We start from the raw sequence: 57,671 nt of genomic DNA, 5'->3' as shown, positions 1-57,671 counted from the left end.
TTGTTCTCATAAGTGCTTTGGGTTTCGTTCCCGCATTTATTTGGAACTGGCAAAATGATTTTGAAACCTTGAGGCATTTATTGGCCCTAACCGGTGCTGAAGGGGTCAGTTCCAAGTCATTTTCAATTACTACTACCAGCAAAAGTTTTTTTGAATATTTAAAAGGGCAATTGGCAATTGTTTCCTTGTTCCTGGTCCCTGCATGGTTGGCTACATTCCTGCATGTCTATAAAAACAAAAGTGCTGCTTTGGTTTATCTTATTCTTCCGGGGATTATTGCTTTTCTCTTTTTCGGCTGTTTAAGTTTCTTTAAGGAGGCAATGGTAAATTGGCCCGCTTTTGCCTACACGGGATTTGCAATTGCATTGGCACGTTGGATGGTGGCGCAAAGCAGGCTTTGGAAAACCATCAGCTATGGTGGGATTTATTTAAGTATTGCGCTACCCATCATTTTCATTTTACCAGATTATACTGGGATTAAGTCAAGTGAGACAGTACGGAAAAGAGAGCAAATGATTGTCAAAAGATTGCTAGGACATGAACAGTTGGCAAAAAGAATTGATTATCTGAAAGACAGCCTTGGTATTAGCGATGAATTCTTTTTTTCTGACTCCTACCATACCGCTTCAGAACTCTCCTTTTATCTATCGGGAAACCCACAAACCTACGTTTTGAATATGGGGTCCAGAAAAAATCAGTTCAATTTCTGGAGTGGAATGGAGCAATTTTTAGGGCATCAAAACACAGGGGTTTTTGTTAGCTGGAACTACAATACGATGGAAAATAAAGCCATCTTTCAATCATTGATCTATGAAGAGACTTTTGTTTCAAAATTTCATGATATCCCTAAGCGGGATGTAAGAATTCAAGTGTGGTCTAATTTAATGGAATACAAACCTGCTTTACTCTCTACTTACTAAATCAAATTGGCCATTAATGATGGACTATGGATATAGTATATAAGGTTTTTTTCATAAAATATTTAACGCTTAAGAGAAGATTTTATAACCTATTCGATTTCAATTGATTTTAGTAAACAAGGATTAATTTATCAGCATTTTTTAAAAAAATTAATGTAATTAGCCCGAATAATTTGCAATTAGCTTAATTTCAACTACTTAAATTGATTTTTTTCAACCATTAACCACAAATAAACTGGGTTTTTATAAGCGCAAAATACAAATAACTGTATTTAGCCGATTTTAACACTTATATTATTGTATTTTATACAATTAAAAAATCTTTGTAAACTTTTATTGCTATATACTTTTATATTAATTGGTATTGCACATTATTCTTTAGTACATTTAACATATAGAAAATATGAAAACGGTGTGAGGAGAGAAGTGAAGTTGGACACCGTAGCGGAAGTTGGTTATTTTTTAATGTAGGGTTTGTCCAGGGTTTTATGATAAATAAAACCCTGGCATTTTTTTTTCAGTAAAACTCAAATAATAAAGCCACCCTGAGCTCCATCTTAATTTTCGTGAAATTCAAACCGATTATCTAAAAACGAAACCTGAGTTTATCTGATTAAAAAAATAGCCTTAAGTCTAAATATTTGGTATTACTGTCAAATAATAATTAGAAATTAAGGTGGGAAAATCAACTTTTATTACAATCACGTTATTACTTATTTCGAGTTTATATTTCAACAGCACCCAAGCAATTTGCTTTCAGGAACCTGCTCAGGGTTACGTTTTTCTTGATGACAATGCAAATGGGATAATGGACAATTCCGAAAAAGGATTAGCCAAAATCAAGGTGTCTAATGGCGAGCAAGTAGTTTTCACCAATGACGATGGTTATTGGGAGCTACCATTAATAGTAGAAAATGCCATTTTCGTAATTAAGCCCTCAGGATATAAAACGGGCTTAAGTGAATATCACCTACCTCAATATTATTATTTGCATTACCCGGAAGGTTCTCCAACCTTAAATATTCCCGGGATACCTCCTTCCGGACCACTGCCTTCTTACATTAACTTCCCTCTTTATAAACAAGATGAACCTGACAAATTCAGCATGTTATTGTTCGCAGATACCCAGGCAAGAGGAATTAAAGAGGTGAATTATATTAGCCATGACATCATCGAGGAATGTATCGGATCTGAGGCAGCTTTTGGCATTACCTTGGGAGATATTGTGGCGGATGACCCTGCCCTGTTTAAGGAGATTAGTGAAAGTACAGCCCAAATAGGTATTCCTTGGTTTTATGTATTTGGAAACCATGACCATAATAGAGATCTAACCAATGACCAACAGAGAGATGATACCTTTAAGCGTTTTTTTGGTCCCAGCACTTATGCATTTGAATATGCACAGGTTTCTTTTATTGTGATAAGAGATATTCATTATGAACCCAACGGAAAATACGTTTCTTCTTACACAGAGCAGCAGTTAAGTTTCGTTAGTAATTATTTAAAAGGACTGCCTATTGATAAAAGAGTGGTCATTTTACAACATGCCCCTATCACCCGAACAATAGGTAGAGAGTCGCTCTTCAGGCTAATAGAGCACAGGCCCTATACCCTTTCATTTTCGGGCCATACCCACACATTAAACCATGTTTTCTTGAATCAGGAGAATGGATGGAATGGAGATAGCCCACACCATCACTTTATCAATGCCACTGTAAGTGGCAGTTGGTGGGTAGGCCTGAAAGACGAAACTGGGATCCCACACGCCACCATGAATGATGGAGCACCCAATGGTTACAGTATTGTAAATTTTGACAAAAGCGACTACTCCATTCGTTTTAAAGCAGCCAGAAGACCTGCTAATTACCAGATGAATATTCATCTTCAAGACGATATATTGGCCGATAGTTTACTTAACACACAAGTTTTGGTTAATGTCTTTGCAGGGTCAGAGCGGTCTATTGTTAAAATGAGAATAAGCGGATTTTCCGAATGGATACCTATGGAATACGCACCACAAGTTGACCCTTTAAATCAATGGATGCACAGTCTGAGTCCATTTCTTGACCTCAAACTTTCTAATGGGAAAAACACTGAGGAGGCATTGGGCTGGAAGATGGATCCTGCTCGCAGGTCTACACACATCTGGGCAGCAAAGATGCCATCTAATCTTCTTCCAGGAACCTATCACCTGGAGGTACATTCAAAGGATATGTTTGGCCAAGAAGATATTGGAAAAAGGGTTTTCAGAATTAGGTAAAGTTTAAATGATAAACTCCGTCAATATGGCCAAAACGGATGCCAAAAGAATAATCAGCAATTTATGCAATTGAAAGTGATGTTGTGGTGAACTTTCAAAAAAGATGATTGTGGATATATGCAAAAACCCTCCTGCTACCAAGCCAAATAAAATATCAAGCGTTCCCCTTCCTATCAGGGACCGGTCAAAAAGAAAATCAGTAGAAAGCATTCCCAGTGGGGATGCGAGTGCAAATAAAACCAACAATAGAACGGTACTGGTTTTATTTAAACGAGTCAACAATACCGCAGCCAATGCAAAGGCCTCAGGCATTTTATGCATGATCATCCCCATTAGTAAGGTTTCACTTCCATGGTGATGCCCAGTGAGCATGGGCTGCTTTGAAAGCAAGGTCCCCTCTAAAAAAGCATGTAAAAACAAACCAATCATTAAGGTCCAAACAGTGTTTCCTGCACTATGCCCAGAGTGGTCATGAATATGTCCGTGCTCAATTCCAGAAGACATAAAATCCAATACCTGCTGCAATAAGAATCCAAGTAAAATATACAAGCCCATAAAGTAAGCCGATTCTTTATTGGCAAATAGTTCAGGAAAAATATGCAGTATCGTAATTGCAAAGAGGTAAGCCCCAGCAAATATTAGCGCCAGTTTGAAACTTTTCTCATTCCATCCTGGTACCATTATGGCAAGCAATCCTGCACCCAAGGCAGCAAAAAACAGTAAAAGAATAGACAACATATATAGGTAGGGTTATTTGGGTTCTTCGGCAGCAACAGAAGTCAAAAATGGAGCGAGACCATCACTGACATAGGATTGAATTTGACCTTGATCATCATTAAATATAAGAAAGATCTCTATACCTTCCACCGATTTTTGGATTTCCTTAGCCTGTTCCATTCCCAATACCATAAAGGCGGTAGCATAGGCATCAGCTAGTATACAGTTTTCTGCTACCACCGTAGCACTCAACAAACGATGTACTACAGGATAACCAGTAAATGGACTGATGGTATGCGAATATTTTACACTGTCTTTAATATAAAAGTTGCGGTAATTACCAGAAGTAGCTAAGCCTTTATTTTCAAGAGCAACTATACTGTAAATTTCATTGGCTAGTCCTTCTTCACCTGGTTGCGACACTCCCACTTTCCAAAGCTCACCTTTCTCATTTACACCATTCCCTTTTAATTCACCACCAATCTCCACAAGATAATTTTGAATGCCTTGCTCATTTAAAAACTGAGCAACGACATCTACCCCGTATCCTTTGGCAATGGCACTAAAATCCAGGTAAACATCCGTTTCGGACTTTCTGACTCCTTTTTCATCAAAAACAATGTTCTCAAACCCTACGCGCTCCAACAATTGTTTAACCCCAAGGCTGTCTTGCAATGAAGGACCATCAGGCCCAAAGCCCCAAGCATTGACCAAAGGACCAATGGTGGGATCAAAAGCCCCGTTAGTAAGGGTGAAAACTTCTTTACTGGTTTTCAGCACAGGATAAAAATACTCGGATTCAAAAACCAATGAATCGTATTTGTTTAACCTACTTAATTCTGAATCTGAAATATAGGTCGAAAGCGCCTGGTTGAAATTAACCAGAATAGAATCAATGTCTTTCTTAAAATTTCTCCCACCTGGGTCAAGGTAAACTACCCTGTAGGTAGTCCCCATGGTTTTACCACTAAAAACCGTTTTTTGGTTGTCAGAGATAGGTGAAGCAACAGTTTCTTTGTTTTGCCGATAAAGGTAAACCATAAACACCACTAACAGTAACAAAATGCTGTAGATGATATTTTTCTTGGCTGATTTTTGCATAAAACAATGCCAGTTTTAATTTCCCCAAAGTTAATTCTATTTTTTCAATTGCCCATTGTTTTTAGGTATTTCCATGGCTCAGTGATTGGTTGGAAAGCAGTGAAAACCTGCAAAGCTGCTATGAATTTTCTATCTTTGTAACACATAGAAGGTTCATATGAGAGAAGATTATCTGCGAGGTGACCAGGAAAGCTTTAGCACTGGAGATAAGGAAATAGAAAAAGCACTGAGGCCCTTAAGTTTTGATGATTTCACAGGTCAGAAAAAGACCGTGGAAAACATCAAGATTTTTGTTATGGCCGCAAAAAAAGGAATGAATCATTGGACCATGTGTTGCTTCATGGCCCTCCCGGATTGGGCAAAACTACCTTAAGTCATATCATAGCCAATGAGCTGGAGTCCACTTTAAAGATAACTTCCGGCCCGGTTTTAGACAAACCTTCTGATCTAGCAGGGCTACTCACTAATTTGGAGGAGGGAGATGTTTTATTTATTGATGAAATCCATCGTTTAAATCCAATAGTGGAAGAATACCTGTATTCCGCAATGGAAGATTTCCGGATTGACATCATGTTGGATTCGGGCCCCAATGCACGAACAGTTCAAATAAACTTAAACCCTTTTACACTTGTAGGCGCGACTACCAGGTCAGGGCTACTAACCTCTCCCTTGCGGGCACGTTTCGGAATCAATGCAAGGCTTGAATATTACGATGCCAAATTACTCTGCACAATCGTCAAAAGGTCTGCCGCCATATTGGGCACCCCATTGGACAATGAGGCCGCTTTTGAAATTGCCCGAAGAAGCCGCGGAACGCCAAGAATTGCAAATAACCTACTCAGAAGAACCAGGGATTTTGCCGAAATAAAAGGCAACGGTCGCATTACCCTTGACATTGCCCAGATAGCCCTGGATGCTTTGGAGGTAGACAGCAATGGTCTGGACGAAATGGACAATAGAATATTACTTACCATCATCAATAAATTTGCTGGCGGGCCAGTAGGAATATCTACCATAGCCACGGCCTGCGGTGAGGAAGCAGAAACAATTGAAGAAGTTTACGAACCATTTTTAATTAAGGAAGGATATCTCAAAAGAACCAGCAGGGGGCGTACAGCTACGGAATTGGCCTATAAACACCTTAAAATAAAGCCAAACTTAGGCGGAGCATCAGGTAATTTATTTGACAGCTAAAATCCTTAAATATCAATTAATTTCAGCAATTTTTGAAAACCCTGGCCGAGCATACACAAATTGTCAAAAGCACAGCATCAAGACTGGGCTTTGACTATTGTGGCATTGCTGAGGCTACTTTTCTAGAAGAGGATGCACCTAAATTAGAGCGTTGGCTGAATAATAATTATCATGGTAAGATGGCTTATATGGCCAACCACTTTGACAAAAGATTAGATCCAAGGAAATTGGTAGAAGGCGCTAAATCTGTCATCAGCTTAATGTACAACTATTACCCCCAACAAGAGCAGTTGAAAGATGAGGATGCACTCAAAATCGCAAAATATGCTTATGGAGAAGATTATCACTTTGTCATTAAAGATAAACTAAAAGAATTTTTAGAGTGCTTAAAGGAAGAAATCGGTGAAGTCGATGGTAGAGTCTTTGTAGACAGCGCCCCCGTAATGGAAAGGCAATGGGCACAAAAATCAGGGCTGGGTTGGAAAGGAAAAAATAGTCTATTGCTCAACAAAACTTCGGGAAGCTTCTTTTTCCTGGCAGAGCTGATCATTGATTTGCCTTTGGTCTATGACAGTCCAACAACCAAGGATTATTGCGGCACTTGCACCCGATGCATAGACGCCTGTCCAACAGACGCTATCCTTCAAGACAATGTAATTGATGGGTCTAAATGTATTTCTTACCTCACCATAGAGTTAAAGGATGCTATTCCGGAGGATTTCAAAGGAAAAATGAAAAATTGGGTTTTTGGCTGTGACATATGTCAGGACGTGTGTCCGTGGAACCGATTTTCTAAACCACACAAAGAAGAAGCATTTCTTCCCAATGCTGATTTAGAGAAATCAGCATGGGAAGAAATGACAAAAGAAACATTCAATAAAGTATTTAAGCGATCAGCCTTAAAAAGAACCAAATGGGAAGGCTTTCAAAGGAACATTTCCTTTGTAAAAAAGTAAGTGAACTTGCTTAAAATTCAACATCTGTAAACACACCTTCTGTTACATTAATTTCAAAACCATCCTCCTCATCATATGCGAGGAAAGAAAACTCTCCAGATATACGCTCATTTTCCTTGTCAAGCTTAGTTATTTTTACATTGATTGTTCCTATAAATAAGGTCAATCCTCCGAATTCTGTAGTTCCTCCACCCAGGGAAGCTTTTGCTACAACTCCTGTGGCACCCGTTGGATTACCGCTTGAAACACTTTCTTCTGTTATGCCCACAAACTCGTCCCCAACCATCAATGATGAATAATTATCACCTTGAAGTGACAAAGTGATGGTTGTTAAATGGGTGTTGCCAAAATCCAAGCCTGAAATTGTTAATTCATATACATCACCTGTTAAATCCAAATCTCCATCCACATCATCCAATTGGATCAGGGTATTGTCTGACTCAACAGCCATGAAAGTATCTCCATTGATTTTTGCTGACATAATTTCTGTATCTGGATCGTCATCCATGTCGTCGTCATCGTCATCAATTATGTCAGAAAGGTTACAACTACTTACAAACAATGTCAATAGGGCAAATAGTAGGTAATGGTAATTTTTTAGATTTTTCATAATATTCTAATGGTAGGATACACAATAATAAAGCATCTAATCCTAAAATGAGGGAAGTTTCTAAAAAAAATTAATTAAATAACAAAAAATTAATATATAAATATGATACCGATGAATAGTACTTATTCTACATAACGTATCATATTATTACAAATTAAAGCGTGATTTTATAACTTGATCGAAGATAAAATTGACTTTATTTTAATTCTTTTTTTCATTGACCTAATCATTATATAATATCCCTTCGGGCACATCAAGTGTTTCATCTACTACAAAGGCATATCAAACGATAGAAGATTCACATTAAACAAAGTCTATCTTCCTAGCCAATTTTAGTGACTTTCACATTCATGTTTTCAAATCTAAAGTTCCAGGAAATTAATTATCACCCCAATTGACAGAACCTCTACTTACCGTTGATCAATCTCCATTCGGTAAGTCTTAGAACAGTATTTTTGTGCAACATTAACAAATTCAAAAGAAGTTTTAAAGATGAAATATTTAACCCAACAATCATTAATCAGGTCGATACAAGCTAGCCTTCAATACCATGCAAGCCCGTAGAATGAAATCCAAAAATAATCTTATTTCAATAAATACAAAACGAAACCAGGTTCAAGCATAATAAGCTTTTCTGACTTCTCTACAACTTTTAATCCCGGTCCAAAAAATCTTGATTGAAAGCCGTTTGTAAACCCTAATATTGTTTTTTTATACAGGCATCAAATTAATCAGGGAAATTCCAACTACCATAAAATAGAAGCAAATAGACCGATAATTAACAAATTATTCACCTTTAAAATTGCTTAAGATTAGACTTATCTTAATAAAGAAAATACTTAAAATCTCCTTTTGAAACCGTTCTTTTCATAACAATTAATAATGAAAATCAGATTATCCAACCTGGATTTTCCCAATGATAATTCGTGCCTACAGTAAAAACTGACAGCCAATAAAGTAAAGTGAAAAGAGAAACATTGAGGTCCTCAATCCGGGTCTTTATTCATATTTTTTAAAATATAGCGTCGAATACTAACCTGATTAACAACAATTAAATTTCCAAATATTGCCCACTTAATCTGACAAAAAAGTCATCGATTAACCCTCCTCAAAAATGTTCATCATTGTAACATCGCATCATTGGTTACAGCGTAAATCAATATTATTAACAATTAAATGGCTTCACAAACAGAATAACTAACTTTCATTTAATAATAATTTCGAAAATAATTTTAGATTTATTCTGCTATATATTCCACTAAACAGCATTCACTATTTATATAGGGAATTTAAATTACTTGAACATAACATGTAATTGACGAACTCAAAATATTCTAATTTTTTACTTATATAATATTAAAAATCTAAAAACCTAAGAATGAACTACTTTAATATTTCTCAAAGGAGGTTTATTATTTAGATTTTTTAATATCTTTATAAACCAAACTTTAATAAATCTATACTATGAAAAAACTTATCGCATTCATTGTTCCATTTCTAATTACTGGAATCTCCTTTGGAGAAGAGATCAAACCTGATGTTTTGGACTTCAATTCAGCACTTATTGAAGCTCAATTTTCAGAACTTGACCAACTGGAAGAGTACGTACTTTCAAATGAGGGAATCACCCTTAAAGAAGTCGTTGCTAATTCCAATGCATTTGATGTTAATTTAGATGCCAACATGTTAAATAACTTTGCCGTAAATGCAGGAGATCACCCTGTAGCTGGTATCCCTTCCTTTCTTTGGGGTTGTGTATTGGGTCCTATCGGTATAGCAATCGTACATTTTGATGCTGAAGACAAAGATCAAACAAGAAAAGCAATTTGGGGTTGTGTAGCTTTAGGTGGTGTTTATGCTCTTTTAGTTGCTGCTTCATATATATTTGCATTCTCTGCTTATCCATTTTAATTAATAGTCTTCTGAAAAAACCTATACTAATACTACTGATATTAACACTGTTGCCCGGAATAAATTTTGGGCAACAGTTTTTTAGGATAAGTGCGGATTTTTCTATCAAGGAAAAAATCTCTGATGGAACGTCCAAATTAATTATTGGAAAGGTATTTTACGACCTTTCGGCGGAGAAAATAATCTATGATATATCCTTTCCAGAACCAGAAACATGGGTACTTCAGGATACTACCCTCTATAGGTTTCAGTCCAACGAACTGCTAAGTGAAACATCCTCATTTATTATCCCTAATTCCTCATTCTTCCACTACACCTTATCAGGACAACTCGCTGATTTTGGTCTAAAAAATAGTGGCTATACCATCATTGACGTAGAAAAAAAGAAAATCAGATTCTGACCACATGGGAACCAAAAGAGGATAGGGTTAAATCACTAATGGGTAAAGTAATAATGTCTAACTTGGATAAAAAATTACAAGCCATTGCTTTTTACAATCCTAACAATGATTTGTTGAGCAAACAATTCTATAAAAACTATATCAATGTTTCGGGTTGTGAAATCCCGACAGAGATCACCCAAATAAATTACCATGACCAGGGGCAAAATTACCAAGTCACCTCCTACAAGAATGTGGTTATAAACGAAAAAGGAAATGAAATTATTTACGATTACAAGCTTCCTGATTTGTAGCTTAATTGGAGTTACCTTCGCTCAATCTAAAAGTGAGGTTCTTGACTACAAGGACTTGCTATCTGAAAAGAAGGAAGAAGTTCATTACCAAGCTGCTGAGGAAAACAAGAATGAAATTGAATCTGTTTTCTCAGGGCTATTTATGGTATACAAAAATTTCATCTCATCTCAAGATGGTTCAAATTGTGTGTTTTACCCTTCCTGTTCTGAATATGGTCTTTTGGCTGTGAAAAAATACGGTGTATTGATGGGTACTGCAAATACGATGGATAGATTAACAAGGTGCAATGGTTTGAGCCCCGAAAAGTATTCCTGGACAGAGGACAGAACCTTAATGATAGATGAATTGAAATGAAGTATTTCCTTGCAGTAGTATTACTGCCCCTTTTTGGCTTGTCAGGATTTAGTCAGAACTTATATGATTTCGAAAATTCAGCAGCATTTGCAAATTACCTGAGACAAACTAATCAGTTTGACTTGGCCATACCTGAGTATGAAAGACTCGTTTTTATGAAACCAGGTGATTTATCCCTTCAAAAAAACCTACTGGCCGTTTACTGGGAAGCAGATTTATGGGATGTGGGGATTAACCGTGCGTCGAGCCTTTATCCTAACGAAAACCAACTACCTGGCGAATTGGCATTCGAATACCTTGCCCTTTTGTTTAAGAACCAGCAGTTCAACAAAGCCATCGATTTCTCAGAAAACAACACTAACCTGAAAGAAAGCGAACGCTTCTTCTATTCAGGAACTACTTATGCTATAAATTACGAATGGAAACCTGCCTATGAAGCTTACAGCCATTTAGAAGGAAGCAATTTTCAATCTGCCCAAGAGTACATTACCATTACCAGGCAGGCCCTCGATGAAAAAGAAAAAGCCCAGGTCTCGCAGCCGTTATGTCCACAATTGTACCAGGTTCAGGCAAACTATACACCGGAGACTGGAAAGATGGCTTGGTAGCACTTCTCTTTGTTGGCTCAACTGCATGGCAAGCGCAAAGAGCCTTTCAACGGCAGGGAGTAAAAAGTGTTAGAGGCTGGATCTTTGGATCCATCTCCTTAGGCTTTCATGTAGGGAATATTTTTGGATCGCATAAGTCTGCAAAATTGATTAATCTTAAAAAAGATGAATTCCATCAAAATAAAATCGAGCATCTATTTTATTCTAATTTTTAACTTTAGTTGTTTAATTTCAGTAATAAGCCAGGCACAAACCGTTAGTCAAACCTTCGATTACGGATTGAACCTTATGGAATTAAACAGGCCTAAGGAAGCGATTGCTGCATTTCAGCGTGTCCTTTTCTTTGGAGATGAAGATTTTCAAAAAAAGGTCTTTCCTAATATCGCAGAATGTTACTTTTTACTAGAAGATTACGCGACAGCTTCGAGGTATTTTGACCTTGCCTATTTCTCGGCAAGCACCGATACTACCAAAACAAATTATACTTTCAAAAAGATCGAAAGCCTGGTTCGAGAAAAGTCATTCCTCTTCGCCAAGGTTGAGTTATTGAATTTGCCGGATAATCTTCCTCCCACTTTATCAAACAAAAAACTGCTTTATTCTGGCATTATTCATTACGGACTGGGTGAATACGATGAATCAAAAGCCAGCTTTTTGCAGATCGTATCGGAAGAAACTCCGCAAATGACAATTATAGCAGCCTTCTCTAAACTGGAAAAAGTAGCAAAAATAAGCCCTAAGAAAGCACGTATAATGAGTATGATTGTCCCAGGTTTAGGACAATTTTACGCTGGAGATGTAAGGAATGGCATAAATTCGTTGGTACTCAACGGCTCCTTTGCCTACTTGACCTTGCAGACAATGTTTAACTACTCTATCTGGGACGCTGCTATTTCTATTTTGCCTTGGTACCAAAGATACCATATGGGCGGGTACCTAAGAGCTGAAGAAGCCGCCTATGAGAAAATCAGAAGAGAAACTGGGGAAATTTTTCAAGAAATTATCGTTACTGTTGCCTCAGCTCAACCAACAAGCCAAAAAACACCAACTCAATCTGCCACCCTGAATAAATAGGCTAAGGAAAATTCCAGCTGCGTAAAATTGAGATCAAAAATTCTTTCCTGAGCTTCTGGATTTCCAAATTCATAGGAATACCTAACTTCACCTTGGATAGTATGCTTACCAAATAATTTGGACAAGCCTACACCAGCTGTAAGTCCATACATGATTTTTCTTGGGGTATCACTTTCCTGTCCATAGGTAGGGATAACCAAGTCGCCTTCTATAACCCTTTCAACATCGTCGGTCTTTAATAGATAGCCAAGGTGTGGCCCTATTTTAATATGAAACCTTCCAGAATTTCCTAAATAAAAATTGGACAGTACAGGTACTTTTAAATAAGTAAACCTGGTCTCATTCCCCATATTAATAGAGTCAGACGCGGCATATCCCGTAGTTAAAAACTGGAACTCAACCTGAGCTCCCGCATGTTTCTCAAAAAATTGTTCAATTACCAAGGAGTAACTCGGGGCATTAAAACCAGTGACATCTCTAGGATAAGTTCCCAGAGATGTCCTGTAATTTGCACTTGATTGGGTAAACCCTGCTTTCAAACCAATACTCGTCTGGGCAAATAAATTGCCTACAGTCATAAAGGATGTAAGAAGTAAAAATAAATAAGCAGACTTCATAGGTCATCAAATGGTCTCATTAACACAAATTAATAGGAGCATTTACCTATTTTTTCTTCTCTTCTTTATTGCCCTCTCTGTCCCTCAATTTCTTATCATCCACATTCTTGTTCAAAAACGCATTGATCTTATCAATAGAAAATGAGCTTGAAATTTCTCCAAATGAATTAATATTCATTTTAAAACCTTCCAATTCCTCATTGACTTTTGGTATATCTTTCTTTTTTGAATTCTTAGCCATGACTCCAGGGTTTAAAGTAAACTTTACATATAATAATTAAGCAACAGTTATATTCTTTAACGCAAAATTAATTCTAATGATCAGTTCTTCCTTACCTAATATTTCGAAAATCTGCATAAGATCCGGTCCTGCCCCTACTCCCGTAATGGCAAGCCTTACTGCTTGCATTATTTTGCCTAATTTTATTTCCTTCTCGTCTGCAGTTTCACCCAGCATAGTTCTGGACATGTCTGCAGTAAGTGTAGCCGTCAAACTACCTAATTTTTCTTCAAAAGCAGTCAAAACTGTAACCACATCCTGATTCCACTTTTTGTTCACTATTTGTTGGTCAAACTCCTTGGGAGCAAATACCATAAAGCGTCCTTCTTTCCAAAGATCAGATGGGAAAGTCGCTCTCTCTTTCATCAGAGATACAATTTTCTCCGCTTTCTCCGGACTTATTGTTACATCTTCTTTTGCAAGGTCTGATGCTAAATAGCCAGAAAGCTCTGTGTTGCTCTTATTTCTCAGGTACTGTTCATTGTACCACTTGGCTTTATTGATATCAAATTTTGTACCTGATTTACCAATTCGCTCAATTGAAAAAGTTTCGATTAACTCATCAATAGTGAACATCTCACGCTGATCTCCTGGATTCCAGCCCAAAAAGGCAAGGAAATTCAGGAATGCATCAGGCAAATAACCAGCTTCCTTAAAACCATCTACCAATTCACCGTTTTCAGGATTGGTCCAGTTAAGAGGAAAAATTGGGAATCCATGCTTGTCTGCATCTCTTTTAGACAATTTACCATTGCCATCAGGCTTCAGTAATAAAGGAAGATGCGCAAATTGAGGCATTGTATCTTCCCAACCTAAAAACTTATAAAGCAATACATGAAGTGGAGCAGATGGAAGCCATTCTTCTCCCCTAATCACATGTGTGATGCCCATCAAATGATCATCTACAATATTTGCAAGGTGATAAGTAGGCATTCCGTCGGATTTCATCAGAACCTTGTCATCCAAAGAATTGGAATGAACCATTACCCAGCCACGAACCAAATCGTTTAACCTTACTTCTTCCTTTCTTGGGATTTTGATACGTATTACATACGGTTCACCTGAATCCAAACGCTCCTTCACCTCATCAGATGGGAGGGTTAAGGAATTTTTCATTTGGGTTCTGGTGATAGAATTGTACTGTGGGGAAACCACCCTGGCAGCGGTGAGACGTTTTCTCATCTCATCAAGTTCTTCAGAGGTATCAAATGCATAATAGGCATGCCCTTGGTCCAAAAGGTATTGGGCATACTCCATGTACATTGATTTCCTTTCGGACTGGCGATAAGGGCCTACCTCTCCAGGACTCCAGGGACTTTCATCGGGTTCAATACCTATCCACTCCAAAGATTTTTTGATGTAATCTTCTGCGCCAGGCACATACCTGTTTTGATCAGTATCTTCAATCCTTAACAAAAATTTTCCACCATGTTTTTTGGCAAAAAGATAATTGTACAATGCAGTTCTTACACCGCCTATATGTAAAGCTCCAGTTGGTGACGGAGCAAATCTAACGCGTACTTCCTTACTCATAAAACAGCAATCAATTTCAATTTAAGAGGGCAAAGATAATCAATAATTAACGAAATCGCCTGAATCTACCTCAAAGTATTGTCATTGTGCCTTAATACCTAAACTATAAAACGTCGCTTGCTGTTTAATAAGCCAATCATGGCAAAAACTCCAATAAATAACGACCCCTCCCAAAAGGAAATGTTTCGCCTTCTGAAAATTTTCGGCTTTACTTCTCTGGGTTTGGTCCTTATTCTTTCTTTCTTCGATGGTCACAGGGCCAATAATTCTGGAGAAGACCCCACTTTTACAACAAAAGATGCGGGCCTGCTGTTTTTTTACAATGTCAGAAGAATAGACTATCAAATCAAACGCTTACCTGAAGCCAAAATAGAAATTTATACCAACACTTCTTTCGACAGAGACAGCACCAAAAACACGCTACAGTTAGATCTAATTCTCAATAAAAACAAACAAACTGCCTTTCTCTATTTAAAACCCCTAGGAAAATTCACCGATCTCAAGACCTTAAGATTAAGAAATGGGCAGCTACCATTCCAAGACTCCTTAATACTTAGATCTGGGGCTGCTGACAGACACTTGCACCTGGCAGCTGCAAAAAAAATTGCCGGATGGCTCCAGAAAAAAGAGGCTATCTTAGAAGTCTATACAGACGAAAAATGGCTAAACTTATATTCAGAAAAAAAGCAGAAGGAAGCATTTATTGATACCCTAAATGATTTTCTTAAAATCACAGCAAATAAATAGGTGTAGGGATAGACATAAAATTAGCTATAAAACGTTCGAAATGTAACCAAACAGCTAATGCGTTTCGTAATCCCATTGGGAATGGCTACTTTTTTTATTAACTTATATCAATGTGCAATAGGATTTATTGGCTTTTCCCATCAGGTATAACAATCTTTAGAAACCAGCCAGAAGAAAATGGAAATAGCAATAATTGACTGAATTTGCACAGCGCTTCGAATCAGCACGCAATAGAAAAGCTACTGCGTATTTCGCTTAAAAGAATTAAATGACCCAAAAATAATCTAGTTATGGAATTAAAAAGGATTGACAATCTTTGGCATTTCTTTGCAACTCAAAATCAACTTTTTCTAAAAAAGAAATCGATAATAAGGTATTATATGTATTTGCAAAAAATAAAATCAAGCTCGTGCATTCATTTAATCCCCGCTTTACAGCACAATCCAGTTTAAGTATAAGTCCGGAATCGTTTGAGATGGCAGTAGAAACTTATGCCGCAAGCAAAAAGAGGTTTGGACTTCCTGCTGCTATAAATATGCAACAACGCGTATTTTTCCCAAAAGAATTGCTTAAGCTCACTTCCCGATTTTCTCTTATTGTGGAGAAGGACCGCTTTAAAAATCTTCGGGTTACACTGGAACCCTTTGCCCCCAAAAACATCAAAGAAACCAGTTCTCCCATTAACCTGATCAGCGAAACGCTTTGGTCCTTCAGGTACTTCTCCAATACAGTCAAAAACTAGAATCTATTTTCTATTTGCATTAAAATTAAAAAAGCTGGTTTTTATCAAAGTATCCTTTTTAAATTTGGCCATGAATAATCCCTCAAGTACAAATGAATTCCCAATGTTCACCATGTCAAATAGAGGCATATTGCTCTTAAGTGGGATCTATACCGCTGCTTGGGCTGCTCTTTTCAAATGGTTCGGCCCCCAATTGTTTTCATGGCTATCAATGCAGATTGATTTTGAGACAAATATGCCAACAGGCTTTTATGGGATCGTTGGTATAATTTCAGGAATCATTATTTTATTGTCTGCCTTTTATCCCATAAGCTGGATTTACCTTACCGCCATTGGACTGTTTGGGAAACTTGTTAGTATCCTTACCTTCCTCCTTCTTTATATGCCAGATTTAGAATGGAACAAACGGATCGCTTTCCACCTTTTCTTTAATGAAACCCTTTGTATACTACTTGTAAGTGTAATGTTGTGGAAGGCATGGCAGGTAAAAAAGTACCTAAAAACATTACCAGAATAATCAGAACTCCTTGATACATGGTTTAGTTTTTATTCAATTCCCCTAAAACTCCAAGCGCTGCTTTACGGGATTAACCTTGGCAGACTAAAAATCAAAATTTAGCACTTTCAAAAATACCCCTATAGACAAAAAAAAGGTTGCAGTTTTAAATTAAACCACAACCCTTTAAATTCCATCGGATAGTATTGAATTACAAAATAAGGATCAACAATAAAATAATGATGATGGCTCCTGTAGAAATATAGATCCCACTACCACGCTCCTTGGCTTCTTTATTGATCTCTCTCAGTTCTTTGCGAACTTCTTTTCTTTCACTTTTATCCATGGCCTTAAAATCCATGGCTTTGATTTCCAGAATTCGGCTATCTAACTCTTCCAGCCTTGCCTGATCTTCAGCACTCAATTCCTTCTTTTCCGGATTATTGTCTCCGTCCTTGGCCATAGCGGCAGGTGCCAGAGTTGTAAATAGTAATGCAAATGATAAAAAGTAAGCTATCTTTTTCATATTCGTTATAGTTATTGTTAAACCCTCATTAATTCTTAATTAGCGCGCTTTTTATGTTCTCGCACAAAAGATTTAATTATCAATAACCTTACCAATTTAATTGATATCGTTGATCTTATGCTAAAAGGAGCCACAATACCTCATTTCTAACAGCTCATCCATTACCTAAAATTCATTAACTTGGGCTAAAATTGTTTGTATATTTACCTAATTAAAGTAGCGCAAAACTTCAAAATCATACCTACAAATGTCTAAAGGCAACAAAAAACTATTCTTACTGGATGCTATGGCACTGATTTACAGGGCACATTTTGCTTTCAGCAAAAATCCGAGGATCAATAGCAAAGGGTTAAACACCGGAGTCATGCTGGGCTTTACCAATACGCTACTGGAGATCCTGGAAAAAGAAAAGCCTTCCCATATAGCGGTAGTTTTTGACACTTCTGCCCCTACTTTTAGGCACGTACAATTTGAAGCCTATAAGGCCAATAGACAGGCACAACCTGAGGATATAGCTGTAGGCATACCTTGGGTAAAGCAAATCGTTAAAGCTTTTAATATCCCAACCCTTGAACTGGATGGATATGAAGCAGATGACATCATCGGAACCCTTGCAAAGCAAGCCGAAAGAAGCTGCTATACAGTCTACATGATGACCCCAGACAAGGATTATGGGCAGTTAGTCGATGAACATATTTTCCTCTATAAACCTGCATTTATGGGCAATGCCGTAGATGTAATGGGGCCCAAGGAAATTTGCGAAAAATGGGACATCGAAAATGTGGACCAGGTAAGAGATATGCTGGGATTAATGGGAGATGCGGTAGACAACATCCCAGGAATTCCCGGAATTGGCGCCAAAACAGCGGTTAAGCTGCTCAAAGAATACGGAACCGTTGAGGAGTTGATAAAAAATACGGACCAATTAAAAGGGAAACAAAAGGAAAATGTAGTCAACTTTGCCCAACAGGGAATTCTTTCCAAAGAGTTGGCGACCATCATGATAGATGTTCCCATAGAATATCATGCAGATGATTTCACAATTGAACCTCCTAATGAAGAAACCCTAAAAGCCTTATTTGCTGAACTGGAATTCAGAACCCTCTCTAAAAGAGTCTTTGGAGAAGGTGTTAAAAAGTCCAAAATAAAGGTAGATGAACAATTGGGTCTCTTTACCGGAAATGACAAACCTGACGCAACTTCCAATAATGAAGCCGAACAAGATCCTCCAATAGCTGAATCTGAGGCATTGGACACAATTTATAGCCGTCCTCATGATTACCACACAGTAGAAGGCGAAACTGCCATTGCTGAATTGGTTGGCTATCTTTTGAAACAAAAGAAATTTGCTTCGATACAGAAACTACTTCAATTAATCCCAATAAGGCTGAATTGGTAGGGATTTCTTTTTCCTACATCACTTCAGAAGCCTACTATATCCCCTTTCCTGAAGAAAGAGAGGCCGCAGATAAAATTCTCGCACAACTTCAGCCTGTGTTTGAAGCGGAAGACATTCTGAAAATCGGCCAAAACATCAAATACGATATTTTGGTATTGATGAACTATGGAATTGCTGTAAAAGGAAAACGCTATGACACCATGTTGGCCCATTACCTGATAGAGCCAGAAGGCAAACATTCCATGGATTGGTTGGCGGAGCAATACCTAAATTACAAGCCAGTTTCCATAGAAAGCCTGATCGGTAAAAAAGGTAAAAACCAAGGAACCATGCGGGATGTAGCCCCTGAAGAAGTGGCACCATACGCATCCGAAGATGCCGACATTACCCTGCAATTAAAAACCAAGCTAGATCCAATCATCAAAGAAAATAACCTCGAAAAGCTCTTGCTAGAGGTAGAAAGCCCTTTGATTGAAGTATTGGCAGCCATGGAGTTTGAAGGGATAAAAATAGATACTGAAAGCCTGCAGGAAATGTCTGTAACCCTTGAGAAGGAAAGCAGGGAAATTGAGGCAAGGGTATATGAATTGGCTGGGGAGACTTTTAACCTGGCTTCTCCAAAACAGTTGGGAGAAATACTTTTCAACAAACTTGAGCTGGATGCAAAAGCCAAAAAACCAAAACCGGCCAGTATGCAACCGGTGAGGAGGTACTTAGCAGACTTGCTGGTGAACATGAAATTGCTCAGGCGATCCTGGATTTTAGGCAATTGGTGAAATTAAAGTCTACTTACGTAGATGCCCTTCCTGCTTTGATCAATCCTAAAACAGGTAGAATCCACACCACCTATAACCAATTTGTAGCTGCCACAGGGAGACTTTCTTCCAACAATCCAAATCTTCAGAACATCCCTATCCGAACTGCAAGAGGTAGAGAAATACGGAAGGCATTTGTCCCAAGAGATGAAAACCATTCCATTCTTGCCGCGGATTATAGCCAGATAGAATTGCGCATCATGGCGGCATTCTCTCAGGATGAATCTATGATAGAAGCATTCAAGCAAGGGCGTGACATTCATGCAACTACTGCTGCCAAAATTTTCCAGGTACCTCTTGAAGAAGTTACCGGAGACATGAGAAGAAAAGCAAAAACAGCCAATTTTGGAATCATCTATGGCATCTCTGCCTTTGGTTTGTCCCAAAGACTTAAGATCCCAAGGGGAGAAGCCAAAGAAATTATTGATGCCTATTTCAAGGAATTCCCTGCAGTAAAGGATTACATGGATCAATGCATAGAGAAAGCGAGAAAAAACGAATACGTGGAAACCATCTTAGGTAGAAGAAGGTACCTCAGAGATATCAACAGCAGGAATGCAACCATGAGAGGTTTCGCAGAAAGAAATGCCATCAACGCTCCTATTCAGGGATCGGCTGCCGATATGATCAAACTGGCCATGATCCATGTTCAGGATTGGATGATTAAGGAAAACCTTAAATCTAAAATGATCCTTCAGGTACATGATGAATTGGTTTTTGATGCGCATAAGGATGAAGTGGAGCTTTTGAAAAAAGAAATCCCCCTATTAATGGCCAATGCCATAAAAATCGCTGTGCCACTGGAAGTTGAGGTAGGTGTAGGCAAAGACTGGTTGGAAGCCCATTAATTTCGCTGTACGAATCTTGGTTCAACCCTGAAACTTAGCGCTAAAATTAAAAGACCTGGGGAGTCAGGTTTCCAGAATAATTATTGAATTACCGAAAGCTCATCAACAATACTTACTGTGGCTAAAATAAAATCTGCCTTTTTTTGTCAAAACTGTGGCGTAGAAAGTGCCAAGTGGACTGGAAAATGTCCTTCCTGTGGGGAATGGAACACTTTCGTGGAAGAGGTCATCCAGAAAGAAGAAGTTCAACGTGGAAGCTGGAAGGCAAGTGGTAAAAGCACTAAGAAAGCCAACCAACCCAAACCTCTTCGGGAGATAACCTTTGAGGAACAATCCCGCTTGATGACGGGAGATATTGAACTGGATAGGGTACTTGGCGGAGGAATAGTACCAGGATCACTGGTTCTTATAGGTGGCGAACCAGGGATTGGCAAGTCTACCCTCATGCTGCAGATTGCCTTGATGCTTTCAAATACCAAGGTATTGTACGTTTCCGGTGAGGAAAGCGAAACCCAGATAAAAATGCGTAGTGAGCGCATGCAACATCATTCGGATGAGTGCTTTATACTTTCAGAGACCAAAACACAACATATTTTTCAACAAATTGAATTGCTGAAGCCAGACCTTCTGGTTATCGATTCTATCCAAACCCTCCACAGTCAATACGTGGAATCGCCAGCAGGATCAGTAAGTCAAGTCAGAGAATGCACCGCCGAGCTGATGAAGTTTGCCAAAGAAACGGGAACACCCGTCTTTCTAATTGGCCATATTACCAAGGACGGTACCATCGCAGGACCGAAGATCCTGGAGCATATGGTAGATACAGTCTTGCAGTTTGAAGGAGACCGTCACTTGAGCTATAGAATCCTTCGAACTTCCAAAAACAGGTTTGGATCTACCAATGAATTGGGCATTTATGAAATGCATGCCAATGGATTGAGGCCCGTCACCAATCCTTCCGAAATATTGATGACTCAACGGGACGAACAATTAAACGGAGTGGCAATAGGTGCCATGCTGGAGGGTAACAGACCCTTATTGATCGAAATCCAATCGCTGGTAAGTCCAGCCACTTATGGCACGCCCCAAAGGAGCAGTACGGGTCATGACGCCAAGAGGCTGAACATGTTGCTGGCAGTTTTAGAAAAAAGAGGAGGCATGCGATTGGGGCAACAGGATGTATTTCTCAATGTTGCCGGAGGAATAAGAGTGGATGACCCAGGGCTGGATTTGTCTGTTGCGGCTTCTATTATTTCCTCCTACGAGGACAAAGCGATTGATCCTGGGATTTGTTTTGCAGGAGAAATTGGTCTTGGAGGGGAAGTGCGTGCCGTAAACAGGATAGAAAACAGGATTGCAGAAGCGGCAAAAATGGGTTTCAAGAAAATCATGCTTTCCCGATACGCCATCAAAGGCCTTGATTTAGGCAAATACCAAATAGAGGTCGTTGCAGTAAGTAAGCTGGAAGAAATGTACCGCCATATATTTTTATAGCAGTACATCTATTCCAGCGTAAACATTTTCTACTATTCTTATTTAGGTTTTCTACCACCAAAGGCAGCAAAACAGGAATTCTTGTGCAAAATCTCGGCTCCCGTAAACCCAACTTTCTCCATAAGGTTGAGTTGATAGACCAAAGACCTGGGGCTGTCTTCTTTTGCTATATAGGCAAAAACGTCCTTTCGGTATTCTGGTCCTTTTAATTTTTCCAAATAGCTACCGTACCAGTTCCACATCATTTGCTGAATTTGAGGATCATCGTGAATAACTAGATCTGATATCCAAAAGCTGCCTCCGGGCGCCAGCAATTTAAATATTTTGGCGAAGACATTCTCCCAATCTTCATCCTCTCTCAAGTGATGTAAAACAGCCGCTGCTACTATAATATCGTATTTCCCTTCTTCCAATTTCGCATCCCGAAGATCCGCTTGTATGGTCTCCACCGTCCCTGTTGTTGCCCACGTCACCCTGTCCTTGGCCCTGGTTAGCATGGGTTTGCTAAGGTCCAGTAAATCACTGTTCATCTGTGGGAATTGCTCCAAAATCTTTAAGGAAAGATTTCCGGCACCACATCCTATGTCCAATAAATTTTTTGCTTCTGGATTACAAGATAAAGCTGCATTCGCAATTAATTCCATGCATAATGGGGCATCAATTGTCGCTTGCTGCCCAGTCTCTAGATTGGAAAAGCGCTCAACATCTTTGTCAAATCTTTCTTTAATTTCTTTTACAGTAGATTTGCTTTGCATGAGGTTATTTTGGTTTTATTTACATTAAACATCTATGATTTTAACGATTTAATCCAACAATTACAACATTTCGGCCAATTTCTATTTGCATAAAAAGAAAAAATTGTCATAACAACCTACTTAAAAGAGAGTTACATAAATTCAATTTACTATTTGATTAATCCCGAAAAAATTGAATTATTTTCTTTTTCAAGGTGAACAACATGCCCATTAATGATTGCTATATTCTTTTACCTTTTGCTGACAGGTAAAACAAAGGGGTATCATCCAGGTCAGGATGCATGTTGGGCGCATTTCCTTCGGTGAAGATTAGGATCGGAAATTGATGAACTTGCCCCTGATATTGCATTTCTGTAGCAACAGCCAAATAGCCTTCTTTCAACATTTGTAGCACCTTGGCACTGTCCAATTGTTCTAAGGGAATGACTTCAGGCCAAATTTCACCCTTTTCAAGTGTCATTCCTTTTGCCTCTATTTCCTCATGCCCATAGTATACAGACAGGTCTCCCCAATCAGCAATACTCCCCTCCAAAACCAATACGCTATCCAAAAACACCTCGCTACTTTTTATCCCAATGTCTGTGAGGTATTTTTTGTCAACAGCCGTAGTTTCCACATTTTTTATCAACAAGTCCATCAGCTTGGAATCATTTTCCGGTATGGCATGGTAAGCTTCCTCTGTATACTGATCGAAACTTCCCGTAGCAATCTCATACAAAGCATTTAGAAGGATCATAAAATTTAGCTGCCGGATATATTGCTTCTCACGATCCCCGGAATAGGCCCCCGATTCTATCAAAATGGTGCTGGTACCCCACTTTTGGATATTGTCACCAAAAGCCCTGGGTTCAAAACTGTCATCGTATTTACCTACCTGACCCGGAATTACCTGCTGTAGCAATTGATCCATGCCGGCAATCACTTTCATGGCCCTACTTCTTACGGCATTCACTTCACGATCCTCATTGTAAGCAGGAGCAAGAAAAGAAATCGTAGCAGGAAGTGCTGTACCTTCTACATTATAATACCTGTTTTGGTCGTGAAGGTTGAAGCCAAATTCAGGTTCAAAATCATCTCTGGCAGTCTTAAGGACAAAGCCTTCAGGAGTACTTTGGCGAACAGCATCCCGGTTTAGGTCTATTTGCTGGGCATTCCGCCTAACAAACTTCTCAGCACCATCGGGATTCAACATGGGAATAAACCGAAGCAACAAATTTTCCCGAAGGGCTGAACGAATGGACTCAAAGCCGTCATCAGCTGAGCCTTCAAGGAAATTAAAAAGATCGAAAAGCGCCATGGTGGCGGTGCTTTCATTGCCATGCATCTGAGACCAAAGCAGCACTTTGCGTGTGCCTTCGCCATAAGTCAGTGCATTAATGGGTCGGCCTTCCACGGATTCCCCAAGTACTGTTGTTTCAAATATTTCCTTTCTTCCGGCAATCAAAGGCGCAATCACCTCATAACCATAACGCCTGTTGTCAATTTCCGGGGCTTTGTATTTGGCATAGGCATCCTCGAGAAGCGCTGGAGGGATACTATCAGTGCTTTCCTTTGCAGGCTGACAACTGTAGCATAAAAAAAGGATGACAATAAAAAGCACACTTATTCCAGAAGAAGTTTTCATAAGGCTACTGAATCTTGGTTACTATGTAAATATGGCGAAATTTAATTAAATTCAAGTCCTGAAATAAGCAAACAGCAACAAGACGAATTTAATAAGGTACTGCCATTGTCAACCGATTACCAGTCAGTTTTTTACCTATAGGATATACTTGTAAAATCCCATTCGATCATTTTATGAAACTAGAAATACTACCATACAAACTGCCATTGAAACACACCTTCACCATCGCACATCAGAGCAGAGATGTTCAAGATACCTTGGTGGTAAAGCTGAGTGCTGGTGAGCATTATGGACTTGGCGAGTCTACTACCAATCCATTTTATGGGATGACTTTAGAAAATATGCAGTCCTGCTTGAAACTGGTAGCAGAAAAACTGGTCCCTATGGACCCTATCCATCCAGAGCAACTTTGGGCTATTACGGCACCTTTATTTAAAGACAATCCCTTTGCTCAATGCGCCCTGGACATCGCTGCCTGGGATTTGTATGCCAAGCTACAAGGAAAGAAACTGTACGAATTGCTTGAACTTGACCCGAAAAAAATACCAGTAACCAATTTCACCATAGGCATTGCTCCTATTGCTAAAATGGTGGAGAAAATGCAGGAACAAAAATGGCCTCTCTATAAAATCAAACTAGGTACTGCAAATGACATGGAGATCATCAGGGAGTTACGGAAACACACCGATGCAGCTTTTAGAATTGATGCCAACTGCGCCTGGAATGCGGACCAAGCCATCTCCTACTCAAAAGAATTGGCCGAACTGAATGTGGAGTTTATGGAGCAACCTCTACCAAAAGACGACTTTGAGGGAATGAAGAAAGTATTTGCCCAAAGTGCCTTACCTGTAATCGCAGATGAGAGTTGTATTACCGAAGGGGATGTGGCCAAATGCCAAGGCTATTTCCATGGCATCAATGTGAAACTGGTCAAAGCCGGAGGAATCACGCCTGGACTAAGGATGCTAAAAGAAGCCAAATCTCTTGGCATGAAAACCATGGTCGGCTGCATGACAGAATCTTCGGTGGGCATTTCCGCCATTGCCCATATTGCTCCTTTGCTGGACTATGTGGACATGGATGGCGCCATGCTTTTGTCTAAAGACATTGCAAGTGGGGTGGAAATTTTCGAAGATCATGTGGCTTTTCCAGACAGGAACGGAACAGGTGCCTTACTATTATAAACCAATTATTCACCATGAGCCAATCCTATTTTACAGATCTTCCTGACAGGGAAATTTTTTATGAAGGAAAACCCTACCTCCACTTTAGTGGCACTTCCTATCTGGGCATGGGCAGTCAGCCTGAATTCAGGAAACTTCTGATTGATAGTATATTAAAGCATGGCCCAAATCATGGTTCCAGCCGAAACAGCAATGTAAAATTGCCTATTTATGATGCTTTTGAAACGTACTTTGCAGATGCTGCTGAGGCTGAAAATGCGGCATTGTTGAGTAGTGGCTATATGGCTGGGCAACTTGCATTAAACACCCTTGGACAAATAGTAGACCTGACCTGGACTGCCCCCGAGACTCATCCGGCCATTACCTTTGGCAATCAACAGCCATCGAACCTTTCCCACAAACAATGGCAAAAAAGGTGCATTGCTAAATCCCATGACCTAATGGGACAAAAGATATTATTGCTTTCCAATGCTGTAAACCCACTAATCCCCGAGGTTTATGATTTCAAATGGACAAAAAAACTTTCTTCCGCCAATAAGTATTACCTGCTAATCGACGACAGCCATGCATTTGGCATCCTTGGAAAAGGTCTCTTTGGCACCTATTCACAATGGAAAAATCTTCCTGTGGAACTGATGGTTTGCGGCTCTCTGGGCAAAGCACTTGCCCTTCCGGCAGGCATTATTCTTGGCAGTCAGTCATTGATTCAACAGGTTAGGGAAAACCCTGTCTACCGTACCTCCTCCCCTCCTGCTCCAGCATTTCTAAATGCATTTCTAGAGGGTCAGGATATCTACCAAAGCCAGCAACAAAAACTAAATAAAAACCTCCTGTATATGTTCTCCGCTGTTTCTCAGCTGGAAGAATTTAAAATGTTGCCCGAGTATCCAGTAATTTCCTTTGCCCCTGAACACTGGGTAGATGAATTGCATCAAAAAGGGTTTGCACTCTCTTCCTTCCCCTATCCATTTCCCGCCAGCCCGCCAGTTAACCGGATTATTTTGTCTGCCTGGCACCTGCCCACTGATCTGGAGGCGTTGGCCGACGCGATTGGGGTCATTGTTTAGTAATAATTGTTAATTATTAATTGTTAATGGGAAAGGGGTAGTTGTCGTTATTCGGTAGAATTTTGGCGTTTACTTTCAGTAACCGCCAAGGTAGGACAAGTGTTGGGGTAACCATTAGCGATAAACAACATTTATAATTATTAATTAATAAATTGTTAATGGTTAATGAAAATGTTGGTATCGTTTTTTAGTAAGGGGTTGCCGTTTATTTTCCACATATGTAAAACGATATCTTTTTTTGCGTAAGCAAAAATAGAACCTGTCCAATCAAAACAACCTTTGAGGTTTAATACAAGCGTTAGGGTAACCAATAGCGATAACCAACATTAATAATTAACAATTAATCATTAATAATTATAAAAGATTATGAAGGAGAACATTGTTAAAACTAAGAGTTTTGCGTTTGCGGTCAGGGTAGTCAAGTTATACCAGTTCTTGTGTGAGCAGAAGAAAGAATTTGTTCTTTCGAAGCAACTTTTAAGGAGTGGTACAAGTGTTGGAGCGATGGTGCGGGAAAGTGAGCATTCTGAAAGCAAGAAAGATTTCATCCATAAATTGGCAATTGCTCAAAAGGAAATAAACGAAACGATTTATTGGCTCGAACTTTTAAAAGAAACAAACTACCTAGGTGAAGAACAATTTTCAAGCATCAACGCAGACGCTATTGAGTTAATTAAGCTCGTTACTAGTATTTTAAGAACAACGAAGAATAATTGTTAATGGTTAATTATTAATTGTTAATGAAAAAGGAATGGCCATCGTTTATAGTGAGGATTTGACGCTTCCTTTAAGCAATCGTAACCGGTATCGGTTTTACTTCGTAAAAACTGGCCCTATCCTTTTAGTATGACTTCTACAAAGCAGAAACAGTGTGAAGATAACGTTTCACGACAACAAACATTAACAATTAACAAAGGAATGGTTATCGTTAAAAGCGAGGATTTGACGCTTCCTTTAAGAAACCGTAACCGGTATCGGTTTTTACTTCGTAAAAACTGGCCCTATCCTTTTAGTACGACTTCTACAAAGCAGTGCCAGTGTGAAGGTAACCTTTCACGACAACAAGCATTAATAATTAACAATTGATCATTAATAATTAAATAGGAATCGTTAAAGCGGTATCGGTTTTTACTCCGTAAAAACTGGCCTTATCCTTTTAGTCCGACTTCTACAAAGCAAAAACAGTGTGAAAGTAACGTTTCACGACAACAAACATTAATAATTAACAATTAATCATTAATAATTAAAACCTAGCCTCTCAAAACAACTTCTACAAAGCAGAGTAAGTGTTAATGCAATGTTTCACGATAACCAACATTAACAATTAATAATTAACAATTGATAATTGATAACCCTCAAGGTATTCCTTCGGCGTGGTATGCCATTCGGAGAGTCTGCTGACTTCGGTGTCCATACATTGATAATAGAAATCATACAACAGCTTGCTTACTTCTTCTGGGAGCTTTACTTTTTGTTGGTCTCCATCTAGGTAAGTTTCCCAATTGTTCCCATTTTGCTCTTTAGTGATTTCAAGCATGGCGAAGGATACAGGCAGTCGGGCAGATTTTACGCGGCTGAGTTGTTCGGGATGCTTTCGGACTGCTTTCTCTGCCTTGTCAAAGAGCACATTGTATTTGGCTAATAATTCGGGGTTGAGGAAACTGTCTTTTTCTTGTTTTGGACTTCCAAAAATCGACATTTTTCTTCCTGTAAATCCCTGGTTATTGTCATGAAGCAGGTCAATGTATTCTTTCACAAAAGGGGCAGCCTTTCCATAATAGGCGTTAAAGAAACCATCCATCTCCTGGTCCGCATTCAGGTCTGGATTCCAAAGCAGTTTGGACAAGAGGTAGGCCCTTATCTCTGCAGATTCACCACCGGACTGAATATTGCCCTGGGCAAATACGGCACTGACATTGTTGTCACGGAGAAAGGATATATTTGGTTGGAGGGTACGGAGATTAGGAAAAGGGGCGAGCAAATTCGCAAATTGAATGTTGTAGTCCCAAATCAGGATATTGTCTGTAATCTGCCCCCAACCTTTCAAGTCATTGCTGAAGTCTGGATCTCCCGTTTCCATCGGTTCATTTCGAGTGCTCTCTATGCTACAAAGCATGATATTGACATTTTCACGAGGCACGATATCCTTGGGTGGTACGCGAGTATATTGGTAAGCCAGGGTGGAAATGATTTTATCTGGAAAACGCTCCGCTACCTTATTAACGAAGCTCAACATAGATCCCATCCCTAATGCAGGGTATTGGCCACCATGGGTAGCATACATTTTTTCCTCAGGGGCAAAAGCGGCAAACTTGGCGTCCAAAGCCGCACAGTGTTCACATTGGCAATAATTTACATTGTCATTTTGGCTAACGGACCAATACAAGGCTTCCGGTTTGTTATCGATGGCTTTTTGAAGGTTTTCGCACACGATCTCAAGAACATCTGGATTGGTTAGGCAAAGTTGGGATTCGGGTTGCACACTCTTTCCATCCCAGGATGGCACCATTCCAGGATGTCGCTTCCCTTCGTAAAAGCTGAAATACTCAGGATGACTTTCCCCATATTCTTCTGGATTGAGGAAATTATGAAAAGTATGCACCCAATAGCCCCATTCAGCAGGAATATTTCCCCGCTCCGTATGGGAATGCAACTTGTGCCAATCCATAAACTTTGGGTCATAAGCATCATTATAAAACACCTCTCTAAAAGAGAAATCCGGTACCTGCAAATCATCTATTGCCGGTATTTTGATTGTTTTTTCTCGGGTATAACTTCGAAGGTTGAAGTATATTTTTTACAACCCAGGTACTGCTCCAGAAAAGTATAGACAGCATACTCAACGCCTTTTTTTGGTCCTCCAGTCAGGATAAGTTGCTTGCCATTATTTCCAATATACAACCCATCTTTACCCATTTGGTCATAAGGCAACTTGGCAGTCTCGGGACGACTCACTTTTCCTACGAGTATTTCATTATTACCAGGAAGTCCCCGGTCCTGCTTTACGGGAAGTTTGGCGCCAGAGATTTTGTATAAATAGTGTTGCAAAACCTTGGCTCCCTGAATCTCTTCGACAGTAGGTTGCTCGGGTATTATGATGGTAAAGTTAGATTTTCTGTTTTTGACTAAGGTAAGCTCCTGCGCTATACTGGAAGCGAAAAAAGAAAAAGTCAGTAGCAGTCCGATTATCGTTTTCATAGGAATTTTAGGCTATTGAAAGTATTGGTTACAACGATCAGAAATATACAACAGAAGGAGGGAACCTGCAAGAGCCTAAAGGTCTACCTCAAAGGAACAATATGCCTACTTTTCATTGGTGAAAACATTTTTCTACAATTTCCTTACACAAACCTGTCACAATTACGCCCTTACCATACCTAAAGATGTATATACAAAGCACCTTAGAAATAGGCACAATACTTGTTACTAAAGGATTAAGTTAAACCCTAAAAACATTTACTCCATGTATAAATTAGTAGTCATTCCTTTAGCTCTTCTGGTCTTTTTTGTCGTCTCTCCTAGCCAGGCCCAGTTCACGATAGATGCCGAGACCGGTTTGGCATTCCCAGGTTACAATGATGTGCGTATCCCCAATACTACCGGGACATTATTTAGTTTTCAGGACGATTTTGAAGCCCAGGGACCTGTTATACCTTACCGAATAAGGTTGGGCTATACATTCAATGAAAAGAACCATATTTTTGCACTTTATGCACCACTTGGAATTAATTATGAAGGCACTGCCAATAGAGACATCAACTTTGAGTCCAGCGTTTTTGGACAAGGACAGGCTTTGGATGGCTATTATCAGTTCAACAGTTACAGACTGACTTACCGTAGGGACATTATTGCTTCTGGAAATTGGTTGGTGGGTGTTGGCTTCACCGGTAAAATCCGTGATGCGCAGGTTCGTCTGGCCAATGACCAAGGGCTTAGCGACCAAAAAGATGATTTAGGCTTTGTGCCTTTATTGCACCTGTACACCGCCTATGATATGGGAGGTGAAAACTTGATTTATTTTGAAGGAGATGGTCTGGCCGGAGGTCCGGGAAGGGCTTTTGACTTGTTTTTGGGAACAAAACTTCCGCTAACAGACCATATTGCCCTAAAAGCAGGCTATCGCTTTTTGGAAGGAGGCGCTGAAGTTGACGAAGTGTACAATTTTACTTTGGTTCAATTTGCCGTGGCAGGATTATTTATTCAATTGTAATCCTTCTCTCTAAATCAATCCACCTCGCCAGCTTGCTGGGTTTGTTTTTCGTACAAGGAAGCATAAGCCCCTTTGATAGCCATCAATTCAGCATGATTGCCTTTCTCAATAACGGCACCATCATCTAGTACGATAATCTGATCGGCAAGCTTGGCGGAGGAAACCCGATGGGATATAATAATGGAAGTCCGGTCTTTCATGATCTTTTCAAGGGCATTTAAGATCGCATTTTCCGTCTTGGTATCTACTGCAGAAAGACAATCGTCCAGCAAGAGAATCTTTGGAGACTTCACAATGGCTCTGGCGATGGAGACCCTTTGCTTCTGACCACCTGATAGCGTCATTCCCCTTTCTCCCAGTCTGGTTTCAAATCCTTGAGGAAATTCAATGATATTATTATAGACATCGGCATCTTTTGCAGCTTGTTCTATCTGCGCCATATCAAGCGACTTGCCCATGCCAAACCCAATATTATTGGCAATGGAATCACTGAATAAAAACACATCCTGAGGGACATAACCGATTTGCTCTCTGAGATTGGCAATGTCATAGCTTCTGATGTCATGGTCATCCAGCAGAATCCTGCCTTCAGTGGCATCATAGGTCCGCATAAGAAGATTGGCAATGGTAGACTTTCCAGAACCAGTGGTACCAATGATGGCCAATGATTTGCCCGCTTTGATTTCAAAACTCACCTTATCTAATGCCCTTATACCTGAATCAGGATAGACAAAAGAGAGGTTTTGCACTTCTATATGGCCATTGATTTCTTTTTCCAGGTGCTCTGTACTTAAAATATCATTTTTCTCATCCAGGAACTCATTGATTCTGGATTGAGAAGCAGCGGCTCTTTGCACAATACTCGTAACCCACCCCAGAGAAGTCACTGGCCAGGTTAGGATGTTGACATATAAAATAAATTCTGCGATCACACCATATCCTATGGCACCCTCTATCACTTGAATTCCTCCGACATAAACAGTAAGTATGGTACTAAGTCCAATCAATGCCATGATCAGAGGAAAGAATAAGGATTGCACCTTGGTAAGTGATATGGATTTTTCTTTATAGTCTTCGCTTGCTTTTTGAAACTGGTTGGCGCTGTCTTTTTCCCTAACAAAAGATTTGATCACCCTAATGCCTGAGAAGGCTTCCTGTACAAAAGTACTTAATCCTGAAAGGCTCCGCTGTATCTTTTCCGAGCGCTTATTGATCATATTATTGACCAAATAAATACTTACTGACAAAACCGGCAGAGGCAACAGTGAATATAAAGTAAGAGGTACATTCACGGTGAACATATAGCCGATCACCATTGGAAACAAGATGATCAGGTTAATGCCATACATCAGTGCAGGCCCCAGGTACATTCGAACCTTGGAAACGTCCTCAGTGATCCTTGCCATTAGGTCACCCGTGCTGTTTTGCCTGAAAAAGGCTAAAGGTAGCGTTTGATAATGGGCATAAATTTCATTTTTGAGGTCATATTCTATCAACCTTGACATCGCAATGATCGTTTGGCGGATAAGAAACAGAAAAAGTCCTCTCAACAGGGCCATGGCGAGCATAAGCAAGCCGAAAATCAAGATGTATTTCAGAAACTCAGACCTGGAAGCTTCTTGTACTACTTCACCATCATCAAATACTTGATAATAGCTAAAACTTTCTACCACATAATCGATGGCAATCCCGACGAGTCGCGCCGGAATTATCACAAAAAAGTTTGAGATAAATGTAAAAACTACTCCTAAAAAAAGGTATAGCTTATATTTATATAGATATTTATTTAATCTCCAAAGGGGCTTCACAAAATAAATGACTTTTTAAACCACAATATCTTGAATAATATTGTGTTATATTGCAAATGAAAGGCAGATGAAATACATTAAATTCTGTACACATCTGTTTTTAACTGAACTCAAATATAACATATTATAAACATCAAAGTTCAATGGCGGCAATCAAAACGGAGGAAAAACCGAAGATAAATGAAATCTATGCCCAGATGGAGGAAATGGAGCATGAGCAGTTAGTTATTTGCTATGACAAACCAACCGGTCTAAAAGCCATAATTGCTATACATAACACAGTACTGGGTCCTTCACTTGGTGGAACCAGAATGTGGCATTATACCAATGAAGCAGATGCGATTAAAGATGTGTTGCGGCTTTCCAGGGGAATGACCTTTAAAGCATCTATATCAGGGTTGAATATTGGCGGTGGAAAAGCCGTCTTGATAGGAGACCCTTCTTTAAAAACAGAGGCTTATCTAAGGAGGTTTGGTCGGTTTATTGAAAGTTTAGGAGGCCGGTACATCACCGCCGAAGACATGAACACCCAAACTGCGGACATGGAATACATTGCCATGGAAACAAAGCATGTGACAGGATTACCTGAAAGCAAAGGAGGAGGTGGAGATCCGTCCCCTGTAACGGCCTACGGTACCTACTTAGGCATGAAAGCAGCTGCAAAAAAAGCTTATGGCAGTGATTCACTAAAAGGAAAAAGAATCCTGATCCAAGGCGCCGGTCAAGTAGGCAAACACCTGGCAGAACATTTAAGCAAAGAGGATGCAATACTAATGGTGGCCGATATCAATGCGAATAGAGTGGCTAAGGTGGCCGCATCGACAGGTGCAAAAGTCGTCTCAGCAGCTTCGATTCAGGACATTCCGATGGATATCTTCGCCCCTTGCGCAATGGGAGGTCAGCTCAATGACCAGACCATCCCCGTATTGACATGTGATATAGTAGCTGGTGCAGCCAACAATCAATTGGACAACGAACAAGTACATGCCAGAATGCTAATGGAGCATGGAATACTCTACGCCCCTGACTTTCTCATTAATGCTGGTGGTTTAATAAATGTCTATCAGGAATATCAGGGAAATTACAAGAAGTCTCTAGCGATAGAAAAGGCCGAAAAAATATATGACACTTGTCTAGCTGTATTTGATTTGGCTACTTCCGAGGGAATATCTCCTCATGAAGCGGCGCTTCAAAAAGCCCTAAAAAGGATAAAAGATATCGGGCAATTGAAAATGTCATGGTAGGATCCGTGTTTTTTACAGCATGTGAGATCAAATATTTGTCCTTTGCAGGTACATTTACTAATTTGCAGAAAATTTAGTTTCGGCGAGGAAAGGCTGCTTCTGCCCTACTTGTCATATACCACTTATCACGTTCTTTAATTTCAGTTAATGTTAAATAGGAGAATCCTCAGAGTAAAAGCATTTCAAACGTTGTATGCTTTTCACCAGTGCAAACTGTCCAATGCAAATCTGGCACAAGACTTAATAAAAGAAGCCTTTCTACCAGATCTTAATTCTATGGAGGTACAAGACAAGAGTTTCCTTAAAAAAGAAGCAGAGCGTTGTATTCAGGTTTTTATCAAAAACAGAGATCAAGCACAACTTTCATTGGAAAAAAGCGACAATGAAAAGGTAAAAGAAACAGCGGTAAAGGCCCTTGCATTTTATAATTCAAACAATAAAAAGGACAAGGAATTTTTACGAACAAATATGTTGACCGCCGTGGAAAACATTCCTGGTTTGTATTTGTTTGCGATAAGTATGTTGGTAGCATTTGGGGAACATGTTCGAAAGGAAAAATTAAAAAAGAGAAAACTTGAGGACCAACCTGCAATCACTCTTCCTGCAGCCTATAATCTTGGTTCAAATAAGGCCTTGTTGATTATAGAGCAAAACCATTCTTTCAAAAAAGATTGTCTTAGATTTGATGTAGACATAGAAGAATTGGAGCTGGAGATAAAAGAATGGTACAGAGAACTGGTTAAGCCTCACGAGGATTACCAGAAATACATGACCATTGAAAATCCGAGTTTCGAGGAGGATAAAGAAATTTTACAGGTTATCATTAAAAAGATCATTTTTAAGCTAGGGGCTCCTTTAAGCTTCTTTCAGGACAGAGATTTGAATTGGTCAGAAAACAAATCGATTGTTAAGAGTTTGTCTTCAAAGGTTATAAAAAACCTTACAGGCTCTGAAGATGAAGCAGATGAGATCCTTCCGGAATTGGCAATAAACTGGGAAGAGGACAAAGAATTCTTTCAGGATATTTATAACTTTACCGTTGCCTCAGAAAAGGAATACAGTGAGTTAATTGCCAATACCACAAAAAACTGGGATGTAGAAAGGATCGCTTTAACAGACAGGGTAATACTTATAATGGCTTTATCAGAAATGGTAAACTTCTCAAGTATCCCTACCAAAGTGTCCATAAATGAATATATTGATATTTCCAAAACGTATAGTACTCCGAAAAGTAAGCAATTTGTGAACGGACTTTTAGATACATTGTCAAAAGAACTAACCGAAAACGGAAAAATACGTAAGAGTGGTAGAGGGCTTATAGATAATAAATAAAAACACAAAATGGGTAAAAAAGGTAATTCATTATTCGCATTTGCTTTAGGGGCAAGTTTGGGTGCTACTCTAGGGGTGCTTTTTGCACCTGATGCCGGAAATAATACTAGAGATAAATTATCCTACAGACTAGCAAAATACCGCAATGAGCTGGAAGACCTGATCAATGAACTGATAGATGAAAAACATCTACCGGACAATATTGCCAGATCTGAAGGAGATAAGGTCATCACAGAGGCAAAATCCAAAGCAGAAAATTTGCTAAATGATGTCAATAAACTTATTGACCAAATCAACAACGACAACAATAAAAATTAAAAACAGTTTTATTTATGAAGTATTCTAATCTTTCGGTGTGGCTATTGGGCTTAACACTGATTATGGCAGTAGCCTGTAGTGAAAAAGGAAGTGGGGACAATGATAAGATCCAGGAATTGGAGCAAAAAATTTCCCAACTAGAGCAAAATCAAGTGGTGACACCTTCAAGTGCACAAAATGTACAACCTGCTGATCCAGCTACAGTTGGAGCATTTGCTTTCGAAGATGAAATCTTTGACTTTGGTGCCATTAATGAAGGCGAAGTTGTTGAGCATATTTTCAAATTCAAAAATGAAGGTCAGGCACCTTTGATTATTTCCAATATTCAAGCTTCTTGTGGATGTACAAGTCCAGAATGGTCTAAAACTCCTGTAAAACCAGGCGATGAAGGTTTTGTAAAGGTAGTATTTAACTCTAGAGGAAAATCTGGTGTTCAAAGCCCAACCGTTACTATTCAAGCAAACACTAATCCTAGTGTATCAAGGTTAAGATTAAAAGGAGAAGTTAATAGATCAACAGGAACATCAACAGCGCCTTCAGCAGGTCCAGTAAAACGATAAAAATGCACAATTCATTATTGCTTCAAATAGACAGTGCCATGGGTAGTGGTATCATGGGTCAAGTTTTCCTTTTTGGTAGTATCATCCTGATCATGTATTTCTTTATGATCAGACCCCAACAAAAAAACAAAAAGATACTGCCAAGTTTATCTCTGATATAAAAAAGGGAGAACAAGTAGTAACAGTAGGTGGCATCCATGGAAAAGTATATTCCGTAGAGGGTGACATAGTAACCATCGACTTGGACAAAGGAGTGAAAATAAGGGTTGAAAAATCTGCATTATCTCTCGATTATACTAAAAAATTATCAACTGAAAAATAATTTTCCGTACACACTTGAGTACACTCAGTAATTATTTCCGGAAATTTAGACCTGATAAAACTTCCAATTTGAAGGTGGTAGTCCTGTGCGTTGTCACGGCTACCACCTTTTGGTTGCTGAATGCCTTAAACAAGGACAACTACACCACTATCGTCAATCAACCCGTCTCTATTCAATTTGATGAGGAAGAGTACATGGCAGTGGAAGGGCTTCCAAACGAGGTCAAGATAGAAATCAACGGGAATGGTTGGGATCTTTTGAAAAAATACCTGGGCGTTAGCCAAGACCCATTAGAAATAAACCTGGATGACCCTTCTCACCAACCTTACTTAATAACCGCTGAAATAGCTCAGCAAATGTCCGAGCATATTTCATCAACAAATCTGGTACGTATTGTTCAGGATACTTTGTTTTTCAGTATTGATAAAATTGTTTCAAAGAAGATCCAAATTATACCAGACACCTTGGCCAATACCTTGGCCGAAAATTACGATTTTGCATCTCCTATTACAATGGATCCAGAATTTGTCACTGTAAAAGGCCCTATTTCTGTCATAGAGCAACTTGAGGGAAAATTGCTCGTTCAGCTTGGCGAAAACAATATCAAAAACCACTATTCAAAATTACTTCCTCTTGAACTGGACAAAACTAAAAGGGATTTCTTAACCCTGGATGAAGAAACGGTTCAGATAAGTTTTCAAGTGGTTGCTTTCATAGAAAAAACATTAAAATTGGAGGTGAAAAAATTATATTTTCCCGCCAATGTAAACATTGAAGGAGATGTTAACAGCGTAACCCTTCAGTTTTTAGTAGACGAAAGGAAACAAAATGACCTTGAGGACCTTAATCTTTCAGCTATCCTCAATTACAATAACAGAAATAGAGAAGACAGTTCTATTGCTGTTTCCTTAAATGTAAATCGCTCTTTCCTTAGGGACATAACCTTCTCTCCTGATAGTTTTGATTTGATCTATGAGTAAGACTAGTCCATTATTGGTTGGGATAAGTGGGGGCATTGGGGCTGGTAAAACCCTAATTTGCAAAGTTTTTTCCCTCCTCAACATTCCAATATACAACGCGGATGACCGAGCCAAGTGGCTTATGACCAATCATCCTCCCTTAAAAACATTGATTATTGAAAAGTTTGGTGCTTCAGCATACTTTGAAGATGGCCAACTTAATCGCCAATACCTGGCAGATATCGTTTTTTCTGATCCTGATAAAACAGCCCTAATAAACAGCCTGGTACATCCTGCCGTCGGTGAAGATTTCAAATCCTGGGCCTTAGGCCAACATTCAAAGTATGTCCTAAAGGAAGCCGCATTATTGTTTGAAACGGGCTCCTACAAAGCATTGGACTACACGATACACGTAACTGCCTCGGAAAAGATAAGAATAGAAAGGATAAAATCAAGAGATCCTAAACGTAGTACGGAGCAAATCAAGCAAATTATAAAAAAGCAGCTGACAGATGAAGAAAAAACAAGCTCGCTAGTTATATTATTTCCAACGATGAATCAGCTCTCGTGATTCCGCAGGTATTAAAAATCCATTCGCAGTTGATGCGCAATGGTCACTGAGCTATTTAATTAAATTTCGCTAAGGCTTATCTGATCCAGGTAGAATTTCATTCTTGAATGCCTGTGATTCAAAAAATCAATTTTATCAATTCGGTCCTGTTTGTGGTTATAAAAAACTTCAATGTATTCCTCTCCTAAAAGGTAAAGGTTTACTTTATGCGTATAATACCGAATAGCAACAACGAATGTACCTTCAGTATACAATTTCTGCGTTTTCTTTTGTATGCTAAGCCTGCTAAAGTCCTCTTTACTCATCGATTGCTATGTTGAAGTGGTTTTGTAGTAGGCTTTTGGGTAAAAGGGTAAATATTTGGAGAGATTTACCCTCCACTAATGATTAAAAGTAAATAATTTATTCAAAAATAGCATCCTTCTGGCAAAGTAATTTGACTGAATTAAACTAACTTACCGTTTTTAAACGGCAATTAAGTCCATGAGTTTTGAAATCGCTCGATAAACCAAGGTAAGAGATATCTTGACAAAGCTCCAATAATGTAAGGAACGAAATAACAGATCTCATTTATGATTAAGCATCAAAAGAACAGCGTCTTTTTACTTTTAATTTTTAGTTTATTACTCCTTTTCAGTAGCTCTTGTTCTTCTACCAGAAAAGTAAGGCAGCAAAACATTCAACAGGTAGTCAATACAGCTAAATCCTATCAAGGCACTCCTTATAGGTATGGAGGGAATACCCGTTCAGGCATGGATTGTTCGGCATTGGTTTACCTTTCGTTCAAAAGTGTGGGTGTAACCTTGCCTCGTGTATCAGCAGCGCAAAGCAAAATTGGTAAGAAAGTCACTAAAGCAAAATTAAAAAAAGGTGATGTAGTCTTTTTTGCAACCGGCCGCAGAAGAAACAAGGTGACGCATGCGGGTATCGTCTTGGAAAAACGAATGGGTAAAACTTATTTCATTCATGCCTCCACTTCGTTGGGGGTTACGGAAGACAACTTGCAATCAAAGTACTGGTCAAAGAGATGGGTAAGGGCCAGAAGAATTTTTTAGCAAGTCAAAAGAGGGCAAAAAAGGGTGAAAATCTTTAATTAAATATATAGTGCTATAAAAATTTGTATCAAAGTGCATTAATTTTTAAAACATCCTTTGGTATTCAGCAATATTAACTAATTTTGCACTCGAATTAAAAAGTATTGTTCCAATAGATCTTAAAATATAACAATGGCGAATACTGGTAAGATAACTCAGGTAATTGGTCCTGTTGTGGATGTTTCCTTTGAGGGGAGTACCCTGCCAAATATCCTTGATGCACTTGAAATCACAAAAGAGAATGGCCAAAAGGTTATTCTTGAAGTTCAACAACACCTAGGAGAGGACAGGGTAAGAACCATTGCGATGGACTCTTCTGAAGGGATGGTAAGAGGTATGGAGGTCAGAGACCTTGGTAGCCCAATATCAGTTCCCACCGGCGACAATATCAAAGGAAGGTTATTTAACGTGGTAGGAGAAGCCATTGATGGATTACCTCAACCTGAGTCTAATAACAGGCTACCTATACATAGGTCTGCACCGAAATTTGAAGACCTGTCTACTTCTACGGAAGTATTGTATACAGGAATTAAGGTAATCGATTTGATCGAGCCATATGCAAAGGGTGGTAAAATTGGTTTGTTTGGAGGAGCAGGTGTTGGTAAAACAGTACTTATTCAAGAACTGATCAACAATATTGCTAAAGCATACTCAGGCCTTTCTGTATTTGCAGGAGTTGGTGAGAGAACCAGAGAAGGAAATGATTTGCTCAGAGAAATGATCGAATCAGGAATCGTAACCTATGGTGATGATTTCGTTGAGTCTCTTGAAAAAGAAGGCGGTTGGGATTTATCTAAAGTGGATATGGAAAAACTAAAAGATTCCAAAGCCACATTCGTCTTCGGACAAATGAACGAACCTCCTGGAGCCCGTGCAAGAGTAGCTTTGACTGGATTAACACTAGCAGAGTATTACAGAGACGGTGAAGGTGATGGAGCTGGTAAAGATATCCTATTCTTTATTGACAATATCTTCCGTTTTACACAAGCAGGCTCTGAAGTATCAGCCCTTTTGGGAAGGATGCCTTCAGCTGTGGGTTACCAGCCTACGCTAGCTACCGAAATGGGTGCTATGCAAGAGCGAATTACCTCTACAAAAAATGGATCAATTACTTCTGTACAGGCCGTATATGTGCCTGCTGATGATTTAACAGATCCAGCACCAGCAACAACCTTTGCTCACTTGGATGCACAAACCGTACTTTCAAGAAAAATTGCAGAACTAGGAATTTATCCAGCAGTAGATCCTTTGGATTCTAACTCCAGAATTCTTGAGCCTTCTGTAGTTGGTGACGAGCACTACAATTGTGCTACCAATATTAAAGAACTACTTCAGCGTTACAAAGAACTTCAGGATATCATTGCTATCTTGGGTATGGAAGAACTTTCTGAAGAAGACAAAAGGGTAGTACACCGCGCTAGAAGGGTACAACGTTTCCTTTCTCAACCTTTCCACGTAGCTGAACAGTTTACAGGTCTTAAAGGAGTATTGGTAGATATCAAAGATACTATCAAAGGCTTCAACATGATCATGGATGGAGAATTGGATCACTTGCCTGAAGCAGCATTCAACTTAGTAGGTGGTATTGAAGATGCCATTGCCAAAGGTGAAAAATTGTTGGCAGAAGTTAAATAATAGCACTTTATTAGGGTAATACGTCAAGTATTACCCTCTAATAAAATATATCATGCATTTAGAGATCATTACACCGGACCAAAAAGTATTTGAAGGAGAAGTTTCTGAGGCTACCTTTCCTGGAGCCGATGGTTCCTTTCAAGTATTGAAAAACCACGCTGCTATAATCTCAGCCCTTGTAAAAGGTGCTGTTTCTTACACTACTACTGAAGGACAGAAGTCATTGATAGTAGATGGTGGAGTAGTAGAGGTTAATGACAATAAAATTATTGTGTTGGCAGAAAAGGTAGTGAATTAAGCTACTTCTTTCGCAAAACATAAAAGGGTTCTGAAATTAAATTTTCAGAACCCTTTTTATTTTTCAGGTAAAAAACCTGGTAATCTTATTTCCCTAAGGAATCAAGGGCCACTTTCACAGATCCTTTGTCCATCAAAAGTGCTTTGGCTTTATCATAATCAGTCAGCCCAGCTCTTTCCATTAACATTTTCACACTTCTGTCTACAATCTTATCATTGATAAGTAAGACGTTGACCATTTTATTGTCTTCTACCCTACCCATCCTGATCATACAGGTGGTGGAAAGCATATCAAAAATCATTTTTTGAGCAGTGCCACACTTCATTCTGGTACTTCCTGATACAAATTCCGGCCCAGTCAACACTTCTATTGGATGGTCTGCATTCGCAGCAATAGGCGATTCAGGATTGCTCACAATACAACCAGTAAGTATTCCCTTATCTCTGCAAGTTTTCAAAGCGCCTAAAACGAATGGTGTGGTACCACTTGCGGAAATTCCCAAAACAAAATCTTTATCCGAAACCTCATAGCCAAGCAAAGCTTCCCATGCAGCATCCGGATCGTCTTCTTTTTCTTCCCTTGCCTCAATCAAATGGTCAACTCCTCCTGCTAGAATGACATTTACTTTCCCTTTTGGGATGCCATAAGTAGTGGGAAGTTCTATTGCATCCAGCACAGAAAGTCTTCCTCCACTACCAGCACCTACGTAAAATAGTCTCCCTCCATTTTCAAGCTTATCGACAATGGATTGTATCATTAAGTTGATTTTGGGCAAGACCTCTTCTATGGCCAGGGCTACTTTTTTATCTTCTTTATTGATATTTGCGGTCAATTCCGCTACAGACATCTTTTCTAAATGCCGATACAAAGAAGGCTGCTCAGTAATTTTTGTCATTATAAATCTATTTTAAAAGTTCTTAAGAAAATTTCAAATTGTTGGGCAGTTTCCGGGTTTTGAATTGTCAATGATATCGGATCCGGAGATCTGTCTTACTTGATCAAGGTCTGAATTTAATCTTTGTGTAAATAAAGCAAAATCCGAACTATGTACCACCATATTTACGCCTTCCTTTATCCAGAAAATTTGCCTTTCTATGGCTTCGGAAAAATGAATCCCTACAGCTAAGCCAAATTTTCTACTTGTCTTGATAATTTCCCTTACTGAATTTACAAATTCAGGGTGATCGTACGCTTCAGGAATACCCATGCTTACAGATAAATCGTGAGGACCAATAAACACCCCATCAAGTCCTGGAATAGACAACAATTCTTCCAGCTTATCTATAGCAGGTACACTTTCAATGTTTACAATGCTCAATTGACCTGTATTGTATTTGTCAAGGTAGTTCTTCAATGCTACTGGCACCTTTTCTTTACCTTCCAGGTACTGGTTTAACTTCTCCCCTTTTAAAGGCCTGTATTTAGTAGCACCAATTAAATCCTGAACCTCGCTGACAGATTCCACATAAGGAATAACTACGCCAACAGCTCCTGCATCTATGGCTTGACAAATGAGGTGATGGTCTGCCTTATAAACCCTTACAATGGGAATAATCCCTCTTCCCGCATAAGTTTGACACATTTCCGCAAGGTCTTTTCGGGAAAGAGAGATGTGCTCAGTATCAATAAATACAAAATCCAATCCGGAGGATGCTAATGTTTTTGGCCACAAAGGATTATTTGAGGTAACACAAGTACCAACAACTAATTCTCCGGATTGAATTTTATTTTGAAAGCTCATTCTATTTGGTCAGTGGGTCACTGATTACGCCAAGATACCTACCCATCCAATAAGGCAAAAGCCATATATCTCCCGCACTATATTCCTGGCCGCCACCATTTCCTCCGTCCAAGGTGAACCTGTTTCCATTGTGCCGGCGTATCATCAATTCATCAGGAGGCAGTACCACATCCGTAGTTTGTTCTCTAAAATTCTGTTCCAATAACTTGATGTCTTTTCTGTGGCTATTGGCGGTATTCCAACTGATCATATCAAGAGGATGCTCTTGAAGGTACCATACAGCTTCCTCCAAGTCAAAGTTTTCCCTATCAACCAAGGCGCCAAAAATATTCCAAAGTCCATCCTTTTCAGGCCGCTCTGACTCCCAGTGATCCTGGATCGCAAGTCTGTACTTCTCTTTCAATTCATCCGTAAAGGCATAGCGGTACAAACCCCAATACCCCATAAAATACATCTCATCATCAGAGTGATTCCAGGATTCAGACAACATGGCTGCCCAATCATCACTTCCTTCTTGTGCTTTGCCTATTACTTCCATTGGACGCATAAGGTTTTCTAAGTACCCATGCTTTTCCATCAACATGTAGGCTTCCTTTTTATATACTTCCTTACCAGTAAAATGGTAGGCCGTCTGCAACATGGCGATGATGTTGGAAGAATTTAACTTCCTGTCACCCACCATGGTAGGGAATCCATTTACATATTCAGGATTCCACCTGCCCCAAGTGGTGTGTTTTCCATCATAATCTATCAGGTACCAATCATTTTCTACAATATGTGTCATAAGTTGATCCAATAGACCTATTGCTTGCTTGCGCAACGCTTCATTGTCAACCAATTCCGCAATTACTGCAAAAACAAAAACATGACCAATCACTTCGTCACTACTCGTTGTAGCTTTCCAATCCCACTCTTTGTCAGAGGCATGTTGCCACCTGTCCGGATCAGCCAATTTTTCTATATACCCACTTCTAAAGAAAGACCTGGAAGGAAAACCTTTAACAGGATTGATGGTGTAAAGTCTTTCTAAAGCATCCAACGATTCCTTTACATTCTGCAAAGCATCAGCAGATCCTGTGGCAGCATAGCGAAATGCCTCTCCACCCAAATACATGGAAGTCCAAAGTCCATCATTGTCTGAATCAGCCAGTCTGCCTGTGTCCATATTGCCTTTTTCCATACTTGTCAATGTCGAATTGAACCCATGACGGATATGACGTTCTCTTACTTGTTCACCATAATAAGCAGCCTTCTCTGCCAAAGTCTGTGACATAAATACCAGTTTCCCCAGACCTTTGTCTGTCAAGACCAATACTTCGTCCTCATTCTTTTGACTAATATGAAGCACTTTGTCACCTGGCAACCATCTTTCTCCATAGTAGTAGTTAAAACCACCATCTTCTTTTTGCATAAATGCACCTCTCTCAGAACCAAACCAAAGTAATCCATTGATTTCGGTTAAGCTGGTCAAGGATGGCCAAGGCAAAGCATTGTTTTTTGCGCCAACCTTTTTATCTGCAAGAAGGTCCCATTCGAAATAGCCATCTGTAGTAGCTACCGCAAGCTTGTTCTTTCCTTCCCTAACCACAAAACTGGTAAAGCCTGAACCTTCGGTAAGGGTCTGAAGTTTTTTACTGGCTGCTGAAAAGGCCATTACCTTATTCTCTGCCAGAAGCAAATACCTGCCTGTAGCCATGTCATAAGAAATCCCTATTACAGGTGATCCACTGATCTTTCCTTTATAAACAACCCCTTCCTGGTTTACAAGGTGAATATTGCTTCCATCAGAGACCAAAAAAGTGAAATCTTCTCCATGGGCAAAATGAACGGCTCCCGGAAGCTCATGCTTTAAGTAAAGGCTTCCTGCCCAAGCATTGCTAAATACCGCTTTGTCATCCAGGTAAACAAACTGATCCTCCACAGTGGCAATACTAACAACGTTTTTATCTTTCATGGCCAGGTAGGTCTTGTCTGGCGTAAAGCTACCAGGGTACAAGAAAGCTCCTGCATGGGTTCTATATAGCCCTTTTGATCCTAAAATCTGGACGGTACCATTTCTGTCAGCATAAACCTTTTCCAGGCCTGATGACTGCTCATCTGAATAATATTTGATGCTATATTCCTGCACAAAAGGAACATCCTGGTGCGTCCTTTTACTGCTTGAAGGCAGCTGTTGCGCCTGAACTTCTGTCAAACCCAAAAGCACCCCAACAAGAATAAGAAGCTTTGACTGTAAGTATTTCATTGTAAAATAATATGGTTGATAATAATAGACTGATGAAACGATCCTCCTATCCAAAGGACTTTGTTAAAGTTGATTTTTAAATCAACCACTCTTCGGATTTATCCGATGCACGTTTAAATAATCTGTAAAAATTAGGCAATAAATGAATTTGTCCGCTTTGCTATTGAACAAAAACGGACAAATCTATATACCTAATCTAAAATTAATTCATCTCTTCAAAGAGAAAAGATCCATTCTTTAGTAATACCCATTTAATTATAGATGGACTATTTCTATTGCTGCCTTATTTAGAGGCAGGATCACTAATTACGCCAAGGTATCTACCCATCCAATAAGGCAAAAGCCAAATATCTCCAGCGCTATATTCTTCCATTCCTTTGTTTCCACCGTCGAGGTCAAACCTGTTACCATTGTGTCTTCGAAGTTTTAATTCATCTGGAGGTAGCACCTCTTTAGTAGCTTGGTTCCTGAAATTTGCTTCCAGTAATTCAATGTCTTTTCTGTGGCTATTTTTTACATCCCAGCTGATCATGTCCAGGGGATACTCCTGAAGGTACCAAACAGCTTCCTCCAAGTCAAAGTTTTCTCTATCCACCAAGGCACCAAAAATATTCCATAAACCATCTTTCTCAGGACGCTCTGCCTCCCAGTGATCCAAAATAGTCTCTTTGTATTTTTCTTTTAATTCATCTGTAAATGCATATCGGTACAAACCCCAATAACCTAGGAAATACATCTCATCATCGGAATGATTCCATGATTCTGATAGCATTGCAGCCCAATCATCACTACCCTCTTTGGCTTTTCCGATACCTTCCATTGGACGCATCAAGTTTTCCAGGTAGCCATGTTTGTCCATAAGCTTGTAAGCTTCTTTTTTGAAAATTTCCTTTCCCGTAAAATGATAGGCCGTTTGCAACATAGCGACGATATTTGAAGAGTTTAACTTCCTGTCACCAACCATTGTAGGGAATCCATTTACATATTCAGGATTCCACCTGCCCCAGGTCGTGTGTTTGCCATCAAAGTCGATTAAGTACCAGTCATTTTCGACAATATGAGTCATTAATTGATCCAATAGACCAATGGCCTGCTGGCGCAATGCTTCATTGTCTACCAATTCAGCGATTACTCCAAAGACAAAAACATGTCCGATTACTTCGTCACTACTCGTCGTTGCTTTCCAAACCCACTCAGGATCCGAAGCATCTTGCCAATGAACAGATCCTCCAAGTTGGTCTTTGAAACCACTTCTGGAAAAAGACCTGGCAGGAAAACCTTCAATGTCATTAATGGTATAAAGTCTTTCCATGGCATCCAAAGACTCCTTTACATTCTGTAAAGCATCAGCAGATCCTGTGGCGGCATAGCGGAATGCTTCACCACCCAAATACATGGAAGTCCAAAGCCCATCATTGTCGGAATCCTTTATTCTACCACTATTTACATTGCCTTTTTCCATCTGAACCAATGTTGCATTGAATCCATGACGGATATGTCGGTCTCTTACTTGTTTACTATAAAAGCTTGCCTTCTCTGCCAATGTCTGTGACATAAACACAAGTTTGCCTAGCCCTTTGTCCGTTAGTATCAGTACCTCGTCCTCGTTTTTTTGGCTTATATGAAATACTTTGTCTCCTGGCAACCATCTTTCTCCAAAGTAGTAATTAAAACCACCATCTTCTTTTTGCATAAATGCACCTCTCTCAGAACCAAACCAAAGTAAACCATTGATTTCGGTAAGACTGGTCAAGGATGGCAAAGGCAAAGCATTGTTTTTTGCGCCAACCTTTTTATCTGCAAAAAGGTCCCATTCGAAATAGCCATCTGTAGTAGCTACCGCAAGCTTGTTCTTTCCTTCCCTAACCACAAAACTGGTAAAACCTGACCCTTCAGTTAAGGTTTGAAGCTTTTTGCTGTCCGCAGAAAATGCCATCACTTTGTTCTCGGCCAAAAGCAAATACCTCCCTGTAGCCATATCATAGGAAATGCCTATCACAGGTGATCCACTGATCTTTCCTTTATAGAGAATCCCTTCCTGGTTTACAAGGTGAATACTGCTTCCATTTGACACCAAAAAAGTGAAATCCTCTCCATGGGCAAAATGTTTGGCTCCCGGAAGTTCATGCTTTAAGTAAAGCGTTCCCGCCCAAGCATTGCTAAATACTGCTTTGTCATCCAGGTAAACAAACTGATCCTCCACCGTAGCAATACTGCTAACGTTTTTATCTTTCATGGCCAGGTAGGTCTTGTCTGGCGTAAAGCTGCCAGGATATAAGAAGGCTCCTGCATGGGTTCTAAATAACCCTTTTGATCCTAAAATCTGGACGGTACCATTTCTGTCAGCAAAAACCTTTTCCAAGTCTGCTGACTGCTCATCTGAATAATATTTGATACTATATTCCTGCACAAAAGGGACATCCTGATGGGTCCTTTTACTACTTGATGGCAATTGCTGAGCGTGAACTTCTGACAAGCCCAAAAGCAATCCAACAAGAATAAGAAGCTTTGACTGTAAGTATTTCATTGTAAAATAATATGGTTGATAAAAATAGACTGGTGAATCCATCTTGCGACTATGAGAGATTCATATTGAAATGTAAACCCTGAATAAGGCCAATAAATAAATTTGTCCGCCCCGTTGTTAAAACATGAGCGGACAAAACTTACCTAACCTAACTACTAAAGCCAAATCAAGCTTACTTAATACCAGTAAGTGATTAAGTTAATTATAATACAATTTTTAATAAAGATGGGCTACTTCAATTAGAAATTATTTGGATCAATTTTTACATATTTGATGGATTTCCCACCCTCTTCGAGATGGTAGGAATAAGTAATGTGCACCATTCCTTTCCCATCTTGAATCAATGAAGGATAGGAAAATCCTCCAAAATCTTTTTTCTCATCCTCTAAATAAACTTTACTTCTCCAGGTTTGTCCCTCATCACCAGAAATGTATAGGGAAAGACGGTACCTACCATCATCAATGTCATTGCCAAGGAACAGCCACAATCCGTTGTCCAACTCTAGCAGTTCCACACTTGCAGTATTGGGTATGCTTGACTTTTCGGAAGCAGTCCATGTCATCCCCTCATCGGTAGAATAGCTTTTATGCAACCTGGTTGGCGCATCTCCACTATCCCTCATTATTGCCATAATTTCCCCACTTTTCCTTTGGCTCAGTGCCGGCTGAATAGGCCCTCTGCCGACTATTGGTTTACTAGGAATCCAAGTGGCTCAATCATCATCTGAAATGGCCGCCATGGAAAAGTTAAAACCATCCGAGTAAAGTGGTAAAAGAATTCTTCCCGATTGAAGAACAAGAGGTTTAATTCTTGTCATCCATCCAATACTGGATTTCTTACTGTCCTTGCTTGCTTCGATGATCATGTCATCATAAAGAGGTGCATATTCAGACCAGCCAGCATTATTATCAGGCAATTCCTCAAAGCGTTTGACCACTTCCTGATGGAATTCTTCCCCTGGTTTGAGCAAAATATTATCTTGCCAGCTCCATATTGGTGCTCCTGCATTGTCATAACTTGAGCTAGTCCTTAAGCGTAATATGGACTGTTCCCAACGGTTGGCCTGCACAGCAATCCATACCAGAAAAAGCTTGCCTTCCTGATTAAGAAAAAGCACAGGGTTGCAGTCTGGAAGGTTTGGAGTGTCAGCCATTAAGAAAGGCTCGCCCCACGTGGTTTCTTTCTTCCTAAGTCTAGCCCCCATTATCCGAACATCGTCTGCTTTCCTTTCTCCTGATCCTTCAAACCAAGCTGTAAGTAAATCCCCATTAGGCAATGCAACGATACTACTCCCATGTACATGGTTTTGCTGCAGAGGGAAAATCAAACTTTCAGTTTCCACCACCTTCTCCTTAGGAATGTATTGTCCAAAAGCAGCGGTATTAAGTAAAACAAGCCTATAAATACTAATCTCTTCATTTTATTTTCTTTCTTCTCTCCATAACTTCCGCCCATGTGGTCAATATAATCCCTTCCTCTTCAATGAATTTTTGAAGGTCCGGAGATGTCATGGCCAGCATGTCGGCATATCTAGAGGCTCCTGAGCCACTGATTCTGTCAAAGGTTTTTCTATCGCCTATACTGTGAACAATTACCATGGCCAAGCCAGGTTCCATTAAGGTCAATAACTCTTTACACTTCTCTACTTTATAAGCACCTAATCCCTTATCATCCACTTCATAATCTGGTGACCAGCTCCCACTTATTGAATGTAAGTCATCCAAGACGGGTAATCCTGCATCCCAGATTTTTTGCCCTACCATAGGCGCCTTCTCCGTAAGTGAATTGCCAGGTAATTTCATGCCCTCCTTATACTTTCCTTCTTTCTTCAATTGTTTGATGATGTTGTTGTTCATCGAAAGACCAAGCAATTTATTGTTCCCACCAGGGAACATGACAGGAATACCATATTCAATTCCCACCTTTATGTAGCGCTCTAGAAATGGAGCATGATAGAACAATGTACCCATATGGCTATCCATATGGGTGGGTTTTAACCCTAGTGACAAGGCACGATCAATCTGTGCACGAATTTCTATTTCGACTTCATCTGGAGTAGCATTGGCGACAACCTCTTCTACTGAAGACCACATGGCACCTTCTTCATCAACCAGACCAGGAACGGCAGCCTTTCCAGCAACTGGTGGCCAACGAAAATCTGTCCACTCTGAAGTCAAGGTCAAGTGAAGTCCTGCATCCAATGGCTCTTTAAGTGCCTCTTTCACAAAACTTGCTGCCCATGGGCAAGGCATCATGATACTGCAAGATGTAGCGACACCTTCCTGGATGGATTTGATGGCCCCTTCATTTGACTCAAAAGACATTCCTGCATCATCCACATGAAAGATGACTACTTTTTTCCCCTTAGGGTAGCCTAGTTTTTCAGCGTATGTCATTTCTTGTTGGCTAAATACCGGTTGATAGATTAATAGTAGAATTAATAAGTTCCAAACTGAAATTTTCATAGGCTATCAAGATTTAAATCCCTTCAAGCTTTCCTTTCCAGAATGCGACAGTTTGTCTATTCCAAGTGTAGCAAGCGACCAAATGGCCATCTTCATAAAACATGGCAGGATAAGACAGTTCATCTTCGCCATCGCCTTTTTCAATTTCAAATTTTAAAGGCCAGGTTTTGCCGTTGTCTTCTGAAACAGCAATGGAAATTGGGAAACGATCTCCCCAGTTTTCAGCTACAGGATTATAAATCAAAGCAATCTTTTCTCCTTCAATATGGGCAACATCAATTCCACTGTTGTTATTTGGCAATTCTATTTCTGTCACCTCTGACCAGGTTTTTCCGTAGTCTTCAGAATCTGATCGACAGATATTCCCTGAACTGCTTCTCATCAACATGTGTACATGTCCAGGTTTTGACTCCCAAAGAGCAGGTTGAATAACACCTTCTTCAGTAATTACTGTTCTGTCCATTTCTAGTTTGTCAGTAGCTTCCCAGGTATTTCCTCCATCTTCAGACCTGTCTACAAACACAGTCCAGACTTTATTTTTTCATCAGATGCAGGGGCAAGCCATGTTCCGTCAGACAAAACCAGCATATGGTTTCTTACTGGGCCACGTCCTCCTTTATCACCTGGAACCAATTCTTTGGCTTCAGACCAGGTAACGCCACCATCTTCAGTATACTGAACCCATGTTTCCCAATAATCAATTTCTTTACCTACTTTAAAGTACAAATAAACTTTACCATCCGGAGCATTGAATAAAACCGGGTTCCAGTGTGGCTCATTTCTTACTTTTACAAGTAGTTCTGGTTCTGACCAATTTCCAGGGTTGCCTTTGGAGATCCAAATTCCAACATCATTGTGTTTTTCATAGGATCCTGCAAACCAGGCTGTCAAATAATTCCCATCACCAAGTCCGGTAATGGTTGAGGCATGGCATTGCGCAAATGGCCTGTCCTCACCGAAGATATGTTCATAATCTTCCGTTACAAGAGTGGCCACCTTAGTACTTTCGACCTCTTCTGTGACTACTTCTGATTTATTCCCACCACCACAGGCGGCATTAAGGAACACTATAAGTGCGAAAAGCGCACAACTAATTACTTTCTGAGAATTTTTCATGGTTTTATCAATGGATTATTTGGATAACTGTCGATGATTTTTCCGTCTTCGTCTACTGTAAGAATGTTAAAGCTTTTGCCCTGAAGGGTCACCAAAGTGAAGGCCCTCACGGATTGAGAAGTCTGCAAGTACCAGGTACTTTCAGCATCGTGAACCGTTCTAGGTCTAGTCCCCCAGGATCCATCACCTATATAGACGATTCCATCTTCATCAACATTGTTGTTTTTATTGGATAGGTCCGTTTATAGGCATGATCATGGTTTTCAAATACTAACTGTATACTAGATTTTTCGAATAAAGGCACCCAATGTTCCCTAATCATGGTTTGAGTAGTACCTGTAAAGGCTCTCGCTGAAGGGTAAGCTGGAACATGATAAACAGCCATCACATGTGAGGTTTCCTTTCTTTCTGAATGGCAAGTTCACGGGCTAACCAATCTTTCTGTGGCCCATCTATTGCATTGGTATGATCTGAATCCAGGAAGATAAAGCTTAGGTATTTACCAAATTCCAGTACGCCATACCCTGGCTGTCCGGGGAATGCAAAAAGGTTAAAGTAAAATGGAGCACTCTCTTTTCTTTTTTCAACTTTCAAATGTTCAGGGATGTCCTCATCATTGTAACCACTCTTCACTTCGTGATTTCCTATTCCTAACATCATGGGTATGATACGTCCATCTTCCTGAATCAAAGTATTCTTAACAGCATCAAACCAATCATACCACCTGTTTACGTTTTTACCATCTCCATTGCCATAAGCCAGGTCTCCTCCAATAATTATAAAATCTGGGTTATAAGGCAGGACCTGTCTGTTGGTCTTTTCCATTACAGCCTTATCATGCATGGTATCTCCTCCTATCGCAAACTTAATGGGACTTCTGGAGATATCGTTCGGCATGGTCTTGAAATAATAAACCTTACCCTTGGCATCAAATTTTATTTCATAAGCACTGTCAGCAGAAAGACCCTTCAGGGAAACCCTGTGGATTTTACGGTCTGAGAAAGGAAAATCAGTTACATTACTAGTTGCTTCAGCCCAATTATCAGTACCCTTTTTTCGATAAGAAAGTGCTTGACTAGTGCCATTTTTAAGGTGCCAATCAATCGTAATGGTACTAGTGGGGTCTTCTTGCCATGTGAGGTAGATTCCACTTGGTTCTTCCTGAGCGACAAGCGCTAAAGGAGACAAACCGAGCAGGCAAAAGAACCCAATAATAAATAATGTTTTAATTCTTTCTTTCATCATTCTGGATTTAATTAAATATAGTACAGGTTATTTAGTTATAAAAATATAAAAACACTTATTCAATCGGTGTACAGTGGATTAATCATAACCAATGCTATTCCCCTAAAATAAATTGGCAATAGACAATCTATTGCATTTTGAAATCACTTCTAAAACTATCAATTGGTAATACCTTCGATTTTACCAAAACAGTTCCAGTCATCAATATCTAAATAGCTCAATTACCTTTTGATTGCAATATTTCCTAAAATAAGGTAGGAAAATCCCATTGACCAATCCGGGTTCAGCATTCATTTTTAACATAGACATACCCATCCTCAATCGTAATTCTCAATTACATTACAACAATTTACCGTTTTGTACTATTGAAAAAAACAATAGCTCTTAAATAGCCTTAACGCAACTTTTCAAGTATACCTCTTGAATCTCAACACATATATCTACTGATTATTTGCTGTATTTCAGCTAGTTAATAAACCTTAAACTTGACCTAAAATTCTATTATTGATTGTTAAAAGGTTAAAATTAAGATATATTTGTCGTTGATTTTTTTTTAAAGATACCCGACTTATTATAATGAACATAGGAATAGATTTAGGAGGAACTAAAATCCAGGTAGGTATAGAGCACGAAGGCAAAATCATTCATAAGACAAAAGCGCTTTTGAAAGAAAAAGACAACCTTCAATCCACACTTGACCAGGTCATAAAATTTATTGAACCACTTACAGCATATGATGTAGATGGCATAGGTATTGGCGTACCATCGGTAGTAGATGTAAAAGAAGGAATAGTCTATAATGTGACTAATATTCCTTCCTGGACCAAGGTGGCACTTAAAGACATTCTTGAAAAGGAATTTAACCTTCCAGTATTTGTCAACAACGATGTCAATTGTTTTGCCATTGGAGAATACAAATTCGGAATGGGCAGAAATTACAGCAATATGGTAGGGATGTCCATAGGAACAGGCTTGGGCTCAGGAATAATTATTGAGGGCAAGCTCTATGCTGGCGTAAATTGTGGAGCTGGAGAAATCGGCCTAATTCCATACCTTGAACATAATATTGAATATTATGCCAGTGGAAATTTCTTTAGTGCTGAATACCAAACTACTGCATTAGACGCCTTCACAGCCGCTAAAAACGGAGACAAGGAGGCCTTGGCCCAATGGAATACTTTTGGAAAACACTTTGGTGCTGCTGTGCAAGTGGTCATGTATACTTATGATCCCCAAGCCATTGTGATTGGAGGTTCTGTTGCAAACGCCTACCCGTTTTTTGAGGAAGCCATGCGCGCAACCTTTAGCAATTACATTTATCCAGAGTCTGTGAAAAAATTAAAAATACATTTGACCAAAAATGCAGATATTGCACTCTTGGGCGCTGCTGCACTTGTGGACTTATCAATCAAACATACTAGCAAAGTACTATAAAATCATCAACTGTGTTGGTTAAACGATCAATGCTAACCAGTAAATTATCAAACGAATAGAATTGTTACGCTCAATAATTTAATGACATGAAAAAAAACACACTGATTGTTGCCTTAATTTTATTGATTTTTTTCGTCATTTCATTTCTTACCAATATTCTTGGGCCGATTATTCCTGATATTATTGATAGTTTCACTCTAAGTATTGGTCTGGCAGGTTTTTTACCTTTCGCCTTTTTTGTTGCCTATGCCGTGATGTCTATTCCCTCCGGGATTTTAGTCGAGAAATACAAAGAAAAGAAAATGCTAATATTCGCCTTTACCATGGCTTTTATTGGTGCCCTTCTGTTTGCATTTATCCCTGGCTTTTCGGTTGCTTTGATCTCTTTATTTATTATTGGGATTGGGATGGCAGTACTTCAGGTAGTCATTAATCCTTTGTTAAGAACTGCTGGAGGTGAAGAACATTTTGCTTTTAATTCAGTGATGGGGCAGCTGGCCTTTGGGGCGGCATCTTTTCTTAGCCCTATGCTTTACAGTTATTTGGTTACAAATATTCATACGACAAACGATTCCCTTCTTTTTTCGTTTTTAAACCCTATGGTTCCTGAAGACCTAAAATGGGTTTCTTTGTATTGGGTATTTGCAGCCATTGCTTTTCTTATGGTCATCATCGTTTATTTCGCCAAATTCCCAAAAGTAGAACTCAAAGCGGATGAGAAAATTGATGTAGGTGTAGCCTTTAAAGACCTATTAGCCAATAAATATGTGTTGTTATATTTCTTAGGGATATTCTGTTATGTGGGCACAGAGCAAGGCATTGCCAACTGGATTTCAAAATTCCTTCAATCTTACCATGGCATAGACCCATCTACTACAGGGGCTATTGTCATTTCCTATTTTTGGGGTTTGTTAACAATCGGTTGTTTGTTAGGGCTGGCTTTATTGAAATTCTTTGACAGCCGAACAGTTTTGATATTTTTCACTATAGGAGCAATTATTTCATTGCTTGCAGGTCTGTTTGGTACTGCTGAAATTGCTTTGATCGCCTTTCCTTTGACTGGCTTTTTCGCTTCTGTCATGTGGTCTATTATCTTTTCATTGGCTCTCAATTCAGTACCTCAGCACCATGGTACCTTTTCAGGGATATTGTGCACAGGTATAGCTGGAGGTGCAATAGTGCCTCTGGTAATCGGTGGCTTGGCAGAACTTGTGGGATTAAAATTGTCGATGTTATTTCTTTTGTTTACTTTAGGATATATCTTGAGCATAGGAATTTGGGCCAAACCTTTGGTCACCAATGCTACTAAAAGTTTGAAGGATATCTTTAAGTAATACATGTATAAGATAATTTTGCTCCTCGATTTTGCCGAAGAGTACAGCAAGAGTTTATTAAAAGGGATCTCCAAGTACTCTACAGAACATGGCCCATGGACCTACTGTCGCATGCCGCTATATTACAGGGAAACCATTGGCATCAAAGGAATACTTGAATGGGCAAAAGATTGGGGAGCAGATGGGATAATTGGTCAGTTATACAATGAAATTGACCTGGAATCGCTCATCGCCTCTAAAATCCCTGTGGTGGCACAAGACTTTAAAGAACGGTTTACTGAAATTCCCAATATCACAGGTTCCTACCATGAAGCGGGTGAAATCGGGGCTCAGTATTTTTTGAAAAAAGGCTTTAAAAATTTCGCCTTTTATGGGTTCAAAGACATTGTCTGGTCCCGAGAACGAGCAGAAGGTTTCGAAAAAGAAGTCAATGCCATGGGTTACAAAGTCAATTACTTTGAACATAGAAAATCCCGTTCCACAGATTTATGGTATTATAAAAGCAACTCGTTGAGCAAATGGCTCTTGTCCTTGCCGAAACCAATTGCATTGATGACCTGTGATGACAATCAGGGTTTACACATTACAGAGGCCTGTAAACAAAATAAAATCCGAATACCAGAAGAAGTCGCGGTGTTGGGCGTAGACAATGATGAAATGCTGTGTGAATTGTCTGACCCTCCACTGTCAAGTATCGGTCTGGACATAGAAAAAGGTGGCTATGATACTGCCAAGCTGATGGAGCAAATGATCAGAACCAGTGCATCAAATTTTTATGATATCCTGGTAAAGCCAACGCAAGTCATTACCCGCCAGTCTACTGATATCTATGCTACCAACGATGATCACATTGCTTCTTCCTTAAAATTTATCCATAAAAACATAGAAAAAAATCTTCAGGTAGATGAGGTAGTAAAGCAGGTGCCTCTTTCCAGAAGAAGCCTGGAAAAACGGTTTCTCCAGATTACTGGGTACCCCATTTACAAATATATTTTCAACCTACGTATTGAAAAATTTACCCAAAAACTTCTCGAAACGGATGAGACGGTTTTTGAAATTGCTATGGATTTGGGATTAAATGATAGTAAAAACATAGCCCGCCAATTCAAGCAGGTAAAGGGGTGTAACCCTATAGAATACCGAAAGAGGTACCTCGCTGGAAAATAGCTCTACTTCCAGCTTCAGCAGTCATAAATTTCTTTTAGACTCTCCCTGACGAAATAATTAATTGTTACCGTTCATAAAAAGCCATTGTTAGGAATGGTACTTTTCAGGAGCCTAGGGTATTATAGGATATTAATGCCTGTATCAATTATCAACTCTTACCCTAATACCCTGTATGAAACATTTAGATAAAAACACAATCATTTCGATCATTATCGCTGGTATGGCTTTGGCCACGGCCTGGGCCATTCGTGGACAATTCGGGCATGAACAAGGTGCAGCATGGGCAGGAGGTATAGGTTGCCTGAGTATCATACTATTGGCAAAAAAAGAAAATTGGTATAATAAGGCCATAAAGGCTGCCTTTGCAGGCGCTTTAGGCTGGGGATTTGGTGGCATGATGAGTTACGGTATCCTTGTCGGGTACGGAAGAGGCATAGATTTTATTAACGTATACTACGGTTTAGCCAGCTTATTAGTGGTTGGGGGCCTTTACGGATTAATCGGAGGTGGCCTATTTGGTTTAGTACTGGCAGATCATCCTGAAAAGAAAATTAAATGGCACCAGGTAGTTATTGAAATGACGGTGGGTGCGATCATCTTTTATTTTTTAATCATTGAGCAACTGGGTTTTGAAATGACCCCTCCACGTTCAGAAGCCTGGGGGATATGTGCTGGCTCAGGAATCGCCATGTTGTATTATATGGCAAGAACCAAACAATACAGCGCCATGAGAGTGGCTGTATATTCAGGATTGGGAGGGGGCTTTGGTTTCGCTTTTGGTAATTTTCTACATGTTCTTGGAAATGTTGCCGAAATCCCCTTCAACATGTGGAACGTGATGGAATATTCTCTTGGGTTCTTTGGTGGAGCAGGGATGGCCTATGGAACATTTACCTCAAAATGGCCGGAAGAGAAAGCCACTACTAAATTTACAACTAGCAACCTCACTATTCCTGCTGTTGGCCTATTACTGCTGATTCCATTCTTTGTATGGCAACAATCTTTTATAATGAAGGATTTCTCCGATACTTTGGGGGCTTTTGTTAGCCAGCCCCAAACCTGGATGCTTGCTGTTCAGTTAATTGCCCTTATCGTCTTCCTGGGTTTAGCCATCTATTGGATAAAATTGTTCTCAGGTAAAAGAGGGCTTCAAATCCAACAGATCAGTTACAAGGAGATATCATTGGTTTTTAAAACCTTTTTCGGTACTTACATATTGTTCACCATTTTTATAACAGGCTCCTTTTTAAGCTTCTATAGAATAGAGCAATTCCTTTACATTGTCAATTTCATCATTATACTTGTCTTAATTCCAAAGTATAGCCCTTCCTTTCAGGAACGCCCAGCCCTGTCTAAAACCTGGAGAAAAGCCCTTTTGCTCATTTTTGTCATATTGGCTATTCTTACGCTAATTTTGATAAACAGCCATGGAGAAATGTCTCATATGCAAAAAAGATTTGATTGGGTCTAAGCCAAAATACCCAACTCAAGAACTCCATTGAGAGATGATATAAAAAA

53 protein-coding genes and 3 pseudogenes (1 of these 56 running past the window's edge) are annotated in these 57,671 nt (G+C 39.4%); 33 read left to right on the top strand and 23 right to left on the bottom strand.

The annotated features are described in order from the left end of the window. On the top strand, positions 1–920 hold the 3' portion of the coding sequence (locus tag ADICYQ_RS21585) for an ArnT family glycosyltransferase (protein WP_020891981.1). 631 nt of this gene lie to the left of the window's left edge; 920 of the gene's 1,551 nt are visible here — the last part of the coding sequence; its start codon lies beyond the left edge, outside the window; the stop codon is at positions 918–920. Positions 921–1,596: 676 nt separating this feature from the next. Continuing rightward, entirely contained in the window at positions 1,597–3,180 is a 1,584-nt protein-coding gene (locus tag ADICYQ_RS21580; RefSeq protein ID WP_020891980.1) for a calcineurin-like phosphoesterase C-terminal domain-containing protein, read from the top strand. A 3-nt stretch (positions 3,181–3,183) separates the two neighbouring features. Here ADICYQ_RS21580 and ADICYQ_RS21575 read toward each other — a convergent pair whose 3' ends face one another. After that, the gene (locus ADICYQ_RS21575; protein WP_020891979.1) at positions 3,184–3,918 is read right to left on the bottom strand and encodes a ZIP family metal transporter; all 735 of its coding nucleotides are present in this window, start codon (positions 3,916–3,918) and stop codon (positions 3,184–3,186) included. Between the two features lie 12 nt (positions 3,919–3,930). Further along, positions 3,931–4,998 carry an FAD:protein FMN transferase gene (locus ADICYQ_RS21570; RefSeq protein ID WP_020891978.1) on the bottom strand — a complete coding sequence of 356 codons (1,068 nt, stop codon included), beginning with the start codon at positions 4,996–4,998 and terminating at the stop codon, positions 3,931–3,933. A 157-nt stretch (positions 4,999–5,155) separates the two neighbouring features. On the opposite strand from ADICYQ_RS21570, the pseudogene ruvB reads away from it, so the two are divergent. After that, a pseudogene (gene ruvB, locus ADICYQ_RS21565) lies at positions 5,156–6,192 on the top strand (Holliday junction branch migration DNA helicase RuvB). A 32-nt stretch (positions 6,193–6,224) separates the two neighbouring features. Then, positions 6,225–7,148 (top strand): tRNA epoxyqueuosine(34) reductase QueG, encoded by a 924-nt coding sequence (queG, locus tag ADICYQ_RS21560; RefSeq protein WP_020891974.1) that lies wholly within the window; start codon positions 6,225–6,227, stop codon positions 7,146–7,148. 10 nt (positions 7,149–7,158) lie between these two features. Here queG and ADICYQ_RS21555 read toward each other — a convergent pair whose 3' ends face one another. Continuing rightward, positions 7,159–7,758, bottom strand: coding sequence for a DUF6252 domain-containing protein (locus ADICYQ_RS21555; RefSeq protein WP_020891973.1), 600 nt, complete (start codon positions 7,756–7,758; stop codon positions 7,159–7,161). Between the two features lie 1,464 nt (positions 7,759–9,222). Between ADICYQ_RS21555 and ADICYQ_RS21550 the strand changes: the two genes are divergently transcribed. The 6 genes from ADICYQ_RS21550 (at position 9,223) to ADICYQ_RS21520 (ending at position 12,400) form a co-directional block, all read left to right on the top strand. Then, on the top strand, positions 9,223–9,669 hold the full coding sequence (locus ADICYQ_RS21550) for a hypothetical protein (RefSeq protein WP_020891972.1): 447 nt from the start codon (positions 9,223–9,225) through the stop codon (positions 9,667–9,669). Between the two features lie 50 nt (positions 9,670–9,719). Beyond that, positions 9,720–10,070, top strand: a complete 351-nt coding sequence (locus tag ADICYQ_RS21545) for a hypothetical protein (protein ID WP_020891971.1) — start codon at positions 9,720–9,722, stop codon at positions 10,068–10,070. A gap of 38 nt (positions 10,071–10,108) precedes the next feature. Further along, a complete protein-coding gene (locus ADICYQ_RS21540; protein WP_020891970.1) occupies positions 10,109–10,363 on the top strand; it encodes a hypothetical protein in 255 nt (84 codons plus the stop codon). Continuing rightward, complete coding sequence (gene yidD, locus ADICYQ_RS26335; protein ID WP_051160318.1) at positions 10,326–10,718, top strand: membrane protein insertion efficiency factor YidD; 393 nt, start codon at positions 10,326–10,328, stop codon at positions 10,716–10,718. The genes ADICYQ_RS21540 and yidD overlap by 38 nt, the downstream gene beginning before the upstream one ends. Further along, positions 10,715–11,326: a hypothetical protein gene (locus ADICYQ_RS21530; protein ID WP_020891968.1), complete on the top strand. Its 612-nt coding sequence runs from the start codon at positions 10,715–10,717 to the stop codon at positions 11,324–11,326. The genes yidD and ADICYQ_RS21530 overlap by 4 nt, the downstream gene beginning before the upstream one ends. Positions 11,327–11,491: 165 nt before the next feature. After that, complete coding sequence (locus ADICYQ_RS21520) at positions 11,492–12,400, top strand: tetratricopeptide repeat protein (RefSeq protein WP_161625623.1); 909 nt, start codon at positions 11,492–11,494, stop codon at positions 12,398–12,400. Here the strand turns inward: ADICYQ_RS21520 and ADICYQ_RS21515 are convergent. From ADICYQ_RS21515 to gltX, 3 genes are read right to left on the bottom strand one after another with little or no spacing between them, the layout of a single operon-like run. Then, the gene (locus ADICYQ_RS21515) at positions 12,376–13,017 is read right to left on the bottom strand and encodes a porin family protein (protein ID WP_040417520.1); all 642 of its coding nucleotides are present in this window, start codon (positions 13,015–13,017) and stop codon (positions 12,376–12,378) included. The genes ADICYQ_RS21520 and ADICYQ_RS21515 overlap by 25 nt on opposite strands. Positions 13,018–13,063: 46 nt before the next feature. After that, complete coding sequence (locus tag ADICYQ_RS21510) at positions 13,064–13,258, bottom strand: hypothetical protein (protein ID WP_020891964.1); 195 nt, start codon at positions 13,256–13,258, stop codon at positions 13,064–13,066. 36 nt (positions 13,259–13,294) lie between these two features. After that, the gene (gene gltX, locus ADICYQ_RS21505; protein ID WP_020891963.1) at positions 13,295–14,830 is read right to left on the bottom strand and encodes a glutamate--tRNA ligase; all 1,536 of its coding nucleotides are present in this window, start codon (positions 14,828–14,830) and stop codon (positions 13,295–13,297) included. Between the two features lie 138 nt (positions 14,831–14,968). Here gltX and ADICYQ_RS21500 point away from each other — a divergent pair, with 138 nt between their 5' ends. From ADICYQ_RS21500 to ADICYQ_RS21490, 3 genes are all read left to right on the top strand, one after another. Then, entirely contained in the window at positions 14,969–15,577 is a 609-nt protein-coding gene (locus ADICYQ_RS21500) for a hypothetical protein (RefSeq protein WP_020891962.1), read from the top strand. Positions 15,578–15,986: 409 nt separating this feature from the next. Continuing rightward, positions 15,987–16,319, top strand: a complete 333-nt coding sequence (locus ADICYQ_RS21495) for a hypothetical protein (RefSeq protein WP_152520512.1) — start codon at positions 15,987–15,989, stop codon at positions 16,317–16,319. A 70-nt stretch (positions 16,320–16,389) separates the two neighbouring features. Beyond that, complete coding sequence (locus ADICYQ_RS21490; RefSeq protein ID WP_040417516.1) at positions 16,390–16,836, top strand: hypothetical protein; 447 nt, start codon at positions 16,390–16,392, stop codon at positions 16,834–16,836. A gap of 190 nt (positions 16,837–17,026) precedes the next feature. Here ADICYQ_RS21490 and ADICYQ_RS21485 read toward each other — a convergent pair whose 3' ends face one another. Next, the gene (locus ADICYQ_RS21485) at positions 17,027–17,341 is read right to left on the bottom strand and encodes a hypothetical protein (protein ID WP_020891958.1); all 315 of its coding nucleotides are present in this window, start codon (positions 17,339–17,341) and stop codon (positions 17,027–17,029) included. Between the two features lie 247 nt (positions 17,342–17,588). Here ADICYQ_RS21485 and polA point away from each other — a divergent pair. Together polA and radA are read left to right on the top strand one after the other, a co-directional pair. Beyond that, positions 17,589–20,403, top strand: a pseudogene (polA, locus tag ADICYQ_RS21480) (DNA polymerase I). 117 nt (positions 20,404–20,520) lie between these two features. After that, positions 20,521–21,897: a DNA repair protein RadA gene (gene radA, locus ADICYQ_RS21475; RefSeq protein WP_020891954.1), complete on the top strand. Its 1,377-nt coding sequence runs from the start codon at positions 20,521–20,523 to the stop codon at positions 21,895–21,897. Between the two features lie 38 nt (positions 21,898–21,935). Here radA and ADICYQ_RS21470 read toward each other — a convergent pair whose 3' ends face one another. Together ADICYQ_RS21470 and ADICYQ_RS21465 are read right to left on the bottom strand one after the other, a co-directional pair. Then, positions 21,936–22,652 (bottom strand): class I SAM-dependent methyltransferase, encoded by a 717-nt coding sequence (locus ADICYQ_RS21470; RefSeq protein WP_020891953.1) that lies wholly within the window; start codon positions 22,650–22,652, stop codon positions 21,936–21,938. A gap of 220 nt (positions 22,653–22,872) precedes the next feature. Continuing rightward, positions 22,873–24,276 carry a M14 family metallopeptidase gene (locus ADICYQ_RS21465; RefSeq protein WP_020891952.1) on the bottom strand — a complete coding sequence of 468 codons (1,404 nt, stop codon included), beginning with the start codon at positions 24,274–24,276 and terminating at the stop codon, positions 22,873–22,875. Positions 24,277–24,449: 173 nt separating this feature from the next. On the opposite strand from ADICYQ_RS21465, the gene ADICYQ_RS21460 reads away from it, so the two are divergent. The 3 genes from ADICYQ_RS21460 to ADICYQ_RS21450 all read left to right on the top strand — a co-directional run bounded on the left by ADICYQ_RS21460 (position 24,450) and on the right by ADICYQ_RS21450 (position 27,247). Next, the gene (locus ADICYQ_RS21460; RefSeq protein WP_020891951.1) at positions 24,450–25,460 is read left to right on the top strand and encodes a dipeptide epimerase; all 1,011 of its coding nucleotides are present in this window, start codon (positions 24,450–24,452) and stop codon (positions 25,458–25,460) included. Positions 25,461–25,474: 14 nt separating this feature from the next. Next, positions 25,475–26,527 carry an aminotransferase class I/II-fold pyridoxal phosphate-dependent enzyme gene (locus ADICYQ_RS21455; RefSeq protein WP_020891950.1) on the top strand — a complete coding sequence of 351 codons (1,053 nt, stop codon included), beginning with the start codon at positions 25,475–25,477 and terminating at the stop codon, positions 26,525–26,527. A 366-nt stretch (positions 26,528–26,893) separates the two neighbouring features. Then, positions 26,894–27,247 carry a four helix bundle protein gene (locus ADICYQ_RS21450; protein WP_040417513.1) on the top strand — a complete coding sequence of 118 codons (354 nt, stop codon included), beginning with the start codon at positions 26,894–26,896 and terminating at the stop codon, positions 27,245–27,247. Between the two features lie 604 nt (positions 27,248–27,851). Here the strand turns inward: ADICYQ_RS21450 and ADICYQ_RS21445 are convergent. Together ADICYQ_RS21445 and ADICYQ_RS29085 are read right to left on the bottom strand one after the other, a co-directional pair. Continuing rightward, positions 27,852–29,258 (bottom strand): glycoside hydrolase family 20 protein, encoded by a 1,407-nt coding sequence (locus ADICYQ_RS21445; RefSeq protein ID WP_020891949.1) that lies wholly within the window; start codon positions 29,256–29,258, stop codon positions 27,852–27,854. A gap of 5 nt (positions 29,259–29,263) precedes the next feature. Further along, a complete protein-coding gene (locus ADICYQ_RS29085; RefSeq protein ID WP_020891948.1) occupies positions 29,264–29,725 on the bottom strand; it encodes a hypothetical protein in 462 nt (153 codons plus the stop codon). Between the two features lie 265 nt (positions 29,726–29,990). On the opposite strand from ADICYQ_RS29085, the gene ADICYQ_RS21440 reads away from it, so the two are divergent. Next, complete coding sequence (locus ADICYQ_RS21440) at positions 29,991–30,737, top strand: hypothetical protein (protein ID WP_020891947.1); 747 nt, start codon at positions 29,991–29,993, stop codon at positions 30,735–30,737. 14 nt (positions 30,738–30,751) lie between these two features. On the opposite strand, the gene ADICYQ_RS21435 is transcribed toward ADICYQ_RS21440, so the two are convergent. Continuing rightward, positions 30,752–32,545 (bottom strand): ABC transporter ATP-binding protein, encoded by a 1,794-nt coding sequence (locus ADICYQ_RS21435; protein ID WP_040417510.1) that lies wholly within the window; start codon positions 32,543–32,545, stop codon positions 30,752–30,754. A 143-nt stretch (positions 32,546–32,688) separates the two neighbouring features. Between ADICYQ_RS21435 and ADICYQ_RS21430 the strand changes: the two genes are divergently transcribed. The 7 genes and pseudogenes from ADICYQ_RS21430 to coaE all read left to right on the top strand — a co-directional run bounded on the left by ADICYQ_RS21430 (position 32,689) and on the right by coaE (position 37,851). Beyond that, a complete protein-coding gene (locus tag ADICYQ_RS21430; RefSeq protein WP_020891945.1) occupies positions 32,689–33,789 on the top strand; it encodes a Glu/Leu/Phe/Val family dehydrogenase in 1,101 nt (366 codons plus the stop codon). A gap of 147 nt (positions 33,790–33,936) precedes the next feature. Beyond that, positions 33,937–35,121 carry a transcription antitermination factor NusB gene (gene nusB / locus ADICYQ_RS21425; RefSeq protein WP_040417507.1) on the top strand — a complete coding sequence of 395 codons (1,185 nt, stop codon included), beginning with the start codon at positions 33,937–33,939 and terminating at the stop codon, positions 35,119–35,121. Positions 35,122–35,130: 9 nt separating this feature from the next. Next, positions 35,131–35,439: a YtxH domain-containing protein gene (locus ADICYQ_RS21420; RefSeq protein WP_020891943.1), complete on the top strand. Its 309-nt coding sequence runs from the start codon at positions 35,131–35,133 to the stop codon at positions 35,437–35,439. Positions 35,440–35,453: 14 nt separating this feature from the next. Next, on the top strand, positions 35,454–35,999 hold the full coding sequence (locus tag ADICYQ_RS21415) for a DUF1573 domain-containing protein (RefSeq protein WP_040417504.1): 546 nt from the start codon (positions 35,454–35,456) through the stop codon (positions 35,997–35,999). Between the two features lie 2 nt (positions 36,000–36,001). After that, positions 36,002–36,321: pseudogene (gene yajC, locus ADICYQ_RS26910) on the top strand (preprotein translocase subunit YajC). A 74-nt stretch (positions 36,322–36,395) separates the two neighbouring features. Then, positions 36,396–37,301, top strand: a complete 906-nt coding sequence (locus tag ADICYQ_RS21410) for a YbbR-like domain-containing protein (RefSeq protein ID WP_235114841.1) — start codon at positions 36,396–36,398, stop codon at positions 37,299–37,301. Next, positions 37,294–37,851 (top strand): dephospho-CoA kinase, encoded by a 558-nt coding sequence (gene coaE, locus ADICYQ_RS21405; RefSeq protein ID WP_316929331.1) that lies wholly within the window; start codon positions 37,294–37,296, stop codon positions 37,849–37,851. Before ADICYQ_RS21410 ends, coaE begins: the two co-directional genes overlap by 8 nt. A 59-nt stretch (positions 37,852–37,910) precedes the next feature. On the opposite strand, the gene ADICYQ_RS21400 is transcribed toward coaE, so the two are convergent. Further along, complete coding sequence (locus tag ADICYQ_RS21400) at positions 37,911–38,156, bottom strand: hypothetical protein (protein ID WP_020891938.1); 246 nt, start codon at positions 38,154–38,156, stop codon at positions 37,911–37,913. Between the two features lie 267 nt (positions 38,157–38,423). On the opposite strand from ADICYQ_RS21400, the gene ADICYQ_RS21395 reads away from it, so the two are divergent. From ADICYQ_RS21395 to atpC, 3 genes are all read left to right on the top strand, one after another. Next, positions 38,424–38,906: a C40 family peptidase gene (locus ADICYQ_RS21395; protein ID WP_020891937.1), complete on the top strand. Its 483-nt coding sequence runs from the start codon at positions 38,424–38,426 to the stop codon at positions 38,904–38,906. Positions 38,907–39,077: 171 nt separating this feature from the next. Further along, positions 39,078–40,580, top strand: coding sequence for a F0F1 ATP synthase subunit beta (gene atpD, locus ADICYQ_RS21390; protein ID WP_020891936.1), 1,503 nt, complete (start codon positions 39,078–39,080; stop codon positions 40,578–40,580). 52 nt (positions 40,581–40,632) lie between these two features. Next, complete coding sequence (gene atpC / locus ADICYQ_RS21385) at positions 40,633–40,878, top strand: ATP synthase F1 subunit epsilon (protein ID WP_020891935.1); 246 nt, start codon at positions 40,633–40,635, stop codon at positions 40,876–40,878. Positions 40,879–40,963: 85 nt separating this feature from the next. Here atpC and ADICYQ_RS21380 read toward each other — a convergent pair whose 3' ends face one another. The 10 genes from ADICYQ_RS21380 to ADICYQ_RS21345 all read right to left on the bottom strand — a co-directional run bounded on the left by ADICYQ_RS21380 (position 40,964) and on the right by ADICYQ_RS21345 (position 52,218). Then, a complete protein-coding gene (locus tag ADICYQ_RS21380) occupies positions 40,964–41,773 on the bottom strand; it encodes an N-acetylmuramic acid 6-phosphate etherase (protein ID WP_040417496.1) in 810 nt (269 codons plus the stop codon). Between the two features lie 33 nt (positions 41,774–41,806). Continuing rightward, on the bottom strand, positions 41,807–42,619 hold the full coding sequence (locus ADICYQ_RS21375; protein WP_020891933.1) for an HpcH/HpaI aldolase family protein: 813 nt from the start codon (positions 42,617–42,619) through the stop codon (positions 41,807–41,809). 1 nt (position 42,620) lies between these two features. Continuing rightward, entirely contained in the window at positions 42,621–44,864 is a 2,244-nt protein-coding gene (locus tag ADICYQ_RS21370) for a ligand-binding sensor domain-containing protein (RefSeq protein ID WP_020891932.1), read from the bottom strand. Positions 44,865–45,147: 283 nt separating this feature from the next. Then, complete coding sequence (locus ADICYQ_RS21365) at positions 45,148–47,391, bottom strand: ligand-binding sensor domain-containing protein (protein ID WP_020891931.1); 2,244 nt, start codon at positions 47,389–47,391, stop codon at positions 45,148–45,150. A gap of 239 nt (positions 47,392–47,630) precedes the next feature. Next, a complete protein-coding gene (locus tag ADICYQ_RS29080) occupies positions 47,631–48,050 on the bottom strand; it encodes an exo-alpha-sialidase (RefSeq protein WP_235114847.1) in 420 nt (139 codons plus the stop codon). A gap of 54 nt (positions 48,051–48,104) precedes the next feature. Then, on the bottom strand, positions 48,105–48,734 hold the full coding sequence (locus tag ADICYQ_RS29075) for an exo-alpha-sialidase (RefSeq protein ID WP_020891929.1): 630 nt from the start codon (positions 48,732–48,734) through the stop codon (positions 48,105–48,107). A 73-nt stretch (positions 48,735–48,807) separates the two neighbouring features. Then, the gene (locus ADICYQ_RS21355) at positions 48,808–49,857 is read right to left on the bottom strand and encodes a polysaccharide deacetylase family protein (RefSeq protein WP_020891928.1); all 1,050 of its coding nucleotides are present in this window, start codon (positions 49,855–49,857) and stop codon (positions 48,808–48,810) included. A 13-nt stretch (positions 49,858–49,870) separates the two neighbouring features. Continuing rightward, entirely contained in the window at positions 49,871–50,380 is a 510-nt protein-coding gene (locus ADICYQ_RS29415) for an exo-alpha-sialidase (protein WP_020891927.1), read from the bottom strand. Next, positions 50,371–50,973, bottom strand: coding sequence for an exo-alpha-sialidase (locus tag ADICYQ_RS29410; RefSeq protein ID WP_262485384.1), 603 nt, complete (start codon positions 50,971–50,973; stop codon positions 50,371–50,373). The genes ADICYQ_RS29415 and ADICYQ_RS29410 overlap by 10 nt, the downstream gene beginning before the upstream one ends. Before the next feature lie 384 nt (positions 50,974–51,357). Further along, complete coding sequence (locus tag ADICYQ_RS21345) at positions 51,358–52,218, bottom strand: purple acid phosphatase family protein (protein WP_020891923.1); 861 nt, start codon at positions 52,216–52,218, stop codon at positions 51,358–51,360. A gap of 576 nt (positions 52,219–52,794) precedes the next feature. Between ADICYQ_RS21345 and ADICYQ_RS21340 the strand changes: the two genes are divergently transcribed. The 4 genes from ADICYQ_RS21340 (at position 52,795) to ADICYQ_RS21325 (ending at position 57,624) form a co-directional block, all read left to right on the top strand. Continuing rightward, positions 52,795–53,652 (top strand): ROK family protein, encoded by an 858-nt coding sequence (locus ADICYQ_RS21340; protein ID WP_020891921.1) that lies wholly within the window; start codon positions 52,795–52,797, stop codon positions 53,650–53,652. Between the two features lie 86 nt (positions 53,653–53,738). Further along, entirely contained in the window at positions 53,739–54,986 is a 1,248-nt protein-coding gene (locus tag ADICYQ_RS21335; RefSeq protein WP_020891920.1) for an MFS transporter, read from the top strand. Between the two features lie 3 nt (positions 54,987–54,989). Next, on the top strand, positions 54,990–56,153 hold the full coding sequence (locus ADICYQ_RS21330; RefSeq protein WP_020891919.1) for a DNA-binding transcriptional regulator: 1,164 nt from the start codon (positions 54,990–54,992) through the stop codon (positions 56,151–56,153). A 172-nt stretch (positions 56,154–56,325) separates the two neighbouring features. Beyond that, positions 56,326–57,624 (top strand): hypothetical protein, encoded by a 1,299-nt coding sequence (locus tag ADICYQ_RS21325; protein ID WP_020891918.1) that lies wholly within the window; start codon positions 56,326–56,328, stop codon positions 57,622–57,624. The last annotated feature ends 47 nt before the right edge of the window (positions 57,625–57,671 follow it).

Source organism: Cyclobacterium qasimii M12-11B (assembly GCF_000427295.1).
Lineage (GTDB): Bacteria > Bacteroidota > Bacteroidia > Cytophagales > Cyclobacteriaceae > Cyclobacterium > Cyclobacterium qasimii.
The sequence above is the reverse complement of the archived record's forward strand: the minus strand, read 5'-3'. Positions and strand labels throughout refer to the sequence as shown.

Coding starts and splice junctions, on each gene's coding strand:
- ADICYQ_RS21575 (WP_020891979.1), bottom strand. CDS start 3,918: ATGTTGTCTATTCTTTTACTGTTTTTTGCTGCCTTGGGTGCAGGATTG.
- ADICYQ_RS21570 (WP_020891978.1), bottom strand. CDS start 4,998: ATGCAAAAATCAGCCAAGAAAAATATCATCTACAGCATTTTGTTACTG.
- ADICYQ_RS21555 (WP_020891973.1), bottom strand. CDS start 7,758: ATGAAAAATCTAAAAAATTACCATTACCTACTATTTGCCCTATTGACA.
- ADICYQ_RS21550 (WP_020891972.1), top strand. CDS start 9,223: ATGAAAAAACTTATCGCATTCATTGTTCCATTTCTAATTACTGGAATC.
- ADICYQ_RS21540 (WP_020891970.1), top strand. CDS start 10,109: ATGGGTAAAGTAATAATGTCTAACTTGGATAAAAAATTACAAGCCATT.
- yidD (WP_051160318.1), top strand. CDS start 10,326: ATGAAATTATTTACGATTACAAGCTTCCTGATTTGTAGCTTAATTGGA.
- ADICYQ_RS21530 (WP_020891968.1), top strand. CDS start 10,715: ATGAAGTATTTCCTTGCAGTAGTATTACTGCCCCTTTTTGGCTTGTCA.
- ADICYQ_RS21520 (WP_161625623.1), top strand. CDS start 11,492: ATGAATTCCATCAAAATAAAATCGAGCATCTATTTTATTCTAATTTTT.
- ADICYQ_RS21515 (WP_040417520.1), bottom strand. CDS start 13,017: ATGAAGTCTGCTTATTTATTTTTACTTCTTACATCCTTTATGACTGTA.
- ADICYQ_RS21510 (WP_020891964.1), bottom strand. CDS start 13,258: ATGGCTAAGAATTCAAAAAAGAAAGATATACCAAAAGTCAATGAGGAA.
- gltX (WP_020891963.1), bottom strand. CDS start 14,830: ATGAGTAAGGAAGTACGCGTTAGATTTGCTCCGTCACCAACTGGAGCT.
- ADICYQ_RS21500 (WP_020891962.1), top strand. CDS start 14,969: ATGGCAAAAACTCCAATAAATAACGACCCCTCCCAAAAGGAAATGTTT.
- ADICYQ_RS21490 (WP_040417516.1), top strand. CDS start 16,390: ATGAATAATCCCTCAAGTACAAATGAATTCCCAATGTTCACCATGTCA.
- ADICYQ_RS21485 (WP_020891958.1), bottom strand. CDS start 17,341: ATGAAAAAGATAGCTTACTTTTTATCATTTGCATTACTATTTACAACT.
- ADICYQ_RS21470 (WP_020891953.1), bottom strand. CDS start 22,652: ATGCAAAGCAAATCTACTGTAAAAGAAATTAAAGAAAGATTTGACAAA.
- ADICYQ_RS21465 (WP_020891952.1), bottom strand. CDS start 24,276: ATGAAAACTTCTTCTGGAATAAGTGTGCTTTTTATTGTCATCCTTTTT.
- ADICYQ_RS21460 (WP_020891951.1), top strand. CDS start 24,450: ATGAAACTAGAAATACTACCATACAAACTGCCATTGAAACACACCTTC.
- ADICYQ_RS21455 (WP_020891950.1), top strand. CDS start 25,475: ATGAGCCAATCCTATTTTACAGATCTTCCTGACAGGGAAATTTTTTAT.
- ADICYQ_RS21450 (WP_040417513.1), top strand. CDS start 26,894: ATGAAGGAGAACATTGTTAAAACTAAGAGTTTTGCGTTTGCGGTCAGG.
- ADICYQ_RS29085 (WP_020891948.1), bottom strand. CDS start 29,725: ATGAAAACGATAATCGGACTGCTACTGACTTTTTCTTTTTTCGCTTCC.
- ADICYQ_RS21440 (WP_020891947.1), top strand. CDS start 29,991: ATGTATAAATTAGTAGTCATTCCTTTAGCTCTTCTGGTCTTTTTTGTC.
- ADICYQ_RS21430 (WP_020891945.1), top strand. CDS start 32,689: ATGGCGGCAATCAAAACGGAGGAAAAACCGAAGATAAATGAAATCTAT.
- nusB (WP_040417507.1), top strand. CDS start 33,937: ATGTTAAATAGGAGAATCCTCAGAGTAAAAGCATTTCAAACGTTGTAT.
- ADICYQ_RS21420 (WP_020891943.1), top strand. CDS start 35,131: ATGGGTAAAAAAGGTAATTCATTATTCGCATTTGCTTTAGGGGCAAGT.
- ADICYQ_RS21415 (WP_040417504.1), top strand. CDS start 35,454: ATGAAGTATTCTAATCTTTCGGTGTGGCTATTGGGCTTAACACTGATT.
- coaE (WP_316929331.1), top strand. CDS start 37,294: ATGAGTAAGACTAGTCCATTATTGGTTGGGATAAGTGGGGGCATTGGG.
- ADICYQ_RS21400 (WP_020891938.1), bottom strand. CDS start 38,156: ATGAGTAAAGAGGACTTTAGCAGGCTTAGCATACAAAAGAAAACGCAG.
- ADICYQ_RS21395 (WP_020891937.1), top strand. CDS start 38,424: ATGATTAAGCATCAAAAGAACAGCGTCTTTTTACTTTTAATTTTTAGT.
- atpD (WP_020891936.1), top strand. CDS start 39,078: ATGGCGAATACTGGTAAGATAACTCAGGTAATTGGTCCTGTTGTGGAT.
- atpC (WP_020891935.1), top strand. CDS start 40,633: ATGCATTTAGAGATCATTACACCGGACCAAAAAGTATTTGAAGGAGAA.
- ADICYQ_RS21380 (WP_040417496.1), bottom strand. CDS start 41,773: ATGACAAAAATTACTGAGCAGCCTTCTTTGTATCGGCATTTAGAAAAG.
- ADICYQ_RS21375 (WP_020891933.1), bottom strand. CDS start 42,619: ATGAGCTTTCAAAATAAAATTCAATCCGGAGAATTAGTTGTTGGTACT.
- ADICYQ_RS21370 (WP_020891932.1), bottom strand. CDS start 44,864: ATGAAATACTTACAGTCAAAGCTTCTTATTCTTGTTGGGGTGCTTTTG.
- ADICYQ_RS21365 (WP_020891931.1), bottom strand. CDS start 47,391: ATGAAATACTTACAGTCAAAGCTTCTTATTCTTGTTGGATTGCTTTTG.
- ADICYQ_RS21355 (WP_020891928.1), bottom strand. CDS start 49,857: ATGAAAATTTCAGTTTGGAACTTATTAATTCTACTATTAATCTATCAA.
- ADICYQ_RS29410 (WP_262485384.1), bottom strand. CDS start 50,973: ATGAAAAATTCTCAGAAAGTAATTAGTTGTGCGCTTTTCGCACTTATA.
- ADICYQ_RS21345 (WP_020891923.1), bottom strand. CDS start 52,218: ATGATGAAAGAAAGAATTAAAACATTATTTATTATTGGGTTCTTTTGC.
- ADICYQ_RS21340 (WP_020891921.1), top strand. CDS start 52,795: ATGAACATAGGAATAGATTTAGGAGGAACTAAAATCCAGGTAGGTATA.
- ADICYQ_RS21335 (WP_020891920.1), top strand. CDS start 53,739: ATGAAAAAAAACACACTGATTGTTGCCTTAATTTTATTGATTTTTTTC.
- ADICYQ_RS21330 (WP_020891919.1), top strand. CDS start 54,990: ATGTATAAGATAATTTTGCTCCTCGATTTTGCCGAAGAGTACAGCAAG.
- ADICYQ_RS21325 (WP_020891918.1), top strand. CDS start 56,326: ATGAAACATTTAGATAAAAACACAATCATTTCGATCATTATCGCTGGT.